45 protein-coding genes (1 of these 45 running past the window's edge) are annotated in these 57,671 nt (G+C 70.8%); 24 read left to right on the top strand and 21 right to left on the bottom strand.

The annotated features are described in order from the left end of the window. Both ACFUN8_RS12980 and ACFUN8_RS12975 read left to right on the top strand, forming a co-directional pair. On the top strand, nt 1-959 hold the 3' portion of the coding sequence (locus tag ACFUN8_RS12980; RefSeq protein ID WP_383635235.1) for a condensation domain-containing protein. The gene continues 541 nt to the left of window position 1, outside the view; the window shows 959 of its 1,500 coding nt (coding positions 542-1,500); the start codon falls outside the window, past its left edge; its stop codon occupies nt 957-959. Between the two features lie 93 nt (nt 960-1,052). After that, entirely contained in the window at nt 1,053-2,048 is a 996-nt protein-coding gene (locus ACFUN8_RS12975; RefSeq protein WP_383635232.1) for a TauD/TfdA family dioxygenase, read from the top strand. Between the two features lie 61 nt (nt 2,049-2,109). On the opposite strand, the gene ACFUN8_RS12970 is transcribed toward ACFUN8_RS12975, so the two are convergent. Both ACFUN8_RS12970 and ACFUN8_RS12965 read right to left on the bottom strand, forming a co-directional pair. Continuing rightward, nucleotides 2,110-3,360, bottom strand: a complete 1,251-nt coding sequence (locus tag ACFUN8_RS12970) for a helix-turn-helix domain-containing protein (RefSeq protein WP_383635229.1) — start codon at nt 3,358-3,360, stop codon at nt 2,110-2,112. A gap of 610 nt (nt 3,361-3,970) precedes the next feature. Next, entirely contained in the window at nt 3,971-4,930 is a 960-nt protein-coding gene (locus ACFUN8_RS12965; protein WP_383635226.1) for an aminoacyl--tRNA ligase-related protein, read from the bottom strand. A 416-nt stretch (nt 4,931-5,346) separates the two neighbouring features. Here ACFUN8_RS12965 and ACFUN8_RS12960 point away from each other — a divergent pair, with 416 nt between their 5' ends. From ACFUN8_RS12960 to ACFUN8_RS12930, 7 genes are all read left to right on the top strand, one after another. Further along, a complete protein-coding gene (locus tag ACFUN8_RS12960; RefSeq protein WP_383635223.1) occupies nt 5,347-6,609 on the top strand; it encodes an MFS transporter in 1,263 nt (420 codons plus the stop codon). Between the two features lie 138 nt (nt 6,610-6,747). After that, the gene (gene gntD / locus ACFUN8_RS12955; RefSeq protein ID WP_383635220.1) at nt 6,748-7,773 is read left to right on the top strand and encodes a guanitoxin biosynthesis L-enduracididine beta-hydroxylase GntD; all 1,026 of its coding nucleotides are present in this window, start codon (nt 6,748-6,750) and stop codon (nt 7,771-7,773) included. After that, nucleotides 7,748-8,680 carry a dimethylarginine dimethylaminohydrolase family protein gene (locus ACFUN8_RS12950; protein WP_383635217.1) on the top strand — a complete coding sequence of 311 codons (933 nt, stop codon included), beginning with the start codon at nt 7,748-7,750 and terminating at the stop codon, nt 8,678-8,680. The genes gntD and ACFUN8_RS12950 overlap by 26 nt, the downstream gene beginning before the upstream one ends. Next, on the top strand, nt 8,677-10,110 hold the full coding sequence (locus tag ACFUN8_RS12945) for a condensation domain-containing protein (protein WP_383635214.1): 1,434 nt from the start codon (nt 8,677-8,679) through the stop codon (nt 10,108-10,110). The genes ACFUN8_RS12950 and ACFUN8_RS12945 overlap by 4 nt, the downstream gene beginning before the upstream one ends. Further along, nucleotides 10,110-11,366, top strand: a complete 1,257-nt coding sequence (locus ACFUN8_RS12940; protein WP_383635212.1) for an acyltransferase domain-containing protein — start codon at nt 10,110-10,112, stop codon at nt 11,364-11,366. Before ACFUN8_RS12945 ends, ACFUN8_RS12940 begins: the two co-directional genes overlap by 1 nt. Nucleotides 11,367-11,387: 21 nt before the next feature. Then, nucleotides 11,388-16,727, top strand: coding sequence for an SDR family NAD(P)-dependent oxidoreductase (locus ACFUN8_RS12935; protein WP_383635210.1), 5,340 nt, complete (start codon nt 11,388-11,390; stop codon nt 16,725-16,727). After that, nucleotides 16,724-17,563: a thioesterase II family protein gene (locus tag ACFUN8_RS12930; RefSeq protein WP_383635208.1), complete on the top strand. Its 840-nt coding sequence runs from the start codon at nt 16,724-16,726 to the stop codon at nt 17,561-17,563. The genes ACFUN8_RS12935 and ACFUN8_RS12930 overlap by 4 nt, the downstream gene beginning before the upstream one ends. A gap of 49 nt (nt 17,564-17,612) precedes the next feature. Here ACFUN8_RS12930 and ACFUN8_RS12925 read toward each other — a convergent pair whose 3' ends face one another. Beyond that, on the bottom strand, nt 17,613-18,305 hold the full coding sequence (locus ACFUN8_RS12925) for an HAD family hydrolase (RefSeq protein WP_383635205.1): 693 nt from the start codon (nt 18,303-18,305) through the stop codon (nt 17,613-17,615). A gap of 225 nt (nt 18,306-18,530) precedes the next feature. Further along, a complete protein-coding gene (locus ACFUN8_RS12920; RefSeq protein ID WP_383635202.1) occupies nt 18,531-19,448 on the bottom strand; it encodes a ScbA/BarX family gamma-butyrolactone biosynthesis protein in 918 nt (305 codons plus the stop codon). Between the two features lie 111 nt (nt 19,449-19,559). Here ACFUN8_RS12920 and ACFUN8_RS12915 point away from each other — a divergent pair, with 111 nt between their 5' ends. The 6 genes from ACFUN8_RS12915 (at nt 19,560) to ACFUN8_RS12890 (ending at nt 27,660) form a co-directional block, all read left to right on the top strand. After that, nucleotides 19,560-20,270 carry a ScbR family autoregulator-binding transcription factor gene (locus tag ACFUN8_RS12915; protein WP_383635199.1) on the top strand — a complete coding sequence of 237 codons (711 nt, stop codon included), beginning with the start codon at nt 19,560-19,562 and terminating at the stop codon, nt 20,268-20,270. A 73-nt stretch (nt 20,271-20,343) separates the two neighbouring features. Beyond that, the gene (locus ACFUN8_RS12910; RefSeq protein WP_383635196.1) at nt 20,344-20,745 is read left to right on the top strand and encodes a CU044_2847 family protein; all 402 of its coding nucleotides are present in this window, start codon (nt 20,344-20,346) and stop codon (nt 20,743-20,745) included. Nucleotides 20,746-20,747: 2 nt separating this feature from the next. Continuing rightward, nucleotides 20,748-22,889, top strand: a complete 2,142-nt coding sequence (locus tag ACFUN8_RS12905; protein WP_383635193.1) for a trypsin-like peptidase domain-containing protein — start codon at nt 20,748-20,750, stop codon at nt 22,887-22,889. Next, on the top strand, nt 22,886-23,836 hold the full coding sequence (locus ACFUN8_RS12900) for an AAA family ATPase (RefSeq protein WP_382565652.1): 951 nt from the start codon (nt 22,886-22,888) through the stop codon (nt 23,834-23,836). Before ACFUN8_RS12905 ends, ACFUN8_RS12900 begins: the two co-directional genes overlap by 4 nt. A 24-nt stretch (nt 23,837-23,860) precedes the next feature. Further along, complete coding sequence (locus ACFUN8_RS12895) at nt 23,861-27,259, top strand: SAV_2336 N-terminal domain-related protein (protein ID WP_383635190.1); 3,399 nt, start codon at nt 23,861-23,863, stop codon at nt 27,257-27,259. 182 nt (nt 27,260-27,441) lie between these two features. Then, a complete protein-coding gene (locus ACFUN8_RS12890) occupies nt 27,442-27,660 on the top strand; it encodes a DUF6243 family protein (protein WP_383635187.1) in 219 nt (72 codons plus the stop codon). Between the two features lie 81 nt (nt 27,661-27,741). On the opposite strand, the gene ACFUN8_RS12885 is transcribed toward ACFUN8_RS12890, so the two are convergent. From ACFUN8_RS12885 to ACFUN8_RS12875, 3 genes are read right to left on the bottom strand one after another with little or no spacing between them, the layout of a single operon-like run. Next, nucleotides 27,742-28,371: a GerMN domain-containing protein gene (locus tag ACFUN8_RS12885; RefSeq protein ID WP_383635184.1), complete on the bottom strand. Its 630-nt coding sequence runs from the start codon at nt 28,369-28,371 to the stop codon at nt 27,742-27,744. Next, complete coding sequence (locus tag ACFUN8_RS12880) at nt 28,368-30,053, bottom strand: sensor histidine kinase (protein ID WP_383635181.1); 1,686 nt, start codon at nt 30,051-30,053, stop codon at nt 28,368-28,370. Before ACFUN8_RS12880 ends, ACFUN8_RS12885 begins: the two co-directional genes overlap by 4 nt. Then, nucleotides 30,050-30,748 carry a response regulator gene (locus ACFUN8_RS12875; RefSeq protein ID WP_383635178.1) on the bottom strand — a complete coding sequence of 233 codons (699 nt, stop codon included), beginning with the start codon at nt 30,746-30,748 and terminating at the stop codon, nt 30,050-30,052. The genes ACFUN8_RS12880 and ACFUN8_RS12875 overlap by 4 nt, the downstream gene beginning before the upstream one ends. Before the next feature lie 244 nt (nt 30,749-30,992). Between ACFUN8_RS12875 and ACFUN8_RS12870 the strand changes: the two genes are divergently transcribed. Further along, nucleotides 30,993-31,907 carry a DUF3152 domain-containing protein gene (locus ACFUN8_RS12870; protein ID WP_383635175.1) on the top strand — a complete coding sequence of 305 codons (915 nt, stop codon included), beginning with the start codon at nt 30,993-30,995 and terminating at the stop codon, nt 31,905-31,907. Between the two features lie 149 nt (nt 31,908-32,056). Here the strand turns inward: ACFUN8_RS12870 and ACFUN8_RS12865 are convergent, their stop codons facing one another. The 3 genes from ACFUN8_RS12865 to ACFUN8_RS12855 form a co-directional block, all read right to left on the bottom strand. Continuing rightward, entirely contained in the window at nt 32,057-32,521 is a 465-nt protein-coding gene (locus ACFUN8_RS12865) for a hypothetical protein (protein ID WP_383635172.1), read from the bottom strand. A 60-nt stretch (nt 32,522-32,581) separates the two neighbouring features. After that, nucleotides 32,582-33,934, bottom strand: a complete 1,353-nt coding sequence (locus tag ACFUN8_RS12860) for an MFS transporter (protein ID WP_383635169.1) — start codon at nt 33,932-33,934, stop codon at nt 32,582-32,584. A 117-nt stretch (nt 33,935-34,051) separates the two neighbouring features. After that, complete coding sequence (locus tag ACFUN8_RS12855) at nt 34,052-34,267, bottom strand: hypothetical protein (RefSeq protein WP_383635166.1); 216 nt, start codon at nt 34,265-34,267, stop codon at nt 34,052-34,054. 283 nt (nt 34,268-34,550) lie between these two features. Between ACFUN8_RS12855 and ACFUN8_RS12850 the strand changes: the two genes are divergently transcribed. Further along, nucleotides 34,551-35,513 (top strand): YbhN family protein, encoded by a 963-nt coding sequence (locus ACFUN8_RS12850; RefSeq protein WP_383635163.1) that lies wholly within the window; start codon nt 34,551-34,553, stop codon nt 35,511-35,513. Here the strand turns inward: ACFUN8_RS12850 and ACFUN8_RS12845 are convergent. Together ACFUN8_RS12845 and mptB are read right to left on the bottom strand one after the other, a co-directional pair. Next, nucleotides 35,443-36,624, bottom strand: a complete 1,182-nt coding sequence (locus ACFUN8_RS12845) for a glycosyltransferase family 87 protein (protein WP_383635160.1) — start codon at nt 36,622-36,624, stop codon at nt 35,443-35,445. The genes ACFUN8_RS12850 and ACFUN8_RS12845 overlap by 71 nt on opposite strands. A gap of 77 nt (nt 36,625-36,701) precedes the next feature. Next, nucleotides 36,702-38,135, bottom strand: coding sequence for a polyprenol phosphomannose-dependent alpha 1,6 mannosyltransferase MptB (gene mptB / locus ACFUN8_RS12840; RefSeq protein WP_383635157.1), 1,434 nt, complete (start codon nt 38,133-38,135; stop codon nt 36,702-36,704). A gap of 276 nt (nt 38,136-38,411) precedes the next feature. Between mptB and ACFUN8_RS12835 the strand changes: the two genes are divergently transcribed. Then, on the top strand, nt 38,412-38,612 hold the full coding sequence (locus ACFUN8_RS12835) for a ferredoxin (protein ID WP_383635154.1): 201 nt from the start codon (nt 38,412-38,414) through the stop codon (nt 38,610-38,612). Nucleotides 38,613-38,615: 3 nt separating this feature from the next. Here the strand turns inward: ACFUN8_RS12835 and ACFUN8_RS12830 are convergent, their stop codons facing one another. Next, complete coding sequence (locus ACFUN8_RS12830) at nt 38,616-39,344, bottom strand: TetR/AcrR family transcriptional regulator (RefSeq protein ID WP_383635151.1); 729 nt, start codon at nt 39,342-39,344, stop codon at nt 38,616-38,618. A 122-nt stretch (nt 39,345-39,466) separates the two neighbouring features. Between ACFUN8_RS12830 and ACFUN8_RS12825 the strand changes: the two genes are divergently transcribed. Continuing rightward, nucleotides 39,467-40,699, top strand: coding sequence for a saccharopine dehydrogenase family protein (locus tag ACFUN8_RS12825; RefSeq protein ID WP_383635148.1), 1,233 nt, complete (start codon nt 39,467-39,469; stop codon nt 40,697-40,699). 180 nt (nt 40,700-40,879) lie between these two features. Next, nucleotides 40,880-41,584 (top strand): hypothetical protein, encoded by a 705-nt coding sequence (locus tag ACFUN8_RS12820; RefSeq protein WP_383635145.1) that lies wholly within the window; start codon nt 40,880-40,882, stop codon nt 41,582-41,584. Nucleotides 41,585-41,618: 34 nt separating this feature from the next. On the opposite strand, the gene ACFUN8_RS12815 is transcribed toward ACFUN8_RS12820, so the two are convergent. Continuing rightward, nucleotides 41,619-43,625, bottom strand: coding sequence for an ABC transporter ATP-binding protein (locus ACFUN8_RS12815; protein ID WP_383635142.1), 2,007 nt, complete (start codon nt 43,623-43,625; stop codon nt 41,619-41,621). 255 nt (nt 43,626-43,880) lie between these two features. Beyond that, nucleotides 43,881-44,348 (bottom strand): substrate-binding domain-containing protein, encoded by a 468-nt coding sequence (locus ACFUN8_RS12810; RefSeq protein ID WP_383635139.1) that lies wholly within the window; start codon nt 44,346-44,348, stop codon nt 43,881-43,883. 228 nt (nt 44,349-44,576) lie between these two features. Here ACFUN8_RS12810 and ACFUN8_RS12805 point away from each other — a divergent pair, with 228 nt between their 5' ends. Continuing rightward, on the top strand, nt 44,577-45,662 hold the full coding sequence (locus ACFUN8_RS12805) for a phosphotransferase family protein (protein ID WP_383635136.1): 1,086 nt from the start codon (nt 44,577-44,579) through the stop codon (nt 45,660-45,662). Nucleotides 45,663-45,743: 81 nt separating this feature from the next. Here ACFUN8_RS12805 and ACFUN8_RS12800 read toward each other — a convergent pair whose 3' ends face one another. From ACFUN8_RS12800 to ACFUN8_RS12780, 5 genes are all read right to left on the bottom strand, one after another. After that, nucleotides 45,744-49,118 (bottom strand): S8 family serine peptidase, encoded by a 3,375-nt coding sequence (locus ACFUN8_RS12800; RefSeq protein WP_383635133.1) that lies wholly within the window; start codon nt 49,116-49,118, stop codon nt 45,744-45,746. 163 nt (nt 49,119-49,281) lie between these two features. Further along, nucleotides 49,282-50,706: a hypothetical protein gene (locus ACFUN8_RS12795; protein ID WP_383635131.1), complete on the bottom strand. Its 1,425-nt coding sequence runs from the start codon at nt 50,704-50,706 to the stop codon at nt 49,282-49,284. Between the two features lie 193 nt (nt 50,707-50,899). Further along, nucleotides 50,900-51,745, bottom strand: a complete 846-nt coding sequence (locus ACFUN8_RS12790) for an alpha/beta fold hydrolase (protein ID WP_383635259.1) — start codon at nt 51,743-51,745, stop codon at nt 50,900-50,902. A gap of 20 nt (nt 51,746-51,765) precedes the next feature. Beyond that, nucleotides 51,766-52,308, bottom strand: coding sequence for an anthrone oxygenase family protein (locus tag ACFUN8_RS12785; RefSeq protein WP_383635128.1), 543 nt, complete (start codon nt 52,306-52,308; stop codon nt 51,766-51,768). Continuing rightward, entirely contained in the window at nt 52,305-53,159 is an 855-nt protein-coding gene (locus ACFUN8_RS12780) for an NAD(P)H-binding protein (RefSeq protein WP_383635125.1), read from the bottom strand. Before ACFUN8_RS12780 ends, ACFUN8_RS12785 begins: the two co-directional genes overlap by 4 nt. A 64-nt stretch (nt 53,160-53,223) precedes the next feature. On the opposite strand from ACFUN8_RS12780, the gene ACFUN8_RS12775 reads away from it, so the two are divergent. Continuing rightward, on the top strand, nt 53,224-53,706 hold the full coding sequence (locus ACFUN8_RS12775; protein WP_383635123.1) for a MarR family transcriptional regulator: 483 nt from the start codon (nt 53,224-53,226) through the stop codon (nt 53,704-53,706). Between the two features lie 70 nt (nt 53,707-53,776). Here ACFUN8_RS12775 and ACFUN8_RS12770 read toward each other — a convergent pair whose 3' ends face one another. Further along, nucleotides 53,777-54,418: a hypothetical protein gene (locus tag ACFUN8_RS12770; protein WP_383635120.1), complete on the bottom strand. Its 642-nt coding sequence runs from the start codon at nt 54,416-54,418 to the stop codon at nt 53,777-53,779. Between the two features lie 253 nt (nt 54,419-54,671). On the opposite strand from ACFUN8_RS12770, the gene ACFUN8_RS12765 reads away from it, so the two are divergent. Beyond that, the gene (locus ACFUN8_RS12765; protein WP_383635117.1) at nt 54,672-55,184 is read left to right on the top strand and encodes an SRPBCC family protein; all 513 of its coding nucleotides are present in this window, start codon (nt 54,672-54,674) and stop codon (nt 55,182-55,184) included. Between the two features lie 17 nt (nt 55,185-55,201). After that, on the top strand, nt 55,202-57,517 hold the full coding sequence (locus ACFUN8_RS12760) for an FdhF/YdeP family oxidoreductase (protein WP_383635114.1): 2,316 nt from the start codon (nt 55,202-55,204) through the stop codon (nt 57,515-57,517). Nucleotides 57,518-57,671: the final 154 nt, after the last annotated feature.

The following is a 57,671-nucleotide window of genomic DNA, read 5'->3' as shown; positions in this document are numbered from 1 at the left end:
TGACGAGCGGCAGCGCCGACACGCTGCCCCCGCGCGCCCGTCAGCCCCTGGAGCGCGCGGCCTTCGAGGGATCAGCGTCCGGGATCCGACGTGAGCGCTCGACTCTCGACTACTGGGCACGCTCGCTGCGCCGCACACCCCGGGCTCTGCTCGCCGCGACGTCGACACCGGACGAGGCACAACGCGACTGGGCGGCCATCGAGTCACCTGCCATGGCCCGAGCGGTCCGGGCCCTGGCCGCTCGGGCGGCGACCACCACCGGCATGGTGCTGATCGGTGCCGTCACACTGCTCCTGGCGCTCCGTGCCGGCACAACGGCAGGCTCCATGCGCCTCATCGTCTCCACTCGGTCCGATCCACGGGACCGCGGATTCGTGGGCCCGATCAATCAGAACGCTCTGCTGCGACTGGACTTGGAGAAGGAGAGTTTCGACGAGTGGCTGCGCCGGTCGTCGGCCGCGACTCTCCTGGCGTACCGGCGCTGCGAAGCCGATCCGCGGAAGGTCGAGGCACTGGCAGCCGAGGTGGCCCGCGAGGCCGGCTTCCAGGCGGACGGCTACTGCTTCCTCAACGACGTCCGCACCAACGAGTCGCAGCGGCCCAATGCCCTCGAACCAGCGGGGGCCGGTTCTCATGACGATCCGTCCGGCCCGACCCGACTGGTCCGGCTGGACCTGCCCGGACGGCAGGTCGGGGCGAAGTTCTTCCTGTATCTGGAGCGACTGGACGAGACGTGCCTGCTGAAGCTGTGCAAGGACCCCGAATTCCTCGGCGAGTCCACGGCGCTCGACTTCCTCGCCGACCTGGAGCGGCTGCTGATCCGGGCGGCCGTAACGCCCTCGCCGCGTATTGAGGAATTGGCATCGTGGCTGCTGGAGCCTGGAACCGCGACGGCAAAAGGGCGTCGTGGACTTGCCGGTGACGTGCCTGGATCCGACGTGGCGCACACACGAGAATAATCAGGCACACCTGACACCGCGATTCTCCGCCGTTGCCCCACTTCGGGCAGGAAGAGAAGCCTTACGCACTCACATCAAAACGGGAGCGTCGTCATGACTGTCGATTCGATAACCAACGTCAAGGAATCCCTCCTCGACGGCTCCAGCATACGACTTGACGCGGATGAGCAATACATTGTGGCGTCGCTTGCGGAATCTCTGGCACATATACCTCCAGCTCTTGTGGACGACGCGGAGTGGCTGGCGCGGGCTCGCGCGTCGAGCTGCCGACTTCCGACTCGCGTCGCCCAGACAATCAGGCGCTACCGCCATGACTCGGGTATCGACGGCATGTTGGAGATAACCAACCTCCCCCTCGATGTCTCGTCGCTCCCCCCGACCCCCAGTTGCCGGGATTCGGTGGAACGTGACGCCTCCGAGCCCGCCGCCGTCGCGATTATGATCGCTCAGCAACTCGGCGAGATCGTCGCCTATCGCGATGAGAAGATGGGGGCTCTGGTGCAGAATGTCGTACCGGTCGCCTCTCTGGCGCGATCACAGAGCAACGGCGGCTCCGTACCACTGAAGCTGCACACCGAGAACGCCTTCCATCCGTACCGGCCCGACTACGTGGGTCTCCTGTGTCTGCGCCCCGCGGAAGAATCGACAGTCGGGACTCAGATCGCTTCCGTCCGCAACGCGTTGCCGCTGCTCGACGAACGGCACACGTCGGTCCTGCACCAGGCCCGCTTTGTCACCACCGCTCCACCCTCCTTTCGACGTGCTGGCGATGTCGAGCCGCACTCCGTTCTCGGAGGGGCACCCGATGACCCGGATATACGGGTGGACTTCAATGCGACGTCCGGCATGGATCAAGACGCGAGGGCAGCTCTGCACAGGCTCCATCAAGCGTTGACAGAGGCATCCTCCGAACTCGTGCTGCGCCCGGGCGACATGGTCTTCCTCGACAATCGGCTGGTTGTGCACGGACGTTCCGCCTTCACACCCCGATACGACGGCAACGACCGATGGCTCCACCGGGTGTTCGTACACCTGGACACCCGGCGAAGCCGGCCGGCTCGGCCCGCGAACGGCCCGGTGCTCGTATAGCCGGTCGACGACTTCTTCAGGTCGGGGACCGCGAACTCCCGGGCCTTGTGACCGGTCACGACTAAATGGCTTCCAACGCGTCCTTCACATAGGGCAGCAGACGGAAACGGTAGGGCTCGGCGGCATCCGCGAGGATGAGGGAGGACTCCAGAAGGTCGGAGACCAGAGTCATGGCACCGGCCCGCCCGGTGGTGGCCAGCATGTCGCCCTGGGCGACTCCGCCTCGCAGGTCGACGTGCCGGCCGTCCAGGGCGGCCATGTCCGCCAGCATCTCGCGGTGCCTGCGGGAGAGCAGATCGAGGCTCCAGCGCACACTGCTGACCAGGGATCGCTGGTGCTCAAGAAGCGCGTGGTCGTTGGTGCGCAGCGTCTGAAGCACCTGTTCGGTGGCGAGCAGGGAGCGAATGGGAACGGTTCGCAGGCGCTCGGCTGCGAACTCCAGATATCTGGGGATCCCACTGAGCCGCTCGCAGAGTTCGTCCAGCGCGGGCAGATCCCGCAGCACATGGGCAGCCACGGGTGAGTCCTCGCCGAGACGCTGCAGAACGAGTTCCCCCGACTGCGTCAGCCGGGACCTCACCGCGCCGTCCACATGGAGACCGAGGGGCTGTATCTCCCTGTTCACACCCAACCGGTCCGTCAGCTGACGGCGCGTGGTGATCAGAATGTGCAGAAAGGGAAGTGCGCCCAGCAACTCCCTCGCCGCGGCGGTGACACCACCGGCGACATGTTCGGCGTTGTCGAGAATGACGAGTCGATTCATGCCGTACACATTGTTCTCCGCGGCGGCGACGGCGAGGGAGTCCGGCGTGGGCGTCAGGCCAATGCGCCGGCGCACCCGGTCAAGCACTTCCGCCGCCTGCTCCGAGGTGGACCCTCTCTCGGGTTCCATGTCCCCCAGTTCCACGACAACGACGCCGTCACGGAAGGAGTAGTAGCTCTCGTACGCCGCGTTCAGGGCATGCCGGGTCTTTCCCACGCCACCGGTTCCGACGAAGGTGGTCAGCCGGTTCGCGCATATGGTGCGGGCGAGCTCGATGTGGAGCGCGCGGCTTCCGATCATCGGCGTGACCGGTGGTTGCAGACCCTGCCACTGACTGAGATCAGGTCGTCCGGAAGAGTCCGGTGCGCGATCCTCTTCCACTCCGAGCGCTCGGATCAACAGGTCGACGGATGTCCGGCGTGGATTCTGCACTTGGCTGCGTTCAAGATTCCTGATCGTTCTCACACTCAAGCCGGACACCTCGGACAGTTTCTCCTGTGTCCAGCCTCGTATATTTCTCAGTTCCGCAAGGTCTTTGCCCAGATTCATGGAACCCCCCGTTCCTGTGCGGATTGCGTCCTCAAGTCTTTCCCTGACACCGTCAGGGTTTGGTCGAAAGATTCAGCAACGAAACCCGCAAGGCTGTTCTCGCCCCATTGCGCTGCCGCCTACGGCGGCCCGCCCCCGTCAAACCGTATTGCGCGCACTTCGCCGGACCGAGCACCGGAGAGGCCGACCTGGGTCGATAGGTCGGCCCCAGCAACATAAGAGCCGGCCGATGCCCATACTCCGTTCCCCCGTTGCTCGTAGGCGATCACGACAAGAACTCGGAGCCTGACCTCGGGGAGTCCCGAGAGTACTGTCGGCGCGCCAGACCGTAGCATCACGACGCATCAGTTGGAAGGAATCGTGCAAACATAGTCGGATACGCGATAGCGTCACCTCACTTCCACAACGGAAGGCTTACACAAGGTGACTTGTAGGGCATTCACCCCGATCGAAAACTACGCTCGGTAGGCTCAGCAGTACATGAGGGGCCTAATGTTCCGCTTTGCGTGATCGGGTCGGACGTCAGTCCTACGTGATTTTCGACGGAGCAGTTGCAATATCTGAGCGAGGTCACGTCCTGGACCGCTCCGCGACTGGTGGGGCGGTGGGTTCAGGAGTGGACGGTGTCGAGTCCCGTCCGAATCGCCGCGGTACCCGGCCAGTCGGCCGGCGTATCGCCGTGCTGGTGTACGAGCGCGAGGACGATGCGCTCCAGGCCGAAAGCGGCACAACTGCTGTGCGCCGGGCCGCCGCCCGGAGCCCCGATGGCGAAGCGCAGCCCGAGGTGGTCCTTGTGCAGGTTCACCGAGGCGATCGCGGTGCCGGCGTCACTGTCCGACACCTGGGCGACGAACTCGTACTTCAGACTCTGCTGAAGCTGACTGGAGCGCATGAAACGAGCACCCGGTCCGAAGAAGGGGTCGCTGGCGGCCTCAACCCGTACCGCCAGTCCGAGGTCCGCGAAAAACGCCCGACAGCGTTCCATCCAGTCCTCACGCCAGGCGAGTGCCGTGTCCTCGGTGCCCACGGCCACGAACTCCCGCATCCGGAACGAGCGGAACCGGCCGACCTCGCTGGTCTCCTCGTGCCGGTAGCAGGAACCGGCCACATCGAAGTGCCGGGGGGCGTCCAGGGTGCGGTCGGCCAGGGCTGGATAGAGGCTGTAGCAGGCGGCGGGGGCCAGTACCGCATCGGTAGGCACACGGACGTCCGCGCCGAGTACGCGGGACCCGCCGGACCCGCCGGTCCCCGGCGGGAGTGCGTGCACCGAGGCCAGGAGGTGCGGGAAGGCTTCGGCGTACTCGGCCCGCTCGATGTGGCTGAGGGGAACCACCGGGGCGAGAAAGGAAGGGCCCGGAGTGCCCGTCGGATGGGCACGCGTGAGTGCTTCCTGCAGCGCGGAGACGGCGGACTCGAACTTCGCCGTGAAGCCGAGCAGGCCGGCGGCGCCGGTGGGCAGCAACCAGTCGGCATCGACGAGACGGGCAAGGGGCGCATCCGCACGCGCATCCTCGACCGGCTCGACCGGCGAGGAGCCACCTGCTGACCCCGCCGTGGCATGGGACGTCATCGTCTCCGAACTCCTTCGATCGGTCCGTACAGGGCATCGGGTCCGTGGACCTTCTCTTCCGGCCCAGTAGGACACGGGGATACCGGGGCGGGCCAGGCAGTGCGGCGGCAATTCGGCTGCCTGGCCCGTGATCCGCGGCTCCGCCGTGGTCACGGGCGGTGCGACGGAGCAGGCACGGCACCGGCAAGTGACGGAGGGCAACTTGCCTCCCCGGTGCCTGGATTACTCCGCGCCCGGCCAGCACGCTTGGTGACTACCTCCGGCAGCAAACGGGAGAAGGTGACCGAACTGATCGGCGCGGCAGGCGACATACCTGGCTCAGTGTCCTCCCTCTCTCCCTGGCACCAGGAACCGGGCAGCCGGCACATCTCTTCGGTGTGGTGCGGGTTCGGCACCCCGGTCCGCGGGGACGCGTCATGACAGTCCCGGCCACCAAGGGGACCGGCAAACGGCCGTCCCTGTGGCGCAACCGCGAGTTCGTCGCCCTGTGGAGCGGTCAGGTCATCTCGACCCTGGGCACTCAGATCAGCGGCACGGCGATGCCGCTCCTGGTGCTCGCGACCACCGGATCGCCCTCCGACGCCGGACTGGTAGGAGCCGCCGGCACGCTTCCCTTCCTCCTGGGTCACCTGCCGGCCGGCCCACTGGTGGACCGGTGGAATCGCCGCAAGATCCTTCTCGTCAGTCAGCTCGTCGCGGGGCTGGCGCTGTCCACCGTTCCGATCGCCATGTGGTTGGGCGTCTTCACGATCGCGCATCTCGCCGTGGCCGCCTTCGTACAGGGAATGTGCTTCGTCTTCTTCGGGCTGGCCGAGCGCGCCGCCCTCCCCCTGATCGTCCCGGCCTCGCTCCTGCCCACCGCGATCGCCCACAACGAGGCCAGGAGCCGCGGCGCGGCTCTGATCGGTCCTCCCCTCGGCGGCATGCTCTTCGGCCTCGGCCGAGCCGTGCCGTTCGTGGCCGACGCGGTCTCCTTCCTCATCGCCTCGGTCGGGATGCTGTTCATCCGGAGCGACCTGCAGAGTCGTACGACGAAACCGGTGGAATCACTGTGGCAAGCCACCACCGCGGGCCTGCGCTGGATCTGGCGCCATCCGTTCATCCGCGCCGCGGTCGTGCTGATCGCTGTCAGCAACCTGGTCTTTCACGCCCTCATATTGATCATCGTCGTCCTCGCCCAGCATCACGGCGCCACACCCACCGACATCGGCACGATGCTCGGCATCTACAGCGGTGGAGGTCTGGTCGGAGCGCTGGCGGCGAGCAAGTTGCACCATCACTTCACGCCCAAGGCCGTCATCATCGGGGTCAACTGGATCTGGGCCGCGCTCCTGCCCCTCTTCGTACTCACGTCGAGTCCGCTGGTCATCGGCGTCATCGGTGCCGCAAGCGCCTTCGTCGGACCGCTGTGGAACGTCGTGATCATCAGCTACACCACACTCCTGGTCCCCAACGAGTTGCTGGGACGCGTCATGAGCGCGGCCATGACCCTGTCCTGGGGGGTTATGCCCCTGGCCTCCGTGGGTGCCGGTCTTCTGCTCACGACCATCGGGCCGACAAGCTCCGTACTCGTGCTGTCCGCGCTGATGCTCATCACCGCCGTCGCGGCCACCGCCAGTCCGGCCCTCCGGCATGCCCCACCACTCCCCGCACACGACGAGGTGCTGGGCGGGCGATGAGAACCCCGGAACCTCAACCAGGCATCCGGCAGGCAAGATTCCCGCCCTCTTCTTGCCGGGCAAGCTTCCTGGTTCCTAAGGGGGATGTCACTGGAGAGTGCCAGACATCGGCGATCACACCCCACTCGGAGGACCTCTGTGACCACCACGTCTCAAGTTGTCGACCTCATCTACTTCGATCTGGACCCGGTTGATCTGCGGACGATCGACGAGCTTCTGGCCAGAACAAGCGCTCAGTATCCGCACCCGGAAGCACCGGAGTTGCTGCGGGACGCGCCACGGATAGCCGCCGGCCTCCCTGACGATCTGACGCGTTTCCTGAGAACGTTCCAGCTGACCGAGCCGGCCGCCGCCGTCGTCGTACGCGGTTTCCAGGTGGATGACGCCCGGATCGGATCGACGCCGCCGCACTGGTCGAAACAGGCGGATCCGGCGTCGACCCGGCGTGAGGAATTCTTCTTCATGCTGGTGGCCTCTCTGTTGGGTGAGCCGTTCGGCTGGTCGACGCTGCAGCACGGCAATCTGGTCCACAACGTCGTGCCCATCAGCGGAGAGGAACACCAGCAGAGTGGCCATGGCAGTGCCGACCATCTTGAGTGGCACACCGAGGACGGTTTCCACCCGTACCGCTGCGACTATCTGAGCCTGATGGGCATGCGCAATCACGGTGCGGTGCCCACCACGTACGCGAGTGTCGTCTCGCTGGACCTGCCCGAGGAGGTGACGCGGGTTCTGTCCGAGCCGCGATTCCTGATCCGGCCCGACGACGAGCACGTGCGCAACGCCCGCGCGGACACCATGCGTCCGCGCTCCACCATCCAGCAGGCCGCTGACGCGCCGGTCCCGGCGGCGATCCTCTTCGGCGGGGCCGACCTTCCCTATCTGCGTATCGATCCGTACTTCATGTCGGCGCTGCCGGGCGACAGCCGGGCCGCGGACGCCCTGGAACTGGTGACCAAGCAGCTCGAAGCGAACCTCCAGCACATCGTCGTGCGCGCCGGAGAGATCCTCTTCATCGACAACTTCCGGGCGGTGCACGGCCGTCGCTCCTTCCATGCCACCTACGACGGCACCGACCGATGGCTGAAGAAGATCGTCGTCAGCAGCGACCTGCGCAAGTCGCGCGCCATCCGGGTCAGTGCCGACTCCCGAATCCTCCTGTAAACGCATCGACGTGCGCAGCGACAAGAAGGAGCAGAGCATGGCTGATGCCGGTTCTCCGTCCGGTTCACCGCGATCGCCGCGATCGCCGAAGAGATTCCTCCTCTGCAGCCCCGACCATTTCGACGTCACCTTCGAGATCAATCCGTGGATGTCGGCCGAGCGCCGTCCCGACCGGAGGAAGAGCTGGCAGGAGTGGAACGATCTGGTGGCCAACCTGCGGGCCGCCGGTGCCGAGGTCCAGCATTTTCCCTCGCTGCCCGGGCTCTCGGACATGGTCTTTCCGACGGATGTGGGGGTTGTGGCCGGAGACCGTTTCGTCCGCGGCCGTTTCCGGCATGCCGAGCGCCGGGACGAAGCCGCGTACGGGGCGAAGTGGCTTCTGGAACACGGATTCGCCGAGATTCCCTGGCCCGACGACCCCGACCTGTTCCTGGAAGGCGGTGACGTCGTCCGATTCGGCGATGTGCTGCTGTGCGGAAACGGCCCACGGACCTCACCGGCCACGGCGACGTATCTGTCCCGCGTGCTCGACAGGCCAGTGGTGACCGTCCCGATCGTCGACCCGCGCTTCTACCACCTCGACATGTCCTTCTTCCCGCTCGACGACCGCCGGGCGATCTACGCGCCCGACGTCTGGGACCTCGAAGGACAGCGGGCCGTCGAGAGACTCGTACCGGAACCACTGGTCATCGGTATCGACGAGGCGCTGTCCTTCTGCGCCAACTCCGTCGTGGTCGGAGACACCGTGGTGATGCCCTTCTGCCCGCCACGCGTGCGGTCGGCGCTCGTGGACTGGGGATTCACCGTCTGTGTCTCCCCCGTCGACGAATTCCTCAAGGCCGGCGGTGGAATTCGTTGCATGTCGCTCGATCTCGACCTGCTCGCCACACGGGTACCGCAGCCATGAGTCCCGATCCCTGCCGGGCGGGCCTGGCCGCAGCGGGTTCCGACGGGCCCCTGCCGCTGTCCGCCGCGCAACAAGAGGTGTGGTTCGCCCACCAGTTGGACGCCGGCGGCGCCTTTCACAACTGCGGTGGACACATCGAGTTCCATGGGCGACTTGAGGAGGCGCACCTGGCTGAGGCGGTCCGGCGCGCCGTCGGCGAGACGGACGCCCTGCGAGTGCGTTTCGCCGCGGACGCGAAGGGCACCCCCCGGCAGTGGCCTGCCGATGTCGACGCCCCGCTGCGTGTGCGCGATTTCGGCGACGAGAACGAGCCGCGTCGTGCCGCGGAGGAGTGGGTACGGGCGGATCTGGGCACGCCGGTCGATCTTGAGAAGGGCGAGCTGTTCACCCACACCTTGCTCCGTCTGGCCCCGGACCACTTCCTTTTCCACCTGCGCTACCACCACATCGTCCTGGACGGTTACGGCCAGGTCCTCCACTGGCGCAGGCTGGCCCAGATCTATGCGGCGTTGACGGAGGGGGTGACGGTCTCCCCGACGAGTGCGGGTACGCTGCGTGATCTCCTCGCGGAGGAAGCCGAGTACCGGGCGTCGGCGGCCCTGGAGAGCGACCGCGCTCATTGGCTGAGCAGCGTGGGCGACTGGCCCGATCGCATCAGCCTGAGTCACCGAGGGGTCGGAACGTCCCGGCCGGCCGAGCGGTTCCCGGCCTCGGTCCCGGTTGGGCGAATCAACGAGACGGCGGCGAAGTACTGGGTGCCGTGGTCGGTCGTCGTGCTGGCGTCGACGGCGGCGTACTTGCACCGGATCACCCGGCGGGAAGACATCGTCATCGGGCTGCCGGTGCGGGCCCGGACCACACGCACCGCACTGACCACGCCGGGCATGCTGGCCAATGTGCTGCCGTTGCGGTTGTCCGTACGCTCCGACATGCCGTTCCGTGATCTGGTGCGGCAGGTCTCCGCGCAGGTGAGCGAGGTGCTGGCGCACCAGCGATTCCGTGGTGAGGACCTTCAGCGGGAACTCAGGCGGACCGGGGCGGCCCAGGAGCCCCCCGGCGTGGTCGTCAACGTGTTGCCGTTCGACGGGCGGATTGCCTTCGGCGCGCTGAAGGGCACACTTCACCAGTTGTCCTCGGGACCCGTTCGCGACCTCTCGATCCAGTTTCTCGGTGACGCCGAGGGCGCGGGTCTCCGGTTGTCGTTCGACCCCAATCCCGACCTGCACGACGCCGCCGCGGTGGCCGCCCACCGTGATCAGCTCGCGTCCTTCCTGAGCAGCCTCGTCCGGGCGGACGAGCAGGCGCCCGTGGGGAAGATCGAGATCCTCGCCTCCTCCGAGCAGTCCCTCACGGCATCCGCGAACCGCCCGCCACCTGGTGACCGGCGGGTGCTCCCCAGTAATGCCACCTACTTCGCGAAGGACGCATGATGGCGGTTGAAACTGTCTTCCTCCTGCCCGGCCAAGGGGGTTACACCCCGGGGAACTTCGCGGGTGACGACTCGCCCGACGTCGGAGAGGTTCTCGACGCGGCGGACCGGGTCGCGGCCGAGTTCGGACGCGAGGGCGTCTCGCATCTCATGACCCACGCCGACGCGCCCTCCGCGGCCGACCTGACGCGCTCGGACTCCTTCGCGCTGCAACTCGCCGTGTTCACCTCGGCCGTGGCCGGTTTCCGCATCGCGGAGAGACAGGGCTCGCCGGACGTCGTGGTGGGGCACAGCATGGGTGAGATCGCCGCCCTGACGGTGGCCGGAGCGTTCACCCTGACCGACGGCGCACGCCTGGTGTGCCACCGCTCGGAAGCCCTTCTCGCACACTGCCCCTCCGGCGGCGGCATGGTCGCCCTGGAACTGCCGGCCGACCGTGCGGCGCACCTGGTGGGTGCCGTCGCCGACCGCGGCCTGGCCGTCGCCGTCTCCAACGCGCCCCGCCAGACTGTGGTGTCGGGACCCGACGAGGCGATCGGCACGATCGCGCGGCTGGCCGGCGCGATGGGCGTGCGGGCCACGCGGCTGAACGCTCCCTTCCCGTTCCACAGCCCGCTGTTGGCCCTCGCCGCTCACGCGTTCGGCGAAGCGGTTTCCGGCATCCGGCAGCACCCGCTGCGCCGGGCCGTGTACTCGCCGGTGGCCGGCGGTTACGTCCACGACGACTCCGACCTCAGGGCACTGCTCGCCCGGCAACTCACCGCCCCGGTGCGGTTCATGGCCGCCATTCGTCAGCTCCACGCCGACGGCGCGCAGCACTTCGTGGAGTGCGGTCGGGCAGGACTGTCCGGACTCGTCGGGCGCAGCGTGCCGGACGTCAGCACCGCGCACACCGTTCGGGCGCGAGGCACCGACGGCGCGCCGGCCCCCGCGCGCGACGAGACCGTTCCGGCCGAGCCCGCGCGGGCGGCCGGGGTGACCGAGGCGGCGACGCCCGCTCCTGTCGGCGTGGGTGTGCTGGCTGAGTTGCGGGAGTTGTACGCGTCGACGCTGGGCTATCCGGTGGAGGTGATCACCGGGGATGCCGATCTGGAGGCGGACCTGGGGATCGATTCGCTGAAGCGTGCCGAGATGTTGGGGAAGGTGTCGGCTCAATTCGGCCTGGGGGAAGCGGCATTGGGCGGCCGGTTCCTCGCCCAGCCCACGCTCGCCGACCTCGCCGACCTCATCGCCACCACTCAGACCTCCACGCGCTGATCTACGAAAACGGGAGCCAGCATGTCCCTCGATCTCTCCGGCCGCGTCATCCTGGTCACCGGTGCGGGCAAGCCCCTGAGCAGGTCCTTGTCGCAGCACCTCATGCGGCTCGGCGCGCATGTCGTGACGTGCGAAGCGTATGACGCGCCCCGGATACGAGCCGTGCTCGGCCGGGCCGGCGACCGGTACGGCCGGGTCGACGCGCTCGTGAACGTCGTGGTCGGGGAGGAAGGACTGGGCGACGCCCGTACGGCGACGGCCACGGCCATGGAGTTCATGGCACCGCACGAGCACGGTGCGATCGTGCACGTGGCCGCCGCCCCGCTGGAGCGGGAACCGGTGGCGGAGCTGGTGCGCGGGCTCGGTGCCGGTGGGCCGGACGGTGTGCGGGTCAACGCCGTGGTCGTCCAGGAGGACGCGGAGCGTTCGTTGGCGGAGGGCGCCGCGCGGCTCGTCGCGTTTCTGGCCTCCGACGACGCCGTGTCCATCGATCGCCGGACCCTGCTGGTCAGCGGGGCCCCGGCCGGAGTGCCGCCCGCCGATGACGCGGTCGTCGTCGTGGGCATGGGACTCGCCGTCCCGGGGGCGAGTTCACCCGAGCAGTTCTGGGAGCTGCTGAGGAGCGGCGAGCCGGGGTTCCGCGAACCCGGGGACCGACTGGACCTGGACACCATGTGGTCCGCGGACGCCGCCGCCGAGGACAAGACCTACACACGTGTGTCCAACTTCATGACCGGCTTCGAACCCCATCCGCGCCTCAAGGACGAGCTGGCGTCGGGTGCCTTCGACTGCGAGGAGTACACGGCGCTCTGGCTCCGGCACTCCCTGCTGAGCGCCACCGAGAAGGTCACGATCCGTCCCGGGGACCGGCAGTTGTTCGCGGTCGGCCTCACCCCCGACGGCAGCCCCCACCTGGAGCACAGCCTGGTCTCCGCCGGGGTGCGGGCCATCCTCACCGAAGCCGGTGTCGAGACGCCGGGCGGGCTCGACACGCTCTACCCGCTGGCCTCCGAGTCACCGGAGGACATGCTTCCGTACCGCATCGCCCGGATGGCCGCCCCCGATCTTCCCGATTCCGCGGAGATCGTCGTCGTCGACACCGCCTGTTCCTCCTCCCTGTACACCATCGATCTGGGCGTCCGGGCGCTCCGCGCGGGCGAGACCGATGTGGCGCTGTGCGGCGGGGCGTTCGCGATCGGCGCTCAGACGCTGGTGCTGTTCTCCAAGCTCCGCGGTCTGTCCCGGTCGGGCCGGGTGCGTTCCCTGGACCGGGACGCCGACGGCGTGGTGTTCAGCGACGGAGCCGCGGTGCTGGCCCTGAAGACGTACGCCAGAGCGACGGCCGACGGCGATCCGGTCCTCGGGTTCGTCGCCGGTTTCGGCGGATCGTCCGACGGGCGCGGTAAGGCGATCTACACTCCGAACGCCTCGGGCCAGCTGGTCGCCCTCGACCGGGCGTGGCGCGCCGCCGGGGTCGGGCCCGAGGACGTGGACTGGGTCCTCGCGCACGCCACGGGCACGCGGACCGGTGACCGTACGGAGCTGAGCGCGCTCGGCCGGAGCGCGGAACCGGGTAAGACGTGGACGGTGACCGCCAACAAGTCGCTGGTCGGGCACACGGCCTGGGCGGCCGGGGCGGTGTCGGTGATCCACGCGCTGCTGGCCATGGAGCACGAGGTCATCCCGGGACAACGGCAGTTCAGCGCGTTGCCCGAGGGCGTGACGACCGCCGTGCACGTGCCTGTCGACGACGTGCCGTGGATCAGAACGCCTGGGCGTCGTCGCACCGTCGGTGTGTCGGCCATGGGCTTCGGCGGCACCAACGGCCATCTGGTCCTCACGGATCAGCCACCGGCCCGCGATGTGGCCACCGCCCCGCAGCCGCACGCGGAGGACGACCCGATCGTCGTCGTGGCCCGGGGCGCGCACTTCCCCGGCGATCCGGACGAGGAACGCGTCGCCCGCTGGCTCTCGGGAGGCGCCGCCGACTGGCCGTCGTCGTTCGGCGACGCCCACCCGCTTCCGTCGCCCGTGGAGGCCCGGCTGGCGCCCTCGACCATCGCGGTCATGGACCGCGGTCAGCTGATGGCGCTGCGATGCGCCGACCTTCTCGCCGGGGAGTGGACGAAGGACGAAACGCTGTCGAGGCGTACCGGCGTGATCGTCGGCCACACCGGGCCGACCAGGTCCGCGCTCGGCTACGACCTGCGCTGTTATCGCGAGGACCTCGTGGCCAAGCTGGTCGGCCCCGCCGGTATACCGACCGAGATGTTCGATACCGCGGTGCGCGCCATGACGCGCCCCATCAACGAGGACGCCTATCCGGGGTTGATGCCGAGCATCATCGCGGCCCGGGTGTTGCAGCGGCTGGACCTGCACGGCCCGAACATGACACTCGACGCGGGCCGGGACTCCACCAACTCCGCGCTGGCCGCCGCCATCCGGTATCTGCGGGACGGCGATATGGAGATGGCCGTGGTCATCGGTGTCAACGCCACCACGGACCATGTGCCCCGCCACGGGAGCAGGGAGATCGCGGAGGCCGCGGTCGGCTTCGTACTGACCCGGCTGAGTGTCGCCGAGGAACACGGCATGGCCGTCCTGGGCCAGGTCGGGCCGGCGGCGAGCGACACCCCCGCGGAGGGTTCGGGGAACGCGTTCTCGCGTGCGCGCAACTTCCGCGGCGCTCAGGGGGCCGTAGCGCTTCTGCGCGCGTTGCACTCCTCGGCCGGGCGGACGGTCATCCCGCCCGTGGAGGACGGCCACACGCCCGCGATCGTCGTGACACCGCGGTCGGCCGGCGCACCCGAACCGGCGCGGGGGGAAGCCTCGTTGAGCGACCGGCTCCGGCGGCACTCGCTCACCCTGCGTCCCGTCCCCGCCCGGAGGGTCCGTCCCCGCGTGGAGGCGCTGCCCGCGGGGAGCCTGGTCCTGACGGACGATCCGCGAGTGCTGGCCCATGTGCGCGTACCGGCGGACTGTCTGCTCGTCGCTCCCGGGAGCGCACCGCGTGACACCGCCCTGCCGTTCCCGGTGGCCCGTCTCGACGAGCCGGAGGAACTGGAGCGGCTGCTGGCGAGGGACGGCCGGTCGTTCGGCCAGGTCCGTGTCGTCGTCGCGGGATCGCGTTCCACCCCGGCCGCCTGGGAGGTGCCCACGCGTGTCCTGGACCTCCATGACCTGGCGTTCATGGCGGCCAAGCACTGCGCCGCGCCGCTCGACGACGACGGCTGCCTTGCGGTGCTCGCGCTGGACTCGGTCGAGGCAGCGGCTCCCGTCCCGGTCGCGGGCCTCTTCGGCGGGCTGGTGCGGAGTCTGTCGCAGGAACTCCCCGGCTGTCTGATGTTCGGGGTGGTCACCGATGGCAAGGACGCGTCGGCCGGCCTGGCGCTGCTGGCCGAGGAGTCGGCGGCACGCCGCTACATCCCGGTCGCCTACCGGATGGGTGGCGTGCGTCACGAGTTGATGCTGCTGCCTGTCGCGACGCCGCCGGAGGACGCGGGGCTCGGCCTGCCGGACGACCCGGTGATCGTCGCCACCGGTGGTGCACGCGGAATCACCGCCCATCTGGTGCGCGAACTCGCCGCGGACCGCGCGCCCCGGAGCGTCTGGCTGCTCGGTACGGGCCCCGCGCCCGACCCGTCCGCGCTCGCCATGGCACGCCTGCCGCGCCCCGACGCGCTGCGCGAACTCATGGTGCGGCACCCGTCCGAGACTCCCGCGGCACTCAGCCGTCGCTACGACCGTGCGGTTCAGCAGGCCGAACGCGGCGAAACGCTGAGGGAGTTGGAGCTTCTCCGCGGCGCGGCGCCGGTTCACTACCGGCAGTGCGACGTCCTGGACGAGGATGCCGTACGCGGGGTGGTCGACGAGATCCTGGCCGTGGAGGGCCGCGTGGACCTGCTGGTGCACGGTGCCGGTCTGACGCGCTCCGCCGGGCTCACCCGTAAGAGGCTCGCCGACTTCCGGGCCGTACGGGACGTGAAGGTCCGCGGATACGCGCACCTGCGCGCCGCCCTGGGCGACCGGCGACCTGCCCTGTGGTGCAGCGTCAGCTCCACCGCGTCGTTCCTCGGGGTCCCCGGCGACTCCGACTACGGCGCGGCCAACGAGTTCCTGCTCCTCGCCGCCGCCCACGCACGGGCGGCCGAAGGCGCGGACGAGGTCGCGCTGGTCTCCGGGCTGTGGGTCGAGTCGGGCATGGCATCACTCAACACCGCGAGCGGTGCCTTCGTGATCCAGCGGGGGGAGACCGGCCAGCTGACCGACGCCCAGGGCCGGGAGTTCTTCCGCACCGAACTCCGCGGGCGCGGCGGTGGCGGGCTGGCGGCGACCTGGATCGGCGACGCGGACTGGACGACTCTGGAGCGTGGGGCACCCGGATTCCGCGCGGCCTGCGCGGAGGCCGCCGGGACCGTCGCCGAACCGCCGCGCACCCCGGTGCCGGCCGCGCGGCGGGCGTTCCTGACCGGGCCCGCGCGGTACGACGGGGAGACTGCGGCCTGGACCTTCGAGGTCGGCCTCGACGAGCATCCGTATCTGCTGGAACACCTGGTCGACGGCAGGCCGACCGTACCCGGGACCTTCATCCTGGAGATGGCGGCCGAGGCCGCGGCCGAGCTGGCCCCGGGCCTGCTCCCGGCGCGTATCACCGACATCGTCCTGTCGCAGTTCATCCGGGCCGCGCGGCATCGCTGGCCGCGCACACTGCGCGTCTTCGCCGTACGGGAAGGCGACCGGGTACGCGTACGGATCACGTCACCGGCGGTCGGCCCCGTGCCGGAGCGCGAACACACCCGCATGGTGGTCCATCTGGCCAGGGCGCTCCCGGCCGGCCCTTGGTGCGCACCCGCGCCGGCCGGCGGGCACGATGCCCCGAACACATACGAAACGCCCGGCACGCCAGTGGAGTTGAGCGGTGTGTTCAGGGCGATGCGCCGCCCCCGGCTGGTGGCGGACGGCGGCTCCGCGGAACTGCGTCTCAGCCTTCCGCGGGACGGCGGCGTCTTCTCCCGCTTCATCCTCCCGAGCGTCGCTCTCGACTGCCTGCTGCGCACCTCCGTTCTCGACGGCAGGCAGCCGGGAGCTGTGCCGGTGATGGTTCCCACCCGGCTGGCCTCCGTGGATCTCCACACCTCGGCCAACGACGTGGAGCTGGCCGCCGGTTGGCCGGACGGACTGCTGCTGCGCCACTGGTTCGACTCCGGGTCGGGAGAGGAGCGCTGTGCCGTGGTCGGACCGGACAGCCGCGCCCTCATCCAGGTGACCGGTATCTCGGGGGCGGAGAAGGGTGCCTACGACCCCGCGACGGACACCTGGCGTTCCGGGCCGCGCCAGAGCCGTGAGGGGGTGCCCGTGTGAGCGCGACGACTCCGAACGTGACCGGGAAGAGCGGCTCCCCGGATGCCGGGCGTCCGCTCGTACACGGAGCCGTCACCTGCCCGCGGCCGGTCCCGGGAGCCGCGCTGCGGCTGTTCCTGTTCCATCACGCCGGTGGCTCCCGCCTTCTCTACAAGGACTGGGAGGCCGAGTTCCCCGCCGACTGGGAGGTGTGTCTGCTGGACGCCCCCGGTCGGGGGAATCTGCGTGACACTCCTCCGATCGACAACAGCGTTGAACTGGTGGACTTCTTCTCCAGAGAGATCCTTCGGTGGACGAGCCGCCCCTTCGCCTTCTTCGGGCACAGCATGGGGGCCCTCGTCGCGTACGAACTGACCCGGCATCTGGCGGCCGAGAAGCGCCGTCTCCCCGTCTGGCTGGGCCTGTCCGCCTGCGGCGCACCACAACCGGCTCATGACGCGGAGGAGACGGATGCGCGCCCCGCGCTCACGGACGACGAACTACGGCGCCTGCTCAGGTCGTTGGGCGGGACGCCCGACGTGGTCCTGAACGAAGGTGCTCTGTGGCGCCTGTTCAGCCCGATGTTCCGGAACGACTTCACGCTCGTCGACACCTGGCGTCCCCGGGCGGACGCGGAGCCGCTGCGAGTGCCCACATCCGTGTTCGGCGGCGACAACGACCCGATGGTCCGGCGAGAGTCCCTGGCCGCCTGGGCGGACCGTACGGAGCACTTCCTCGGCCTGAACATGTTCGACGGCGGTCACTTCTACCTCGACAGCCGGCGTCGCTCGACCGTCCTGCGTATCACCGCGGCGGTGGCCGCGGCACGGCGGGCGGCTCAGGAACACATCGACTGACGAGGACCGACGGCCGCGCGGCCGCGCGCGAGCGGGGTCGGTCAGGGCTTCAGCGCGTGGCCTGTTGGGGGATACGCGCATGGGCCCACCGTGAGAGGTCCGGTTCGGCGAGCGAGGTGACCCACAGGTCGACCATGGCCGTGGTGCGTTCCCCGGGCCAGGGGCCGACGCCGAGGACCCGCATACCCGCTCGGGACGCGGCTTCGACACCGCACAGGGAGTCCTCCACGGCGAGCGTGTCGGCCGGGTCGGCGCCGCAGTGGCGCGCGGCGGCCAGATAGACGTCCGGCTGCGGTTTGGGCTGAATTCTGGCGTCGGGGACCACGATGTGGTCGAAGTAGTCGCGCAGGTCCGCCGTGGCCAGGCAGGACTCGACGACCTCGCGCGGGCAGTTGCTGGCCACGGCCAGCGGGGCGAACGTGGCCACGGAGAGCACGAGTTCACGGGCTCCGGGCATGGTCATGGGGTTCTCGGCGACCAGGTCGCGAAAGATCCGCAGCAGGTTCCCGGTCATGTCGTCGGCGAGGTCGGGCCGGCCGCTCTCCACGGCCATGAGCCGGCCGCATTCGGTGTAGTGCAGGCCCTTGGCCCGGTCCGCGAAGCCCGGCGCGGCGGTGAGGCCGTACTCACCGAGCGTGTGCTCCCTGGCGTCCTGCCAGTGCTTCTCGGTGTCCATGAGGGTGCCGTCGCAGTCGAACACGATGGCCGAGGGGGTCCAGGAGAGGACGCGTTCAGAGGTCATGCGATGGGTTTTCCGTTCCGGAATGCCGAGGAGCGGGGACTCGGGCACCGTGCCGCCAGGCACGGTCGCCGCGTCGGTCGCCCGCTCCGGGGCGAGATCGGTTCCCGGTGGGCGGACGCGAGGAGGAAGCGTCTTCCTCGAACTCATCCAGGAACATAACGATCGCTACGTTATGAACCATCACGAAAAGTAGTCAAGTAGGTGCACATGGTGACGAAGGTGTGTCTATCGGTACTCAAGGGCGCCGTAGGCGACGTAGCGGCTGCCCTGCAGAACACGAAAACCGCAGGTCCGGTGGTGCGGCACGCACAGAACCCGGGGAGCGGGCGAGAACTCGGCGAAGCTCACCGCTTTCAGCCGACCGGCGGTAGGGCGTACACGCCGGCCGTCGCTCGCCAGCGCGCCGGCCTGCCGCGCCGCCTCCAGCAGGACCATGCCCGGCACATGGTCCGAGGAGTGGTCGAAGAAGAACGGATGCCGTAGGTCGGCCGGTCGCAGCCGTACGGCGCCGCCGCCGACCGCGATCATCACATCGCGTGCGTGGTCCGCTCCGATTCGTCCGGCGTCGGGCCGAACACAGTGTCCGGCGGCCATCTTCGGACGCCCGGTCGCCCTGGCGCCGCGTATCGCGGCGTACCGCTCCGGGCTCACGAAGCGCGCACCGCCGCCGGCCCGTGCGAACACCTGCGAACCGACGCGGACGGTGACCTCCATCCGCAGTCCGGTGACAACGCCGTCCGCCCCGTCGCGTATGTCGGTCACCGCCGCGCGGCAGCTGACATCGGTGCAATTCTCCGTGGCGCGAGGTTCCTTGTCCGGGTCGATCCGGAAGAACAGGTCGGTGATCAGCAGCCGGAATTGGGGCGGCACACCGTAGTGACGCAACGGCAGGTAGATACCGAGCTGGCGCATTGTCTCGACGACGATCAGCGGACTGTGCAGGTCCGCTCCGCCCCGCGGGAACGTGGGATGCGAGCGCGGCCAGGACGCCGCCGCGTGGAATACGTTCCGCTGTCTGCCGGGACGCACGTCGGTGAGCAGCACCTCGGCCGCCGACGTGCGGTGCACCAGCTCGCGAGGGACGGTCCGCGACCAGCTCAGTCGGGATTCACCGGTGAGTACTCCCGCCGCCGAATTCTCCATGCAATCAGAAGAACTCATGTACCGCGGGTCCGCACTCCCGCTTTTCGATCATGACCGCGATATGCACTAGATTTCCGTGCTGTAACGCGACGGCGCGGCATCGGGGTAAATATGCAGGGACGGGCAAAAGCAACGCGGCGTTCTCTTCTGGAGGCGGCTTCGCGACTGTTCGAGGAGCGGGGTTACGCCGGCACGAGCATCAGTGACATCAGCGCGCTCTCCGGGCGGACCAGCGGCGCGATCTATTTCCATTACGCGGGGAAGGAGAAGCTCGCTCTCGCGGTGATGGAGGAGTTGTTCGCGACCTGGCCCGCGCTGATCGCCCGTCACCGCGGGACGGACCTTCCCGCGCTGGAGCGGCTCGTCGCGCTGAGTTTCTCGGTCGCCCGCGCGTTCCGGGACGACGTCGTGGTGCGGGGCGGCTCACGGCTCTGGGCGGAACGCAAGTCCGTCGACGCCTCGCTGCCTTCCCCGTTCGGGGGCTGGATCGAGACGGTCGTCGGCCTCCTGGAGGAGGCCCGCGACGAAGGCGCGCTCGCCCCGGCCGTGATCCCCCGAAAAGCCGGGAACGCCGTCGTGTACGCCTTCTTCGGACTGCACACCGTCTCCGACGCGTTGGACGGGCGGAAGCACATCGAGGAGAGCCTGCACGACCTGTGGCATCTCCTGCTGCCCGCTCTCCAGGCGGATCCCCGGCCCACCCCGCTGCTCGACCGGGTACAGGCCCGTCTCGACGGTGCCGACGCACCGCCGGTGTCCGTCGCCCCGGCCGCCGGGACATCGAACGCGCCGCCGTCGGGACCGGAGTTCTCACCGGTGTGACTCAATGCATCGATCCGGTAACCGAGTTGGGCACCCGTACACACGGCACGTCGTCCGTGGCGACAATGTGATCGTGTCCACTTCGACCGACCTCGAATTCGATGACGGTACGCCGGTCCGATTCGTACTGACTCCCGTCGAGGGCGCGGTGGCCCCCGCGCCGGACAGGGACCTTCCCGAGGGGATGGGGCAGGCCGTGCCCGTGGCCGCCGGGGGGCGGACGGTGGCCAGCTTCGCCACGGGGGCTCTGCGCGGGGCGCTCAAGCCGCTCGGGCCACTGCTGCAAGAGGTGCATGATGTCGTCGCGGGCGTGCCCGATCCGCCCAGCGAGGTGAGTGTGACCTTCGGGGTGCAGGTCGGTCAGGACCTCAAGATCGGGATTGTGGGCGCCAACGGCCTGGCCCATCTCACCGTCACCGCCTGCTGGAAACCGGACCAGGCGGCCGACGGCGGCCCGCCGGCCGCGGCGGAGTGACGGTGGGGTGGTTCAGAGCCGCTCGGGGCGTGGACGACGAGCCGTACCGGTACGTCGCGTCCGTACGCGGAGCCGAGGACGGCGCCGTGGCGGGGGCGGGCTTCGTCCTGGGGGCCGACACGGTCCTGACCTGCGCCCACGTCGTCAACGACGCCTTGGGCCGCACCATGTTCGAGTCGCGGTCGCCGGGGCTCGACGAGCTCTCGGTGGAAGTGCGCGACACGTCCGGGACGCGGCACTACCCCGCACGCGTGGCGCACTGGATCCCGCCACGTGCCGGGGACGGTGGCACGGTGCGCGCGGGGGACGACGAGTGGTTCGGCGACCTCGCCGTGCTGCGCGTCGACGGGCCCGCGGGGGGCCTGCCCGTCGGCCCCAGCCGGACCGCCATGACGGTGGACCAGGAGGTGAGCGCCTGGCACGGCGGCGGCCGGGGGGCCACTCTCGCCCGCCTCACCGTCGCCTCGCTCCACCGTTCGCTGGGCTATCTGGACGGCGAGGCCACCGGCATGGCGGTGGGTGCCGGTTACAGCGGCGGTCCGTTGTGGTGCCGCCACGAGCGGGCCGTGGTCGGACTCGTCGTCGCCCACTTCATGCCTCCCCGGGACGCCGCCGGGGCTCTGCTCCCGCCCAGCCCCCAGCATCTGATCAGGCGCAGCTGGGCCGTTCCCTGGCAGAGCGTCGAGGCCGAACTGCGGCCCCTGGGCGTCCTCGACGCCATGACCACCGGTCCCCTCGATTCCGAGGATCCCGCCTTCCTGCTGTTCGTGGAGGTGGTCGAGGAGGTCCTGCCGGTGATGAGCGAGCGCATCGACCGCGCCCAGCGGCTGGCCCGCTTGTGCGGCGTCCAGGCCGGCAGCAGTGTCACCCCGCCCACGTCCGAGGAGCTGGCGGCGTTCCTCCTCACGCATCCGCGCGCCCTCGCGGTCCTCTCGGGTCTCCTGCGGCGCGACAGCCCGGAGGCCGCCGACCGGGTGCTGGCGACCGGCGGCCTCTCCCCCGTACCGAGACTTCTGTCCCCGCAGGAGTACGCCGAACTGCGCAGGCATCTGGGGGCCATGGACCGGGCCGTGCTCGGGCGATTCCCGGAGGCGGTGCGGGCCGCGTTGCCGCACCTGGCGGCCCTGCCCGGTGGGGACTCCCTGGACGCGCTGGTCGACCAGTTGGAGACACTGCCGGGGGACAGCCGCTCCGCCGGAGGGGAGCGGCGGGTCCCGGCGCTGATCCGGGTGGTCGAGTACGTGGGCGCGTTGTGTCCCGGGGCCAGGCGGGCGGAGTTACGCCTGTGGGCGGACGGCGTCGCCCGGCGTCTGGGCATTCCGCGGGCGGCGCTGGGCGAGCGCCGGTCGGATGCCCAGGTGTGGGCACGCTCGGCGCGGGACCGTTCCGCGCGGGTGCGTGTCCTGGTGCAGGTGAAGGGGGCGGAGCGGGGCCGTCATCGGCTGCGGAGCTGGTGCGACGAGGGCGCGGGGCCCCGGCAGGTGTCGACGGACAGTGTCGTGTCGTACTCGGCGTCGGAGGCGGCGCGCGAGGTGCTGCGCGTCCTGGACACCCTCAGGTCCCCGGACGGGGACGAGAGACCGCCGCTCGTAGAGGTACTCGTGGACCGCACCAGTCTCAATCTGCCCATCGACGAGTGGGAGGCACGGGACCCGGACGAGATCGTGCCGGGGGTGCTCGGAGTGGAGTTCCCGCTGGTCGTGCACTGCCCTGAACTCCTCCGCCGGCACGGCCGTTTCATGGCCCACTGGCGCAGCAGATGGAGCCGGCTGGACTCGGGGAAGACGTTCGTCGTCTCGGAGTCCATGGACCGCGAGGCGATCTACTCCCGGCTCGTCAACCAACTCGACACCGTTCGCGTCTCCGTGGATGTACCTGCCGCCGTGCGGGACGGCGTCGTGCAGACCTGCCTCGCGCTGGGCATACCCGTGGTGGTGTGGGACCGCAGCCGGGACGGGGCGTCGCACGTCGCGAAGCACATGGCGGAGGTCGCCACCCGGGAACTGCCCGACGGAGTACGGAGTTACCGCGCGAACGCCAAGGCCAGCCCGCCCGAGTTCCCCGGCCGTCCGGTCCTCGCCTGGGCCGACGCCGACCGCACCGTGCCCCGACTGCACCTGACCGAACCACAGGAGAGCGCATGACATCCGCGCCCGAGGCCGACTGGCGCCTCTTCCGCGGTGACGGTGTACCGCGGGCCGTCACCCTGCCGTCCGCCCCGCCCTGGCGGCGTTTCACGCCTGTGCGGTCGGCGCGGCCCGAACTGCCGTACCTGATCGAGGAGAAGCACGCCGACGTCGTCAACGCGGCTCTGCACCTGCGCCGTCCGCTGCTGGTGACCGGGCCGGCCGGCACCGGCAAGTCGTCGCTCGCCCGAGCCGTCGCGCGCGAGTTGTGTCTCGGCGAGCTGCTGCGATGGCCCGTCAACAGTCGTTCCACCGTGAAGGACGCCCTCTACCAGTACGACGCGATCGGCCGGCTGCGTGAGACGACGCTCAGCCGGGACCGCGGCGAACGCGAGCCGTCCATCGGCACGTTCATCCGGCTCGGCCCGCTGGGCACCGCTCTCGTACCGTCCGCCACCCCACGCGCCCTGCTCATCGACGAGATGGACAAGGGCGACGTCGACCTGCCCAACGACCTGCTGACCGTGTTCGAGGACGGCGTCTTCGACATCCCGGAGCTGACCCGCCTCCCGGAAGACATGGCCGACGTCGAGGTGCAGAATCTGGACCACCACGGCACGGTCCGCGTGCACCAAGGGCTGGTCCAGTGCGCCGAGTTCCCCGTCGTCGTCATCACCAGCAACGGCGAACGCGACTTTCCCCCCGCCTTCCTGCGCCGCTGCGTCCGCCTGGACCTCCCGGTACCGGACGAGGAGCGGCTGCGCGCCATCGTCACCGCGCACCTGGGCCCCACGGCGCTGCGGGAGGCGGACGACCTGATCGAGGCATTCCTGCGCCGCCGGGCCCCGGGGGAACTCGCCACCGATCAGCTGCTCAACGCCGTGTTCCTGCGCACCGGTGGCGTCGATCTGGACGCGGAGGGCCTGCTGGACGCCGTACTGCACCAGCTCACCGGGTCGATGTGAGCAGGTCGATATGAGCGGGTCGATATGAGCGGGGAGGGCGGCGCGAGCGACGGGGACGGCGCGGGCGGTGCCGGTCGGCTCGCCGAGGCCCTGCGGGTCCTTACGGCCTGCGGCCACCAACTGGACACGGACCAGATTCTCGACGTGCTGTGGCTGGCCCACCGCCTGCCCGCGGGCTCGCACGCGCCGCTGCACCGGGACTCCCCCGCCACCCAGCGGCTCCCCGAGCCGGCGCCCGCGCCCGGACCCCATCGGGCCCCGCAGCAACCCGTGCCCGAATCCGACGACCCGGAGCTGCCCGACCTCACCACCCCGGCCCTCTACGCCGCCGCCCGCCGTACCCCGGCCCCCGGGACCTTGTCGGTACGGGCGGGCCGGCAGCCCCGCAAGGCCATGCCTCTGCGGATCCCCGAGGACAAGGCCCTCGCCGACGAGCTCGAACTCGGCCGGGCGCTGCGCCCGTTACGCCGCCGACGCGACAGCCGGCACCGCACGGAGATCGACGAGGAGCGCACGGCGGCCGAACTCGCCGAGACCAGTCTGGCCGACGTCGTGGAACGGCCGGTGCGGGAACGCTGGCTGAATCTCGTCCTGCTCGTCGACGACGGCCTGTCCATGCTGCTGTGGCACCGGCTCGGCACCGAGCTGCGCACCCTGATGGAACGCCTCGGAGCCTTCGCCGGCAACCGCGTCCTCGGTCTCGACACCCGTGACGCGCGCCAACCACGCCTGCACGCACGCCCGTTCCGGCCCGACAGCACCGAGCTGCCGCTGAGCACCGTCAACGACCCCTCGGGCCGTACCCTTCTGCTGGTCGTCAGCGACGGCATGGGTGCCGCGTGGCGGGCCGGCACGATGCACGAGTTCCTGGGCGAACGCGCGGCGCTCGGCCCGGTCGCGGTCCTGCACACCCTGCCGCCCGACATGTGGGAGGCATCCGGCATCGCCGCCGAGCGCTGGCAGGCCACCACCCGGCGGATCGGCGGCGCCAACACCTCCTGGGAGATCTCCGACCCGGTCCTGCCGTGGGGCCTGGCCGAATTCGAGGGGGTTCCGGTGCCGGTCCTGGAGCCGACGTCCGCCTCGCTGCGGGAGTGGGCTCGCCTCCTCGCCTCGCCCGGGACCACCGTGGCGCTGCCGCTGCTGACCCGGCCCAGCCGGTTCGGGGCCGTGGCCCCCTCGCGGGATTTGAGCAGCACCCAGCACTTCCGGGACGCGGCCACACCGGAGGCGTACCGGCTCGCGGCGCATCTCGCCGCGGTCTCCCCGCTGTCGGTGCCGGTGATGCGGCTGGTGCAGAGCGCCGTACCGTGGCCGGCCAGCACTTCCCATCTCGCGGAGGTGTTCCTCGGCGGCCTCGTCCGGCCGCACCCGGCACCCGTGCCGGGGCCGCTGCCCGCCAAACACCGGGTCTTCGACTTCTCGGACGCGTCCAAGACGGTGCTTCTGGACGCGGTGCCGCAGGCAGAACTCCTCCGCACGAGCCGGCAGATCGGACGACGTCTCGAGGAACTGGCGGGCAACTCGCCCGACTTCCCCGCGTGGCTGGCCCACCCCGACGGTTCCGCCGAACTGCCGGATTCGCAGCAGCCGTTCACCACCGTCGAACGGCGGCTGCTGACCCGGTTCGGTGTGTCGTTCGGCGAGACACCGTCCATGCCGGGCCCCGACCGGGTCCGGACCGACGCCGACCTGGACGGCTGGGAGCCGCTCTCGGCGGACGATCCCCGGCGGATCGGCGGGTACGAGTTGCGGGGCCGCCGCCACGGGCGCCGCACGGTGGTGTACCGAGGCGTCGACGAGAACGGGTCGGAGGCCGTGGTGCGGATCCCACGACCGGATCTCCCCGCCGTCAACGTCCGGTTGATCGGGGTGGAAGCCGAGGCGCTCGCCCGGCTCCAGGGGCAGTACGCGCCCATGCCGCTCGCCGCCGGGCTCGGTGACGATCCGCCCTGGCTCGCGATGACGCCGATCGCGGACGCGGACGCGCCGGACGCGCAGCCTCCCCGGCTGGGCGAGATCTTCGGTCACGCGCTGTCGGACGGCACGGCCCCCTTCGACATCCTCCGCGGGCTCCTCGTCGCCTGCTACCTCGCGAACGCCCTCGCCGTGTGCCATCTCAACGGCCTCGTACCCGCCGACTTCAACGCCGACAGCGTCTTTGTCCTACGGCGCACCGTGGTCCTCGGTGACCTGTCGGACTGCGTCATCGACGGGGAGTACCTCGGCGCGGGCACGATCCCGACTCGCGAGGACAATCTGCGCTCGCTCGGGGAGCTGCTGCAGCTCATCAGCAGCAAGGCCGGCTGGGACATGCCGAACCTGCCGGAGGGCATGCACCTGTGGCAGGGCGACACCTGGGAGCAGCTGCGGCACCTCGTGCTGCGCTGCCTCGACCCCGATCCGGCACAGCGCCCCCCGGCGAGCGAGGTCGCCGAGCTTCTGGCCCGCTACATCGCCCGGGCCCGCCTCCAGCGCGGAACCGGTGAGCCGCAGTACCAGCTCTCCTCCTCCGACCACCCGCCGGCGCCGGTCCCGCTCACCCCGCCGCGGGACGCCCGAGCGCCCGGCTCGGCCGACCGCCGTCTGCGCCTGCCCCGTTTCGGAACCGCCCGCCGGGAAACACAGGCCCGCCTGGAGCGGCTGCGGGAACCGCTGCCGCACAGCAGGCGGCTGACCCTGGTCGGCGCCTACCACTACAGCGGACGCGCCACGACCACGACGGCGCTCGGTTCCCTGCTCGCCGCCGTGCGGGGCGAGCCCGTCCTGGCCATCGACGGAGCCGCCTCGGACGGGGCGCTCGATGCCTTCCTCGGCCGTCGGCGCAACCCGGCTGTCGTACGCGATCTGGCGGCGCTGCCCCCCGGAGCGTCCTACAGCGAGATCCGCGCATTCACCACGCGCCTGGCCTCGGGCCTCGAAGTGGTGGCACATCGCGCGGGCCACTTCAGTCTGAACCCCGCGCACGCGCAGGAATACACCCGCGTGCTGGCGCGGACCGCGCCCTACTACGCCTTCGTACTGACCGACTGGTCCCCGCTGAGGCTCGACCGGTCGGCCGATGTCGTCCTGGCCCACACGGACCGGCTGATCCTGTGCTGCGGCACCGCCGACTGGTTCCTCGACGCGGCGGCGCGGGTCCTCGAATCGCTGCGCGAGGCCGGACACGACCAGCTGGCCCGCGAGGCGGTCGTGGTGGCCACCGAGGTCGGGGGCCCCTCCGGCCGATACCCACCCGGGGCCCTCGCCCGTCGCCTGCGCATCGCGCCGGACCAGGTGGTGCACGTCCCCTTCGACGTCGCGCTGCAGTCGCGCGGCTGGGAGCTGCGCCAGCTTCGGGCGACCACGACGAACGCCTTCCTGGAACTCGCCGAGCTGGCCCTGGAGCCGGGCAGTGCGCCCGGGGCCGCGATCGAGACATAGGGCGCGGATGTGTCGGGCCAGCGCCCGTCGTCGCCCCGGCCACCCCGCTGCCCCGGGCGGGCGGCGAGAGGGTTGGTGTGCGGGGCCGAGGGAACCGGGTAACGTCTTTGTCATGTTCTTCCAGTCGGTGGGAGACGGGCGATGAATCCGTAGGTCGCTTCACACCATTACCGGGAGAGCCAATGACGGTGAGCAAGAACATCAACAACCCCGTGGGCATGGGCGGCGGCCAGCGCAAGAGGCTGTCCCGCGCCGAACGGCAGAACAACGGCCCGCACCGCAACCTCGACCGCAAGGGTGCCGCCGACCAGAAGGCGGAGCTGGTGCGCAAGATGCGCGAGAAGGCAGGCGCGGCCGAGAGCGCCGGGCAGACGGGCGACGACGACACCGCGCAGAGCTGACGCACCGCCGCCGACGGGAGGCGCCGGGCCAGGCGTTCCGGGCCAGGCGTTCCGGGCCAGGCGGGACTTTGAAGACAGGTTCTAGGGCGAGAGGCATGCCTCGATCGCCGGTACGGGTTGCCCAGCCGCTCCCTCGACGATGATCCGGACCGCAGGACGCGGAGGCAGGGCGGGGACGGCGCCCGTCGAGGGGACCGACGTCGCCGCCGTCGGACCCTCCCCGCCCCCCGCGCCCCCGGTCCTCTGTGCGGTTCCGGCGCGGACGGCCAGCCCGACGGTGCAGGAGATTTGACGCAGCGCGGCGGCGCCGAGCCGAGGGGTACCCGCGGGAAACCGGATCACGACAGCGCCGGCGTCCCGGTCTCCCCCGAGCGTTACGTCCGGGCTGCCAATGTTCGGGGGCAGCGCGGTCGCGAGGCCATCCGATTCCGCGCGGGTCGGACCGGCGAGCAGTTGCCGTACGGCCGAGGTCACCGGATCCAGACCGGGGATCCGGTCACGGGCCACCGCGCGCAGGACCACTCCGTCGGCCGGCCGCGCGTCCGTCGTCGCGGGCCCCGCGCGGTCGAGGAAGTAGACCGCGTTCGAAAGTGTCATGCCGGTGGCCGGTTCACCGACCTCGACGACCCCCGAGGGCGGCACTCCGCAGCCTGATGCCAGACACAGCGCGGCCGCCGTCATCGCGAGGGCCGCCGCCGTCCGTCGTGTCACTCGCCCTCTCCCTTCCTGGGCGCGCCGGGCAGCTTCCCGTGCTGCCGCGGCTCGTGGGTTCCGTGCGGTCGCAGGGGCAGTTCCACCGTGAAGAGCGCTCCGCCGCCGGGGCGGTTCGCGGCTCGGATGCGGCCGCCGTGCAGGTGGACGTTCTCCTGGGTGATCGCGAGGCCCAGACCGCTGCTCTCGCTGCGGCCGCGCGCCGAACTCACCTTGAAGAAGCGGTCGAAGAGCTGCGGCAGCGCCGCCTCCGGGACACCGGGCCCCCGGTCGGACACCTCGATCACCACTCCGGGGCGCCGCGTCTCCGCTCCTCCCCGCACCGGCCGAGGCCCTGTCGGGCCGTGCGGTGTGCGGCGCAGGGTCAGGGACACCGGCTGTCCTCCGTGGCGCAGCGCGTTGCCCACGAGGTTGGCGACCACGACATCGAGGCGGCGCGGATCGACGCGTGCCCGTATGCCGTCGGGCAGGTCGGTGTCCACGTCGTGGAGCCAGCCCCGGATGGAGAGCGTCCGTCGCAGCGACTCGGCCAGGTCGAGGTCGTCCAGGCCGAGTTCGGCCGCGTGGGCGTCGAAGCGGGAGATCTCCATGAGGTCGTCCACGAGTCGTGCGAGTCGCATCGTCTCCTCGGTGATGAGGCGTACCGCGTCGGCGGCGTCACCGTCGAGGCCGGGCATCTCATCGGCGAGCACGTCGGTGACCGCCGTCATCGCGCTCAGAGGCGTTCGCAGTTCGTGCGAGACGTCGGCCGCGAAGCGGCGTGCTCCGGCCTCCATCCGGCGCAGTTCGGTGACGGACTCCTCCAGCGCGGCGGCGGTGTCGTTGAACGCTTCGGCGAGGTCGGCCAGTTCGTCGGAGCCTTGGACACTGAGCCGGGTGTCGAGGTGGCCGTCGGCCATGCGCCTGGTCGCCCGGCGCAGGGCCCGTACCGGCCGAAGGACACCGCGTGCCAGAAGCAGCGCCAGCAGGGCGGCAAGGCCGAGGGCGGGCAGAGTTGCCCGTTCGACAGCCCTGACCAGCGCGTCCACGTACGCCTGTTCGCTCTTCTGGGGCACGACGAGATAGAGCGTGAGCCCCGACAACGTGCGTGAGGTGTACGGGCCGTCGGTGTAGGTGACGGGCAGGCCGACGACGAGAGACGAGTGGTTTCCCGTCTGTACGCGCTGGAAGACCGCGACCGCGCGCTGTTCCACGGAGGCGCGCAGTGCGGGCGTCAGTACGTCCGGTGCTGTCGGGCCGGCCGATGCGGCGCGCAGATCGCCGTAGGTCGCCAGGACCGTCCCCTGCTGGGCCTGGTGTTCGCGTGCGAGCCGTCCCACCAGGCTGTCGAGTTGCTCCTGGCCGAGGCTGAGAGTCAGTCCCGGGATGGCGGCGTCGACGCTCTGCCGGAACTGGTTGACGACCGTGTCCTGGCTCTGCTGCAGCACACCGGTGCGCGCCTGCTGGAAGGTGAGCGCGCCGGTGCCCAGAGCGCTGAGGGCGGCGACGAGAACGAAGGAGAACACGAGCCGCACGCGGAGGGAGCGCGGGCGGAACCGGCGTCGTTTCCCGGCGTCCGACGCCGGCTCTGCGCGGGACGGCTCCTGCGCCGGCGGAGGTGCCTGCGCCTGTCCGTGCTCGGTTTGCCGTTCGCGCCACGGAGCGTTCATGCGTTCCGTACGACGCAGCCATGGAGCGTTCATGCGTCCCGTACCACGCGGAAGCTGTAGCCGAAGCCGCGTACGGTCTCGATGCAGCCGGACGCCCGGCCGGCCTCGCCGAGTTTCGCGCGCAGGCGTTTCACGCACGCGTCGACGAGCCGGATGTCGCCGTGGTAGCTGTGCTCCCACACCGTTTCGAGGAGTTGCTGGCGGCTGAGCACCTGGCCCGGGGACGCCGACAGGGTCAGCAGCAGCCGCAGTTCGGAGGCGGCGAGGAGGACCCGCTCGCCGTGGCGGGTCACCACGAGGCCGGCCCGGTCGATGGTCAGCGGGCCGTGGGACTCGGTCCGGGGCCGGGCGTGACCGGGGGCGGGTGCGTCGAGGCGGCGCAGGACGGCGCGGATCCGGGCGTCGAGTACGCGTGCCTGGACGGGTTTCACGACGTAGTCGTCGGCGCCGGCCTCCAGTCCGACGACCACGTCCACGTCGTCGCCCTTGGCGGTCACGATGATGATCGGCACCTGGTCGCGGTCGCGGACTCGGCGGCATACGTCGAGGCCGCCCATACCGGGCAGCATGAGGTCGAGCACGACGACGTCGGGCCGGGACGAGGCCAGTTGGTCGAGACCGTCCTCTCCGGTCGCCACCGCGTGGACGTCGTGCCCCTGGCGTCTGAGCCCCAGGCCGACGGCCCGGCGGACGGCATCGTCATCCTCGATGAGAAGTACGCGGGACATGCGCCCCAGTATGCGTGCGTTCAGGGGAATGCCTGTGCGATCACAGCCTCGCCGAGAGGGCTGTTACGCGATGGTCTTACGCACCGCGCGGGCACGGCGTACGAGACCAGAGGTGCCGTTATCTTCTCGTGATCTTCTGCGCCAGGATCGGTCATGCGGGTTCCGCAGCCTGGGTCCGCTCCACAACCGGGGCAGGAACCGGCCCGGTCGCACGGGGCCGTCGACGAGGGGAATCCGCTGCCTCATGCGCCATGCCGACAACCGACGCGCCAGAAAAGCCCTGCACCCGGCCGACAGCCGTCGCCGAGGAATCCGCGGGCGGACCTCACGGCGCGTGGTCCGCGAGCGGGCCGCCCGGCGCCGCCGTCTGCTGGGGCTGGCCGCGGTGGCCGTAGTGGCCCTGACGGCCTTCGGCGCTGTCCGCTGGCAGAGCGAGGGCCCGTCCCCGGCCGGCCGGGCCGCCGCCTCGCCCCGTCCGCCTTCGACAGCACTCCCGTCGTCGCCATCGGCAGCGCGCGACGGGTCCCCGTCGCCCTCCCCCTCGGCGTCCGCGTCCTCGCCGCGAGCCGAGGAGTCGTCCACCGACGATGGGGTGGCCAAGAGCGGAACCGGGGTGTTCAGCACAGCGGTCGCGAGCGGCGGCCCCGTCGGCGAGGGCACCATCCGCCGCTACACCGTGCAGGTCGAAGGAGGGACCGGGGTGTCGGCCTCCGGCGCGGCGAAGGAGATAGCGGCCGTCCTCGGGGACCGGCGCGGGTGGATCGCGAACGGCCGCGACGGTTTCCAACTGGTCTCCTCCGGGCCGGGCGACTTCGAGGTGAAGATCGCGACACCGGACACGGTGGACCGGATCTGTGGCGCCGCGGGTCTGCGTACACGGGGAGAGGTCAACTGCAACGTGGGCAACCAAGTGATCGTCAACCTCAAGCGCTGGCTGACAGGATCCCCTCAGTTCTCCGGCTCACTGAGCGAGTACCGCGCCCTGATCATCAACCATGAGGTGGGCCACCGGATCGGCCACGGCCACGAGAGCTGCCCCGGCCCCGGCCGCCCGGCACCGGTGATGATGCAGCAGATCGACGGTCTGCGCGGATGCCGGGCCAACGCGTGGCCGTACGACACCAGTGGCGTCTATCTGGAAGGGCCGAGCGTGCCGTGACGGACAACTACGTTGAGGACAAGGCGGACGGCGGTCGCCGGTCCGGCGACGCCGTCCTGGCCGCCCCCGCCACGACCGCGTCGTCCGGAGGCGGCGCGACGATCAGTTCGTCGGGGCTGTTCGGACCGGGACCGTTCGGACCGAGGCCGTCACCGCCGCAGGTCCATGTCCCAACTGGCCGGCGGGTACGTCGCCTGCGGAGCCGCGAGGGCCACGTCGATCGCGATCCCGACCTCACCGGGAAAGTAGTCGAGGTCCCGGATCAACTCCATCGCCCGTACGGTGTCCTCGCCGAGCGGACGCGCCATACGCTCGGCGCCGAAGGGGAAGCCCACGGGTTTCATGCGTGCCATACCCGTCGCGTGGTCGGCCCGCCGGTCCAGGCCGATGGCGGAGTATCCGGCGGCCAGGGCAACCCACTTGAGCGCGCTGTTCACCCCCTCGGACAGTTCCCCGACCCCCAGCAATGTCTGCGCGGCGCTGCCCGCGGTCCCGTCGTTGGACGATCCCGGTCTGTGCTGCTGCCCCAGACGCTTCCGTTCGCTCTCCAACAGGGAACGCGCCTCGTCCAGCACACGACCAACCCGCCGCAGTTCGGCTGCGTCATCGGACATCTCGTTTCCTTCCCGTCAACTGACCCGACTTTACGGGCAATTGCGGTGATCGCCAGGCACTCACGCATATTCGCCCCGCCCGACGGCGCCTTCGGCGTCCGCCGACACGGTGACGGTCTCCTCGCCGTTCCGTGTCGCCGCCGGCGCGGTGGTGGAGCGGCGCGTCAGTCTGCGTACGTCCGGCACGGCCAGAACCGCGGCCGTCAGCAGGACGACCAGCGCCGAGCAGCCCCACAGCGCGTACGTGCGCCCGAAGGCGCTCTCCGCGGGTCCGGCGAGCGCGGTGGCCACCGGAATCATCCCGATCGAGCCGAGCATGTCGTACGCGGAGACCCGGGAGAGTTTCTCCTCGGCGATCTCCTGATGCAGCGCGGTCATCCACGACACCCCGAAGACCTCGACCGACAGCCCCGTCAGGAACATCACCACCGCCAGCCCCGCGCCCGGCAGCGGCACCGCGAGCCCGGCGGCGGGCAGGGCGAGCGGGAAGACGCAGAGCGTGCCCGCGAGCAGCAGTCGTCGCGGCTTCCAGCGCATCATCACCAGGGCGCCGCCCACGGTGCCCGCGCCGAACGCGGCGAGTGCCAGACCCCAGGGGCCCGCCCCACCCAACTCGTCGCGGGCGACCAGCGGCCCGTACACCGACTGGGCCGCCACGACGACCGCGTTGACCACCGCGAACTGGACGACGATCGCCCAGAGCCACGGTCTGCCGATGAACTCGTGCCAGCCGTCGCGCAGATCGGCGACCATCCCGCCGCCGGGCTTCCGTGCCGGGATATGACTGACGTCGAGGAAGACGCGCAGTGCCCCGGCCACCAGGAAGGCGGCGGCGTCGACGGCCAGCACCCAGCCGGGGCCGATCACCGCGACGAGCGCCCCGCCGAGGGCGGCGCCGCCGATCCCGGCGCCGTGCATCGACATCCGGTAGAGGGCGAAGGCACGCCCCGCCTGTTCACCGTCGACGCTGGACATCAGCATGCCCTCGGAGGCCGGGCTGAAGAAGGCGTGGCCCGTGCCGCCCAGTGCGGCCAGCGCCAGCATCTGCCACAACCGCGCGTCGCCCATGAGGACCAGGGCGGCGAAGGTGGCCTGCGAGACGCAGTTGACCGCGTTGGCGGCGACCATCACCCGGTGCCGGGGCAGCCGGTCCGCCAACGCGCCGCCGACCAGCAGAAAGAGAACGAGTGGAATCGTACGGGCCGCCGCCACGAGCCCCACGTCGCCCGCGTCGCCGCCGGACTCCAGCACCGCGAACGCCGAGGCGATCAGCGCGCCCTGGCTGCCCAGATTCGTGGCGATCGCCGCGGCGGTCAGCAGTGTGTAGTTGCGGCCGGCCCACGCGGGGCGGTGCGGACGAGGGGCACGTCGCGGGCGTCGCGGACCGGCGTCGGCATCGGCGGCAGGGGTCACTCCCGGACTATCCCCGCGCTCGGCGCCTCCTGCCAACCGGTTTTGTCGCCATCCGGTCAGGACGCCCCGGCCGGCAGGCGGTGCCCGAGCGTGAGCGCGGGGAGTGGGTCCTGCCCGTTACGCGTAGACGTACAGCGCCCACCTGGCGCCGCTGCGGACGCACGCGTGCTCGCCGACCTGTGTCTGGCCCACCTCGAAGCACTCCTCGATGGTGTCGTAGTAACCCACGAGGACGGGTGCCGACGCGGCGGCCGACGCGGGTGCCGCGACGGCGCCCCCTGCCAGCATGACGGCTCCCAGTGCGACGCCCGCGGCCCAGATCCTGGTACGCATACGATTCTCCCCCTTTGGTCCGGTCTCCTGCCGACGGCAAACCTCGCACGGGCGAACAAGGCAGGCAATACGTCCGGCCGTCGATGGCCGGATACGGTGCCCGCCTCCTCGCGTGTCCCGCGCATCTGGCCGAAGTCGGGCGGTGGCGACACCCGCACAGCACAGAAGCCGGGCCGTTCGGCCGGTCGACGGGCGCAGGACACCGCGAAGTCGCGCGGAGTGGGCATTACTTGGAGGAAACCCCCGCCCGCGCCTTGGCGCGTCATGGAAGGACGGCCGCGCCATGTCGATGTCGATGACCCTGCCCTCCGCACTGCGGCGACTGCCGTTGCGGCGGTTGGTCTGTCTCGTTGTTCTCCTCCTCGTGGCCGCCTGGGTGGCCGGAAACTGGCCGGTGATCCTCGCGGGGCTCGACAAGTTGCGCGGCGCGGACCGGAGTTGGCTGCTGGCCGCGGTGGTCGTGACCGGGGCGTGCTGGATACCGGTCTGCCTGCTGCGCCAGGGCACCGTCATGGAACGGCTGCCCGCCGGGCGGCTGCTGGCCTCGCAGATCGCGGCCGGATCGGCGAACCATCTGCTGCCCGCCGGGCTCGGCGCGCACATGGTGACACTGCGGTTCTTCCAGGGCTGCGGGATATCCACCGCGCGGGCCTGCGCCGCGCTCGCCCTCTACTCGCTGGCCCAGCCGATCGGCCGGTACACCCTGCTGCTCACGCTCATCGCCGTCTGTCCGGGGGCCATTCCGCTGGGCGCGCTGCTGCCGGCGGAGTACGGGACCCTGGCGCTGCTCCTCCTGGTCGGCGGACTCGCTCTGGTGGCGCTGGCGCTGTGGTCGGTACGCCGGCTGCGCGGCCTCGTCCGGGACTTTCTGCGGACCGCGCTGACCGACGCGCGCGCCCTGCACGCCAGGCCCGCCCGGGTGCTCGCCCTGTGGACCGGGGCACTCGCCTTCCCCGCGCTCCAAGGCTGCGTGATGGTCACGGTGGCCCGCTCGCTGCAGATGCCGGTGCCCACCGTCGACATCATGATCGCCTACCTGGCCGCCGGAATCGTCGCCGGAATCGTGCCGACCCCGGGCGGGATCGGCTCCGTCGAGGCGGCGCTGCTCATCGCGCTCGTCGGCGCGGGCTCCCCGGTCTCCGTGGCGACCGCCGCGGTCCTCGGATTCCGCATCGTCACGGTGTGGCTGCCGCTGCTCCCCGGGGCTCTGGTGCTGGCCGTACTGGTCCGCCGGAAAGTGCTCTGATCGCCGGGTCCGGCGGCCGGACGGGAAGCGTCAGGAGCAGTGCGAGTTCCGTCCAGACGAACATGTTGCCGCCGACGAAGCCGTCGACGCCGCTCGCGTCGTACCGCCACAGCCATACGACGTAGCTGCACAGGACGACGTACACCGTGACCGCCACGGTCAACGGGCGCCCCCGGCGCGGCGGTTCGAGGGCCCGGTCGGCGAGGACCGCGAGGGCGGGGAGCAGCCAGACCAGGTGGTGCACCCAGGTGACCGGGCTGACGAGGCACGCGGCGGCGCCGGTCAGCGCGATGCCGCCGCGCACGTCGCCCACCGCCCTGGTCCTGTCGACCCGGTACGCCCAGAGACCGACGACGGCGACGACACCGCAGGCCCACCACAGCCGGTCGGGCTCGGCCGGCGCGGAGAGCCGGGCGAGGACGCCCTGCCAGGACTGGTTGGAGACGTAACTCAGGTCGCCGATACGGCTCGTGTCCCAGAGGGCCGAAGTCCAGTACGCGTGCGAGGCACCCGGTGCGAGCCACACGGCGAGCAGGGTCGCGCCCACGGCGACGGCGACGGCCGTGCCGGCGGCACGCCACCGGCGGGTGACGAGGAGGTGGCCGATGAAGATCGCGGGGGTGAGCTTGATCGCCGCGGCGAGTCCGATGCCGATGCCCGCCCACCGGCTGCCGGTGGACAGCAGACGGGCGTCGGTGAGGACGAGAGCCAGCAGGAGGAGGTTGACCTGGCCGAAACTGATGCTGTCGTAGACCGGTTCCAGCAGGGCGAGCAGGCACAGGATCAGGACGTACGAGGGCCACCGGTCCAGACCGTGACGGCGGATCACCGGCTCGGCGAGCCGCCGCAGGATCAGGGCCAGGGCGCCGAGGTTCGCCACGATGCCCACGACGAGCGCGGCGGGCCAACTGAGCAGCGACAGCGGCAGCACGCACAGCGCGGCGAAGGGCGGGTAGGTGAAGCCGTACGCCTGCCCGGGCACCCGGTAGTCGTAGAGCCCGGCGCCCCGCAGTCCGCCCCCGGCATCGGTCCAGTGGCGCACCGCGTCGTAGTACACCCACAGGTCGAACCAGTCGCGGTGGTACGGGACGGTCGCGACGAAAGTCGTCACGCCCGCGCACAGCAGGCCAAGGAGCAGACGCCCGCGCCGGCGCGCCGCGGACCACGCCCCCGTCCTGCCCCGCCCCCTCATGCCGCACTCCCCGATTCCCGCACGGTCAGGGGTACTTCGTCGCCCGACATCTCACGCACCCACCAGAGCGCGACCAGCGCGAACACTCCGCCGCAGGCCGCGAGCGCCAGCTGAAGGCCGTCCGCGGCGAGTCCGCTGGGCAGTTGGGCCAGCGCGAGCACCCCGCTGGCGACGGCCATCACCCGGCGCGCCGCTCCCGGTGGAGCGGCCGCCGCCAGCGGGAACAGGCCCCACAGCACGTACCAGGGGCGGATCGCCGGGCCCAGGACGGCGACGGCGATCAGGCTGAGGCCCAGCGCGTACACGGGGCTGTGCCGGGGGCGGCGCAGCCATACCAGCGGTACGGCGACGGCCGTCGCCGCCAGGCCGACCGCGCGCCAGGCGTCCAGGGCGAACGGTGCCAGGTCGCCGCCCGCGCCGCGCAGCGCCGACGCGGTCATTCGGCCGAGGAGCGAGGTGAGGGCCCAATTGTGGTGGGAAACCGGGGTGTTGAGGGCGCCGATCCAGCCGTAGCCGGTGCCTGCGATCGCGGTCACCGCGGCGGTCGTCGCGAGGGCGGCGCCGGTGACGGCGCTCGCCGCCCTGAGCCATCGGTACCGGCCGGTGAGCCCGCCGGCCCAGAACACGGCGACGGCCGGCAGGCCCAGCGCGGCAGGCGCCTTGACCAGCGCGGCGAGGGTCATCAGGACCGCGCCCAGCAAGGGGAAGCGGCCCTTCGCGGCGACCAGCGCGATGCCGAGCAGACCCAGCATCACGGCGTCGTTGTGCGCGCCGGCCACCAGATGCAGCAGGAGCAGCGGGTTGAGCGCCCCCAGCCACAGCGCGGCGGCCGGCGCGGTCCCGTCACGGCGGGCGAGCAGCACCAGTGACAGCACCATCAGGCCCACGCCGAGCAGCGCGACCAGCCGCATGCCGAGCACCCCGGCCGGGAGTTCCGCCTGTGAGGCGCGCGCGATCAGCGAGGCGAGCGACAGGAACAGCGGGCCGTACGGGGTCGGTGTGTCCTGCCAGATGGGTGCGACCTGCGCGGCGAGCGGACCGCCGAGCCGGTCGGGGCCGTGGGTGTACACGTCGATCCGGGCGTCCACCATCGCGCCCTGCGCCAGATAGCTGTACACGTCGCGGCTGAACAGCGGCGGGGCGATCACCAGCGGAGCCGCCCACACCATGAGTGTGACCACCATGCCGCGTGTGTCGGGCGGCCGCGGTCCGCGTACGGCGCGGCCCAGCCAGGCCCAGGCCGCGACGAGCAGGACGAGTCCGAAGTAGGCGCCGAAGAGGCCCACCGCGGCCGCTTCGGACGACGGTGCGAGGGCGTCGCCGACCGGCAGGGCACCGGCGCTCCCGCCGCCGACGGCCACGGCCGCGGAACCGGTGAGCCCCAGTAGCCGGCATTTGCGTATATGCGATTCGTCGCCCGGGGTCAGCACCAGGAGAGCGTGTCCGCGCCCGATGGCCGGAAAGGAACGTGCGGCGCGCGGGAGGAAGTCCGGGACGTGTCGGCCCGCCCGTGGCCCCGGTCCGACGCGCGGCCCGACGCGCGGCCCGACGCGCGGTCCGACGCCGGTGGTCGATGACCACGCTCGAATGCCGACGCGCACCGAGGGGTTTCTCGGACACCGGGGACCGGGGCCAAATAGGCTGCCGCTCAGGCGGGTTGATCACACCACGGACCCGGAATCGGAAACCGAGCGAGGAAGCGAGAAATGGTGATGAAGGTAGCGGTGGACAGGGACATTTGCTGCGGTGCGGGCCAGTGCGGGGCGATCGCGCCCGGAGTGTTCGACGAGGACGACAACGACGGTCTCGTCATCCTGCTCACCGACTCCCCCGCGCCCGAGCACCACGCCCATGTCCGCGAGGCCGTGGACGCGTGCCCGGCCGCCGCGATCTCGATCACCGAGTAACGGTCACGACAGGGCCGGTCGTGGAGGCCGTGGGGCGGGCGTGAGCCGCGCGGCCGCGTCGTTCAGCAGGGTGTCCAGGACGACCGGGTAGGCGCTGTGCGTCATACGGCCGGCCAGCAGTCGTGCGGTGGCCGCGATATGGGGGTGGGTGTCGGCGGGGAGCCGCGCGTACGTGGAGCTCCACATCTCCTCGTCCGTCGCGCGGGCCTCGTCGGTGAGGGCCAGCGATCCGGCGTCCAGGGCGGCGAAGGCCAGACTTGAGTCGATGAAGGCGTGGTAGACGCGGACCGCCGTGGCGTCGGGGAAGCCCGCTCCGCGCAGGATGCCGAGGATCGCCTCGTCCACCGCGATCTCCCGGGGCCGGCCGGTGACCCGGCTGGCGGTCAGTACGGCGGCCTGCGGATGCGCGAGGTACGAGGAGTGGATGGCGAGGCCGAGGGCGCGCAGGTCGGCCTGCCAGTGTCCGGTGGCCGTCCAGTTGTCCAGCGCCCGTCCCATGAGTTCCTCGCCGATGGCCCGGGTGAGATCGTCCATACCCGCGAAGTACCGGTAGAGGGTGCTCGGGTCGGCGCCGAGGGCGGCGCCCAGCCGACGGGCGGTCAGCCCGGTGCCGCCGTGTTCTCTCAGCACCCGCAGCGCGGTGTGCACGATCAGTGTCTCGGACAGTACGGAGCCCTGCCGGGTCGGACGGCGCCTGCGTCGCGCCCTCTCCGGCACCACCTGTTTCGGCATCGCGTCCTCCCCTGCCTTCCGCCTCGCACCCTTATGCCAACATGGTTGACCTTAGCCGATGCCATCCCGTTGCATCGAGTCACCCGGCAGGCGCCCGTCTGCGGGAACGAAAGGTGTGCGACATGCGTGTACTGCTCGTGGGCGCGGGTGGCGTCGGAACCGCCGTCACCCGGATCGCGGCCCGCCGGGACTTCCTGACCCATATGACCGTGGCCGACTACGACCTCTCCCGCGCCGAGGCGGCCGTCGCCGCGCTGGGCGACGGCGGTGACCGCTTCAGCGCACGGCGCCTGGACGCCTCCGACGAGGAGGCGGTGCGCCGGGCACTCGTCGAGGACCGGTGTGACGTCCTGCTCAACGCCACCGACCCGCGGTTCGTCATGCCGCTGTTCCAGGCCGCCCTGGCGGCGGGCACGCACTACCTGGACATGGCGATGTCCCTGTCCGCGCCGCACAGCACCCACCCGTACGAGCGCTGCGGTGTGAAGCTCGGCGACGGGCAGTTCGAGCTGACCGGCGAGTGGGAACGGTCGGGCCGCCTGGCTCTGGTCGGAATGGGTGTGGAGCCGGGTCTGTCCGATGTCTTCGCGCGGTACGCGGCCGACGAACTCTTCGACGAGATCGAGGAGATCGGCATCCGGGACGGCGCCGACCTCACCGTGGACGGCTACGACTTCGCCCCGTCCTTCAGTATCTGGACCACCATCGAGGAATGCCTCAATCCGCCGGTGGTCTACGAGAAGGAGCGCGGCTGGTTCACCACCGCGCCGTTCAGCGAGCCGGAGGTCTTCGACTTTCCCGAGGGAATCGGCCCGGTGGAGTGCGTCAACGTGGAACACGAGGAGGTGCTGCTGATCCCCCGCTGGGTCGACGCGCGCCGGGTGACGTTCAAGTACGGACTGGGCGACGACTTCATCGCCAAGCTCAAGGTCCTCCACGAGCTGGGCCTGGACTCCACCACCGAGGTCACGGTCCCCGGGCGGAGCGGGCCGGTCCAGGTCTCGCCCCGCGATGTGGTCGCCGCCTGCCTGCCCGACCCGGCCACGCTCGGCGACCGGATGACCGGCAAGACCTGCGCGGGCACCTGGGTCAGGGGCGTCAAGGACGGTGCCGTGCGTGAGGTGTATCTGTACCACGTGGTCGACAACCAGTGGTCGATGCGCGAGTACGGCTCCCAGGCCGTGGTCTGGCAGACCGCCGTCAACCCGGTCGTCGCCCTGGAACTGCTCGCCGGCGGCGTATGGGCCGGCACCGGAGTCCTCGGCCCCGAGGCCCTGCCGCCCCGCCCGTTCCTCGACCTCCTCACCGCGTACGGCACGCCCTGGGGTCTGCGCGAGGAGAACCCAAGCGAGTAGTCCGGGCGGGGCCGCCGGTCGCCTCCGTACGCGGCGTGGTCGGCGAGGGCCGCACGCCCCCGGGACGCCTACTGACGGGCACGGGCCTCTCGCGGGCATACTCGTCGTCACGCGCGATCAGCAGCGGGCGAGCCCCGGTCAACTCGGTCCGGGTACCGGCCTCTTGACGGAAGAGAGAGTGTGAGTCCGACGCGGTCCGACCCACCGATACCCCTGTCCGACACCCAACGGCGCGTCCGCCGCAGCCGGTTGCTGTTCATGGCGCCGCTCGTGCTGCTCGGGATCCTCGTCGTGATCCTGCTGTGGGAAGTCGTACGCTCCAACATGTCGGCAGGGGCCCGGGCAGATTGGCCCTGGCGGCTGCGCATACTCGAACCGGACCCGCTGGGCAGTCTGCTGGCGGTCGCCGCGGGCGCGGTCTTCGCCCGGGCCCAGTACGCCCGTACCGTCAGGCCGTATCTGGGGTGGCGGGCGTCCTGGGAGAAGGGGGATCTCCGGTCGGAGGGCGCGGCGTGGCGCGTGGGCATCCTCAACGGCGGCCAGCACACCGCCGTGATCGAGAGCTATGACTTCCGGGTGATCCCGGCGGGAGGGACCGAGGACGGCGAGACGTCATGGGTGGACGCCCAGGGCGCCGGGGCCGTACTCACCGCGGCGGGACTCACCGCCGGGGAGGACTATCTGCTCGTCACCTTCGGCCCGGGATTCCCGCTGGTGGGCACCGGGAACTACGAGACCGTTCTGGTGGGCGCCTTCTCGAAGCGCGTGGTCGACCGGATCGACGCGCTGTATCTGCGGGTACGGGTCACGGACGCCGTGGGCGACAGCCATGAGCGGATCGTGAACTGTCTGAAGGCGGCGCGGGTGTCACCCCGGCCGGTGTGAGCGCCCGGAGCCACTCGGCCGGGGCGCGTGTTGGTCATGTGATCGACTCGGTCCGCGCGGTACGGGGCCGGTAGCCGCCGGCCTGCAGGGTGAACATCGCGGTGTAGGCACCGCCGCGCGCCATCAGTTCGTCGTGGGAGCCGGCCTCGGCGATGCGGCCGTTGTCGAAGACGTAGATCCGGTGGCAGTCGACGACACTGGCGAGCCGGTGGGAGATCAGCACGGTGATCTGGTCCTCGCGCAGTCGGCCGCGCAGCACGGCCTCGTAGACGGCGTGTTCGGACGGCGGGTCCATGCTCGCCGTCGGCTCGTCCAGGAGCAGCAGGGGTGCGTTCTTGTACAGACCGCGGCCCACCGCGACCTTGGCCCACTGTCCGCCGGACAGTTGCTGACCGCCCTTGAACCGCTTGGACAGCAGTGTCCGCCACTGCTGGGGCAGGGCGGCGATGACCGTGTCGGCCCCGGACGCGCGCGCGGCGTCCATCGCACGCCGCGGGTCGGCCTCCACGAGGCTGCCGGTGGAGATGGTGATGTTCGACAGGGCGCTGAAGGGGAAGTGAGCGGGATCCTGCAGCACACAGGCGACTTGGCGGTGCAGCGAATGCGCGTCCATGTCGCGGACGTCGACGCCGTCCCAGGTGACGCTCCCCTCGTGTGCCTCGTACAGGCCCGCGAGGAGTTTGGCGCAGGTGCTCTTGCCTGATCCGTTGAGGCCGACGAACGCCACCGTCTCCCCTGCCGACAGGCTCAGAGTGACACCGTCCAGGGCCGGGGTGTCCTTGCCGGGGTAGGTGAAACGGACGTCGTCCAGTGCGATCGTCCTCACCCGCTCCGGTGCCTTCAGTTCGCCCTCGCGCGGCAGGAGTTGGCGACAGCGTTCCTGTACGGCGAGGAGGTCGTCGACCCACAGGGCGTGCTCGAAGACGAGATGCGCGACGTCGACGAGCCGGACGAGGGAGCTCTGGCCCGCCTGGATGGCGAGGACGGCGCCGGCGCCCGCCGCCAGGGGCAGCCAGCCGGAGACGAGCATGGCGCCCAGCGCGGTGTAGGTGATTCCGGTGCCGAGGCCGCCGACGGCGCGGCCGGTCAGGTTCAGCACCGCGGAATTGACGCCCAGGCGTGTGTCCTCCTCGGCGATCTTGGTGGTGAGCCGGCGGTGCTCCGCCAGCAGCGCGTCCTGGGCGGTGTCCGAACGCAGTTCGGCCGCGGCGTCCACGTCGAGGAGCAGCCACGAGAAGACACGGACGCGGCGCTGGAGGGTGTTCCAGCGTTTGAAGGAGTGGAACCGGGCGCGGGCGCTGCGCACCGCGGCGGCTCCGACGGGGAGGACGGACAGCAGGAGCAGCGGCAGCAGGAGTGGGTGCAGGACGCTGAGCACGCCGGCGGTGCCGATGAGCCCGAGGGCGGCCGACGCGAGGGAGATGACCTGCCCGACGATCTGCCGGGCGTAGAACAGCCCGCGGTCGTTGGCGCGGTGCACTTCGTCGTGCCACTCGGCGTCCTCGACGGCTTCCAGACGTACGTGCGCGGTGAGCCGGAGGAACTCGCACTCCAGGCTGGTGCGGATCTTGGGCGTGACCCGTGCCTGGGCCGCGGCCACCGCCGCCTCCAGCAGCGCCCGTGCGGCAAGGAAGGCGACCACCAACAGGATCTGCGGGACGGCGGCGCGCACGCGCTCCGCGGTGGGCCCTTGGGCGAACAGATGCTGGAGCACACCGACCGAGGCGATCAGGCTGAAGGCCGACATGGCGGCCGAGGCCAGCTGACAGACGATGACCGTGAGGGTGGCGGCGCGGTCCGCCTGCCAGGCGAGCCGTCCGATCAGCAGCGTGATCCTGGGCAGCCGGACCAGGACCTGCCGCACGGTGGCCTGCGCCGCGGCGCCGTCATGGACGGACCAGTACGCCTCCTTCAACTCGTCGGTCACGTCGCCGTCCTCCGGACCGGCCGGCATCCGGGCGGGCGGGAGCGGGAGGGGAGCGTGCCGGGGCGAGGGGACGCCGTTCTCTGCGGACTCGTCCGGCGTGTCGTCTGGGATCAACTGCGCTTCTCCTGCTCGATGGCCTCGGTCGGTGCGGAGCTGTCCGGGTCAACGACGGTGGCGCGGCTGTCGAACACACGTGTTTGAGACGGAGCGGATCGCGTACACGGGCGGCGGAGTCTCCTCGTGTGCCGTACATCCACCCTTGAGGCGTACGGCTCGTACGGTCGCGGGGTGTTGGCCGAAACGCCGGTGCCGATACGTGTGTGGCGTACGGGTTTGTGTGGGGACGGCCGACGTCTTCCGTGAGCCGCGTCAGCGCGCGGCGGGGCCGGTGGAGTCCCGTACGACCGGGTGCGGCACGAATGCCTCCTGACGGCGCGGGGACGTCGGGTCGGCGATGCGGCTTCTGATCATGTCGGCGGCGCGGCGCCCGATGTCGGCCTTCGCCGGGGACACCGTGGTCAGTGGCACCTCGCACAGGTCGGCCACTTCGTCGTCGTATCCGATGACGGAGAGGTCCGCGGGTACGCCGAGCCCTCGCCGGCGGGCGGCGCCGACCAGGAGCGCTGCCTCGCGGTCGGCGAAGCAGAGCGCGGCCGCCGCGCCGTGCCGCACCAGCTCGTCGAGGAAGTGGTCGGCGTCCTCGGCGGTCCAGCGTGCCGGGGCCGGGCGGGACCGGGAGACGGAGTCGACCGGGAAGGCGCGCTGTCCCGGCGGTGACGGGCCGGCGCGGGCCGGCATCCGGGAGAGTGCCACGTCGGAGGCCATACGGAGACGCACGGGCCGCTTCTCGCGCGGAGCCGTCGCCGACACTCGGCCGCCCACGCGCGAAGCGTGCGAAGTCGCCGTCACCGGCGGTGTGATGGACGGACGCTCCGGCGCTCCCCATCGCGGTGGAGGGCCGAGCCGGCTACGCGCCGAAAACGGCATGCCGTTCCCGGCGCGCGTATGGTCCGATGTGCTTCGTCTCAGACCCCAACTGACGGACCGGCGCCCTGAAGGAAGCAGATGACCGACCGCTGCCTACCCGATGCCGAGACGATCGAGGCTGTCCTCGCGTCCCATGAGGGCGCCTGGGGAGCCGGACTCCGCGTGCTCTCGGTGCGGGACCTGTCGCCCGGACTGGGACAGGCGGCGGTCCTGGAGGTGAGCGCCACCGGGACGGACGGCCGGCCGTCCCGGTGGATCGTCAAGATCCCCGGTTGGGGTCATCAGTCCCTGCTCGACTCCCGCGACGCCCAACTGGACCGCCGCGAAGCCCGCTTCTTCGGCAGTGACATTCCCGGTCTGCTGCCCCGCGGGCTGGCCACTCCGCCGGACGCGACCCTGGTCAGCCACAACGGCCTCGCCTGGATCGTCATGCGCGACATCGGCACCGCGTTGCACCGGCCCTGGACACCCGCCGCCGCCACGACAACCGCCCTACGCACCGCGCTGCTGTATATCCCGGGAGCCTTGCGCCCCGACCTGCTCGACACCCCCTGGCTGGAGCGCGCGGGCTACGCCGCCTACGCCCATCACATTCCGGCCGGCCACGACAACCTCGACGCCCTGGCCGACGATCCGCGCCTCAGGACACTGTTCACCCGCGAGCAGGTGCACGCCCTGCACGCATGTCTGGACGCGGCCGCGGAGCTGAACTCACGCGCGGCCGCGCTGCCCACCACTCTCGTCCACGGCGATCTCACTCCGCGCAACGCCGGCCTGGACGGTGACGATGCCCTCGTCCTGATCGACTGGGAACACGTCGGCATCGGCCCCGTGGGCTTCGACCTGGGCACCTTCGTCTCCCTCTACCGCGCCTTCGGCGGCCACGGCGAGCTGGACGAGCCGGCCCTCCTGCAGTCCTACGGCCAAGCGGTCAGCGACCTGGCCGACACCGACCTACTCCCGTCCGCCACCCTGGGCTTCGCCACCGTCCATCTGACCTGGGGGCTGCACCTCCGTCTGGGCCCCGGCCTCACGGCGCTGCGCCAGGGCCTCCACGGCAAGACTCCGGAGGACCTCGCCCCGCACCTCGACGACATCCGCTCGGGCTGCCTGCGCGCACTGTCCTGGGCGTCCGCTGCCGGAGTCGACACCGCCGGTCACTGACGTACCCCCGGCTCCTGCCCGGAGGGGCGGCTCAGAGCGGCGTTCGCGCCGGTGGGCGAGCGGGACGGGGTACGTGCGGGATCACTTCGTGCGGTAGGCGTCGATGATCGTCTGGGAGAAGGTGTTCCCGTTCCGGTCCCTGATGTCGGCCCGGAAGGAGACCGAGCCGCCGGCCGGCGGGTTGTCCACCTTCACCGTGCCCTTGTGCGTGACGAGTCGGTGCCACTTCCTGCCGCCGTCGTAGGAGACGGACACCTTCAGCGACGCGGGGTCCCGGCCGGCGGCCGAGCCCTGGACGGTGACCGGTACGGACTGCCTGACGCCGGCGGCGGCCGTGGAGTCGAGGGCGAGGTCCGGGGTGTAGCGGATCACGCTCGTCGGGACGGCGACGGCCTTCGCCGTGCGGGACGAGGTGAACTCGGCCTGCCAGGTGACGGTCGAGCTGACCGACGAGACACCGGACGCGACCCGGCCCACGGTGGTCACCAGGCGGTAGCGCGCCTTGCCGGCGGGCAGTTGGAAGGTGGCGGTGTCCAGGACGTCGTCGACGGTCGCGTACTCCCGGCCGTCGCGGTAGAGCGTGGTGGACGCCGATTCCGCGTCGTACACGCTCCCGCCGCTGTGGGCCGCGCCGTCGGCGAAGGGCCTGATCGTGCCGGTCAGTGTGTCGCCGTCCCGGATCAGCCCCTGGCCCTTGGCGAGCGCCGGCCCGAACACCCCGGTGTTGACGGTCTCGGTGCGGCGGTCGCCTCCTCGGTACGTTCGGCCGGGGATCTCGTACTCGGCCCGGACCGCGCCCGAGTCGGCCGTGAGCTGCTGGGAGGAAGCGCCCCAGCGGTAGCCCCCCTGGAGGTACACCGTCCTCGTGTTCGGCAGGTCGGAGTAGAAACCGACCGCGCCCGCCGGGATGTCCGGTGTGGTGGTCCAGTTCAGTCCCAGTGCCCCGGCGACCGACGAGCCCTGCCGTACGGTCAGCCTGGCCAGGTCCGCCGGGGTCACATGCTGCGTGTGGCCGGTGTAGAAGGCGTCCTTGAGGGTGTCCGCGAGGTGGTACTCGCTGGCGCCGTTGGACCAGTGCGACACGAAGTACGAGGTCGCCTCGCCCGGTGGCAGCGGGTCTCCGATCTGGGCGGAGCGGGTGTTGGCCAGGTTCGTCCCCAGCCCGAACGCGCTGGTCGTCTCCGTTCCGTGCGCCTTCACCGAGCTGATCAGGAAGGAGGAGTACCCCTTGGCGTCCGGGTCCGGCAACGACACGTCGATCGGCTCGGCCCGCCGGGCGTCGATCTCGACGGTCATGTCGTGGTCGACCGTCAGCTTCGGCGCGACAAGGTAGTCCAGGCCGAGTCCACCGGTGTCGTCCCGTGTGAAGGTCTTGCCCATGACGGAGTAGTCGCCCGCGGGCACCCGCACCGTGCTTGTGCCGTCGTCCCCCCGGATCAGCCGGTAGTTGTCGTTGCCGATGCCGGTCAGCGTGGCGGCCCAGTCGAGGTAGTCGGGCGTCGTGCCGTCCCGGGCGGTGGCTTTGAAGGTGAGGTCGTACGACTCCGCCGCACGATCGAGCCCCCCGACACTGCGGACGGTCTGGTCGCCGCCGACCGCCGTCACCGTCAGGCTGAACGCGCCCGCGACGTCACCGCCGACGCGGGTGTCCGCGGTGACGACGACGGCGGACGTTCCGCCGGCCGGGACGGTGATCTGCCGGGCGCCGAGGACGAACAGCCCCTCGGGTGCGGCGGCTCCCGCCGGGCCGGTGCCCTCGGCGGACAGGTCGAGCGTCACCGCCTGGTCGCCGTCGTTGCGATAGGTGATCGTCCTGGTCATCGGCTCGTCGTCGGTGTGCGGCCAGAGCACACGGCCGAAGTTCAGCGATACGGGCTCCGCGACGACGGTCTGCCGCGTCGCCCGGGTCACGTCGACCCGGCCGCTGCCCTGCTCGTACGCGCTGTACGTGCCGGGCTCGGCGGAACCGACCAGCGCGGACTTGATCCGCGCCCCGGTCCAGTCCGGATGCTGCTGGGCGAGCAGGGCCGCCGCGCCCGCGACATGCGGGGTGGCCATGGACGTACCGCTCATCGTCACGTACCCCGGGGCCGGGTGCGGAAGGTCCGGCCGGGTGCCCTCGGCGGACGCCGCCGTGATGTCCACGCCGGGCGCGGTCACATCGGGCTTGACTCCCCCGTCTTCCAGGCGCGGGCCCCGGGAGGAGAAGGAGGCGAGCGCGTCCTTCTTGTCGACGGCTCCCACGGTCAGCGCGGAGTCGGCGACGCCGGGCGTGCCGATGGTGGTGTCACCGGGGCCGGAGTTGCCCGCGGCGACGACGAACAGGGCCTTGTCGGACAGGGCTTCGACGGCTTCCTCAAGCGGGTCGACGCCCAGCGTGTCCGTGGCGCCGAGGGACATGCTCACGATGTCGGCGCCCTGCTCGACCGCCCACTCCATACCCGCGATGATCTCCGAATTGAGCCCGGAACCGGCCGAGTTGAGCACCTTGCCGATGATCAGGCCGGCCCCCGGGGCCACCCCCTTGTAGGCACCGCCGGACGCCGCGCCGGCCCCCGCCACGGTGGAGGCGACGTGCGTGCCGTGCCCGTTGTGGTCCTGGGTGTCCGCCTCAGGCGTGAAGTTGCGCCGGGCGACGACCTGGTCGCTCACGTCGGGGTGGCCGGTGTCGATGCCGGTGTCGAGGACCGCGATCTTCACTCCCGTCCCGTCGTAGCCCGCCTGCCACGCGTCCGGGGCGCCGATCCGCGGCACGCTCACGTCCAGCGAGGCCGTGGCCACGCCGTCGAGGCGGACGGAGGCCACGCCCGGGGCCAGTTCGCTCACTCCGGCCGAGGTGTCGGTGAGCGTGGACCACGCCCCGGCGGCCTCGTCGGGTCTCAGGACGAGCGCCTCGCCGTCGACCGCGTCGAGGTCGCGGACGGAGGTGCTGGTCTCCGCGTGCAGTCGCGTCCGGGCGGCCGGGTTCGAACCGGCGTACTCGACGATCACCGGTGTCCCGCCGGCCGCCAGGTCGTCGTACTCGGGACGGTCCAACTCCACCGCGTCGAACAGCGACAGGTCGAGCCGGCCCTCGGCGATGAGCGGTTCGACGTCGGAGGGGATCACATAGGTGTGCCCGCCGGTCCGATTGATCTGGACGGGCACCGAGGCCCGGCCCTCGGCGGGTGCCACCCCGACAACGTTGCCTTCCTTGTCCAGCGCCACCCGGTCACCGGTGATCAGGGCGACCGTCCGGACCGCGGCGGTCGCCGTGCCCGGTGCCGTCCTCGCTGTGCCCGGCGCCGTCGTCCTCGCCGTGCCCGGTGCCGTCCTCGCGGTTTCCCGTGCCGTCGTCCTCGCGGTGTCAGCGGCGGCCGGCGGGGCGTCGGTGAGCCCCACCGTCATCCCCGCGACGAGTGTGGCGGCGGCGGCGACGGCGACCGCGCCAGGTCGGATGCGTCTTGTGCCCAGCACTGTCGCCCCTGTCTGCAGGCTTGCAATCAGCTGATGATCGATCAGAGTGCGAGCGACAGCCTGTCCGTCATGATGAGGCCATGTCAATGGCGCCCAGGGGGTGGGCGAGCGGCCACCGTGTCGTCCCGTACGGGGGCGAACGCCACCGGGCCCGGCTGATCTCTCACGTCCAGCGCAGCAGGTTGCCGGTCGAGTTGCGGGCCAGGAACAGCGTGAGATACGTCTGCCCCGCCATGGCGCCGACGCGGTGCTCCCGCCCGTAGTACGTGTTCTCCCCGGCGGCGCCGTAGGTCCGGCCGTCGGTGAAGCGGGACATGAGGGAGAGCTGGTCGTCGTTGTGCAGTCGCTCCCACTCTGCGGCGGGTGGGGTGATGCCCTGGTCCTGCCCGGTGAGGGACACCAGAAGGTCGAAGTTGCCGAAGTAGAAAGGGAAGTGCGTACCCCAGTCGTTGCCCTCGGGATAGAAGATCTCCGCGGAGCCCGGACGGTAGATGTGGGTGACTCCCCCGCCCGGCAGCGGAAACGACTTGTCCACCAGGGCGCCGTACGTCCGCGTGATGTTGTGCAGCGCGGCCTTCGGCGCCGCACGGCCGGCCAGGCCGAAGACGAAGCCCTGGTACAGGCTCTGGTCGAACGCCACCATGTACAGCGGGTGCAGCCGTGCGTGGTTCTCCAGCGTCCCGTCGTCGGCGATGTTCGTCCCCCGCAGCCAGGAGGACAACTGGATGCCGTTGATCGTCTCCCCGCTGGTGAGGTCCGCCGGCCTGGCCGCCGCGGCGAGCAGAAGCTCGACGTTACGACGCGTCCAACGGGCCGTGTTGGGGTGGCCCGGCATCATGGCGGCGGCCAGGGAGAGCGCGGCGGCGCTCCAGTTGTCCTCCTCGGCCTTGCTGTCCCCGGGGGTGACGACGGTGCCGTCCCGGCGGGTCATGTAGAGCTGTTCGCCGCTGGTGCCGATGAGGTGGACGCCGTTGCCGGTGGTGAGCCGGTCCGCTTCCCACACCAGCATCGCGACGAGGTGACGGCGCGTGGTGGCGTCCAGCCGGTCCCAGAAGAGCCAGCCCGCCAGGGCCGTGTAGTACGCCCACAGGGCGGTCTGCCAGCCGCCGCCCCAACGGTTCGCGGTATCGGGGTTGTTGGCCCGGTGCCGGGCGGCGAGGGTGCGGATCAGGTTGTGGGTCCGGACGGTGGCGTTCGCGGCCGACAGCGTCCGGGGGTCGTACGTGCCCGTGACCAGTGCCGTGGTCGCGGCGACGGCGGCCATGGCGGGCAGCCGGACGGCCCGCTCGTCGGTGCCCTTGAGGTCGATGTAGCCGTCGGGAAGATAGTGCGTGTAGGTGGCGGCGTACCAAGGCCCGATCAGGTAGCGGGCGCTCCCCGCGAGGATCGCTGTCACCCGGGATCCGGCGGCGTCCGCCCCTGAATAGGAGCCCAGGCCAGGCCAGTTGACGGCGACGACGCCGTCGCTCTCCGCCGCCTGAGCGGTGCTCGTCGTCCCGGCGCCGAGCGCCCCGAAGGCACCGGCGAGCCCGATCGCGCTCGCTGCTCCGAGGAAACGGCGCCGAGAAGTCGGAGGCAGGTCGGGCATGGTCGGACTCCTACTCGTTCTCATTCGAACTCATTCGAAAAACGCGAGGCCGGGTCCGACGGTAGCGACGATCACGCGTTCGCGAGTGGGTCTCCCTCCCGGCTGTCCTGAATCCGTCATCGGGTCAAGGGGATGGCCGGCCCGTCGGGGTCGACTCGGGGTCAACGCCCCTATCGTCCGGCGCCGTTCGACCTCACTCGCCGGTTGCGTGGGTGAACTCCCTGATGAGCCGGGCAAGTCTGGCCGGCTGGTCCAGGGGGATGAGGGTGTAGGTGTCGTCGATCTCCACCAGCCGTCCGTGGGGCAGGAGTTCGGCGAGGCGTCGGCCGTGCTCGGGTGGCATCACGCGGTCGCCGCCGGCCCAGATCACGAGAGTCGGTGGCGTGAAGCCGGGCAGGTGTTCGGCCGCGGCCATCAGGAGGTCGGTGTCCGCCGCCGCCGCGCGCAGCATGCGTACGGCGTCCCGGCGGATCGCGGGCCGGCGCATGACCGGTTTCGTCCACCGGGCGGTGGCGGCGTCCCCCCGTTTGGTCAGCCACCCGAACGCGACTGGCAGCCGACGGGCCGGCCGTAGCCTCATCTGTTGCATGAACAGCCCGAACAGCCGGGACGGGAGCCGTCCGGCGAGCAGCAGCGTCCTGCCCGTCAGCCCGGGTGGGAAGTTGTCGAACGCGTCGCAGGACACGAGTACGGCCCGCCCCACGCGCTCGGCGCCGTCGGCCATGAGCAGTTGGACGAGCGCGCCACCGGTGTCGTTGCCGACGAGGGTGACGTCCCGCAGATCGAGGCGGTCGAGGAACTCGGTGACCAGCCGAGCCGTCGCGGGCAGCGACAGGTCTGCGTCGGGGCGCATCGGGTGACGGTGCGCCCCAAGAGGCAGTGTGGGTGCCAGGCACCGGTGGTCGGCGGACAGTTCGGCGATCGGGCCGTCCCACAGGGAGGCGTCCATCATCATTCCGTGCAGCAGCACCAGTACGGGGCCGTCGCCGCCGGTGTCCTGGTACTCGATCGTCCCGGCGGACAGGTCGATCTCCCGCATGTGCTCCCCGACCTGCCGGCTCATGTGGCGCCTCTCAGGACCGCCGGTCCCGCGGGGTCCGACGCCGTCGCCCCGTCCGGGACCCGAGTACGGGCCGTGCCCGCCGCCGCGACGGTCAGGAGCCCGAACGCGAGAACGGCGGAGGCCGTACGTACGGCGTGGGCGATCTGCCAGCGGTCGCGCACACGCGTCCAGTCGGCGGGGGGTGCCTGCGCGGTCCAGTCGAGCTGGTCCGCGTTGATGGGGAGGTTGAAGGCGAGCGTCGTGACAAGAACGGTGAGGAGCAGGGCGAACGCCGTCGACGTCAGCCAGAAGGTACGGCCTCTCGCCCTGAAGGTGGTGGCGGCGAGAAGCGCCGTGGTCAGCAGCGCCGGCAGGAGGGTGGCGGAGGCGAGGTCGTCCAGTCGCCGCAGTTCGACCTGTCGTACCTGGGTGTAGACGGAGCCGTCGAAGCCCCGCAGCGAGAGTTCGAGGACGAGGACCGTGATCAGGAACCCGGCGAACAGGCCGGCGAAAGCCAGACCCGTGTGGCGCAGGACCGTGGCTGTCCGTTCGCTTCTCATGAGGGCCGCCGGTTCCGGAAGGCGGCCGCGTGTTCGACGGCCCAGGTGGCGAAGGTGAGAGCGGGGCGGTCCAGGAGCTTTTCGACGGTGTCCGTCGTCGGTCCCGGCTCCTTCAGGCAGGCGGCGGCGTAGCCGATCACCCGGTCGGGAACGTCCTCGGGCAGGCCCTGGGCGAGCATCGCCCGGCGCGACCGCTCGGGGGAGATCTCCTCGAAGGTCAGCTCCCTGCCGACGGCCCGGCCGATGAGCCGGGCCTTGTCGTGCTGGGTGAGCGACTCGGGGCCGGTGAGGGCGTAGGCCCGGCCGGCGTGGGCGGGGTCCAGCAGTGCGCGTACGGCGACTTCGGCGATGTCCCGCTGGTGGATGGGCGAGGTGGCCGCGTCGCCGTACGCGCCCCGTACGACACCCGTGGCGCGGATCTGCGGCGCCCAGGCGAGGGCGTTGGCCGCGAAGTCGGCGCAGCGAAGGAACGTCCACCGCAGCCCGGAGGCCCTGGCCGCGCTTTCGACCGCTGTGAACTCCTCGGCGAAGCGCCGGTACCCGCCGCCGTACTCGACGGTGACCGCCGACAGCACCACCACCCGCCGCACGCCGTGCTCGGCGGCCAGGGCCAGCAGCTCGGCGCTCGCCGTCCCGACGGCGCGCGGGCTGAGCAGGAGAACGTCCACACCGCCCAGCGCGGGCGCGAGCGTCAGCGGCCTGGACGGGTCGCCGACGACCGTCCGCACGTGGTCGGCGACCGCCGTGGCGGCCGGGTCGCGGCTGACCGCCACTGTCCTGGTTCCCCCGGCCGCCAGCAGTCCCACCACCGCGCGGCCTACGGTTCCGGTCGCTCCGGTAACCATGATCATGGTGCACACTCCCGTCCGGGATACCCTGTCTTCCGAACACCGGATATTACGAGGAGCGTAACATATGAGTTCCGTACGGTCTGGCGACGCGGGCCGGCACAGGCGGCTGAGCGGCGAGATCCGGGAGGCACTGCGCGCGCTGGGCATCCAGCTGTCCCTGCTCAATCAGCAGGTCGGCGCGCGACTTGAGCTCAAGACCATCGACGTCGACTGCCTCGACCTGATCAACCGGCACGGCCCGATCGGTCCCAGCGCCCTCGCCCGCCTCGCCGGGCTGCATCCCGCCACCCTGACCGGGATCCTCGACCGGCTCGAACGCGGGGGCTGGATCGCCCGTGAACGCGACCCGAACGACCGCCGCGCCACCCTGCTGCGCCCGCTGCGCGACCGGAACGCGGAGATCCTCGGGCTCTACTCGGGGATGTCCTCCGCCGTGGACGAGATCTGTGCCGACTACGACGAAGCCCAACTCCAGCTCCTGGCCGACTTCCTGCACCGCACCTCGACGGCCGGCCGCGGCGCGACCGACGATCTCGCCGAGCGCTGACGGCTCGCCACCGGGCCCCGGGCTCGGGCGCGCGGCAGCCGGGTCAGCCGGGTCAGCCGTGCCGGGTCGGTCAGCCGCCCGGGAGGCTGTACCCCGAGGTGATGTTCAGCGTGGTCGCGAAGGTCAGATACATCAGCCACAGACCGGTGACCGTGTGGAAGAACCCCTGCCCCCACTCACCCGCGGTCGCCAGTACTCCCGGGGACCCGTCCTGCCGGGGCTTGTCGAACGGCAGGCTGATGAAGAACTTGGAGACGTACACACAGGCGAGGCCGGTGAAGAGCAGGCCGACCGGCCAGGCCCCGGCGCTGAAGAAGACGACCATGCCCAGCACCGACAGGATGACGAAGGCGAAGCACATCCCGGCGTCGGTCCGCACCCCGGTCCGCTGGAAGCGGTTCCAGCCCAGTGCGAACCAGTGAATGCCGTACGCGCTGAACGCCAGCGCGGCCATGTACAGCGCCTTGTCGTGGAACACCTGGAACCAGGTGAGCCCGACGAAGAGATAGATCCCGGCCAGGAGCTGGCACAGGCCGGGCATGAAGATTCCCCATACGCCCATGGCCCGGTCGACATCGGCATTCCGCCGTGGAGCACGGAGCAGCTCCTGCGGACCGTAGATCAGATAGCCGGTGCCGAGGCCGAAGAACCCCAGCACCACAGGCACGAAAGCCGAATCGGGGAAGATCACGGCGAATTTGCCGGGGTCCATGACGCGCTCCTCCAGCTGAGGGAAGTCGGAACCGGGGAAACCACCGGCGGCCGGGCTTGTGAAAGTGAGACCGAATCAATCCCAGAATGTGGAGCGATGCCACTCGGCTGTGCCATCCGTGTCAGATGTGCCGTCGGCGCGCTTCGAGGGGCGGACCCGATCCGCTTTCCCTAGGCTGCGTAGGTGTCGGGCTTTCCGGTCCGGCCTCTGTCGGTCATGTGCCACCATCCGGCGCGGAGGGATCGGGACATTCATGAGCACCATCGAGGCTTCCGCCGACGTGGACGTTCCGGTCCGCATGGCGTACAACCAGTGGACGCAATTCGAGAGCTTTCCCCGCTTCATGGACGGCGTGCGACGTATCGACCGGCCGCAGTCCACGATGACCCACTGGGTGACCCGGCTCGGCCCGATGACCCACGAGTTCGACGCGGAGATCGTGGAGCAGCGCCCCGACGAAAAGGTCAGCTGGCGAAGCCTGGGGCGGCCCCGTCATTCGGGCACCGTGACGTTCGTGGAACTGGCCGAGGACCGTGTGCGGGTGACACTGCGGATCGACTTCGCGCCGCGCGGATTCATGGAGCGCGGCGGGAACGCGCTGGGCGTCGTTCACCGTCGGGTGCGCAACGACCTGAAATCCTTCAAGGAATACATCGAGGGCCAGGGGCGAGAGACCGGAGAGTGGCGTGGCACGATCAGCGACAGCCGTGTCCGGCCGAACTCGGGACAGAAACATCCGGACGTTCCCAACTGGCCCACAGGCTGAGGCGAAAGGCTATTCGGGTGAAGAGGCGACCGACCGAGGACCCGAACGAGAACGAACCCGAGATCACTCCGCCCAAGAAATGGGCGGCGGGCGTTCCCGCCGTCGCTCACGCGCTTGGCTATTCCCTCACGGAGACCTCGGCCCGGCATACGGCTGTGACACTGGCGAACATCAATCAGACCGGGGGTTTCGACTGTCCCGGCTGCGCGTGGCCGGACCCCAAGCCGGGGAGTCGGCACCGTAACGAATACTGCGAGAACGGCGCCAAGCACGTCAATGACGAGGCGACCACACGGCGCGTCACCGCCGAATTCTTCCGTCGTCATTCGGTGGACGAACTGGGCCGCAGATCGGACATGTGGCTCAACCAGCAGGGGCGGCTCACCGAACCCATGGTGAAGCGGCCGGGCTCCGAGCACTACGAGCCGATCAGCTGGCACGAGGCGCTGGGGCTGATCGCCGACGAGCTACGGAGCCTGGACTCGCCCGACGAAGCGGTCTTCTACACCTCGGGACGGGCCAGCAACGAGGCGGCTTTCACCCTCCAGCTCTTCGCCCGCGCCTTCGGCACCAACAACCTCCCCGACTGTTCCAACATGTGCCACGAGTCGAGTGGCGCCGCCCTGCACGAGACGCTGGGTATCGGCAAGGGCAGTGTGAGCCTGTCGGACATCCACCACGCCGAGCTGATTCTCATCCTGGGCCAGAACCCCGGCAGCAATCACCCCAGGATGCTCTCGGCGCTGGAGGAGGCCAAGCGCAGGGGCGGCCGTATCGTCGCGATCAATCCGCTGCCGGAAGCGGGCCTGATGCGGTTCAAGAATCCGCAGACACCGCGCGGTGTGGTGGGCCCCGGGACCGTGATCGCCGACGAGTTCCTGCAGATCCGGCTCGGTGGCGACCTCGCCCTCCTCCAGGCGCTGAATCTGCTGCTGCTGGAGGCGGAGGACGCCGCGCCCGGCACCGTGCTCGACCGGTCCTTCATCAACTCGCACACCAAGGACTTCTCGGAGTTCGCCGAACACATCCGTTCGACGGTCTCCTGGCCCGACGTCCTCACCGCCACCGGGCTGACCCGTGCCGGTATCGAGCGGTTGCGTAACGCCGTCCTCGGGAGCGAACGCGTCGTCGTCTGCTGGGCGATGGGGCTGACCCAGCAGAAGCACGCCGTGGCCACCATCCGGGAGATCGTGAACTTCCTGCTGCTGCGGGGGAACATCGGCAAGCCCGGGGCCGGGCCGTGTCCGGTGCGCGGCCACAGCAATGTGCAGGGCGACCGGACCATGGGGGTCTGGGAGAAGATGCCCGAGGCGTTCATGGCGGCCCTCGGCCGTGAGTTCTCGTTCACACCCCCGGCCGCGCACGGTCTGGACACGGTCGATTCCATCCGGGCGATGCTCGACGGACGGGTGAAGCTCTTCCTCGGCCTCGCGGGCAACTTCGTACGGGCCACTCCCGACAGCCCGGTCACCGAGGGGGCGTTGCGCCGTTGCCGTCTCACCGCGCAGATCTCGACCAAGCTGAACCGTTCGCACACGGTCTGCGGTGACACGGCGCTGATCCTTCCCACGCTCGGCCGGAGCGAGAAGGACGTCCAGGCGGGCGGGGAGCAGTTCATCACCGTCGAGGACTCGATGAGCCAGGTCCACAGCTCCCACGGCCGCCTCGAACCCGCCTCCAAGCAGTTGCTCAGCGAGGTGGCCATCCTCAGCCGGCTGGCCCGTTTGACGCTCGGGGACCGGGTGGCCGTGCCCTGGGGGGAGTTCGAGGCGGACTACGGCACGATCCGGGACCGTATCGCCCGGGTGGTGCCGGGGTTCGACAACTACAACGCGCGGGCGAGTCGGCCGGGTGGCTTCCTGCTGCCGAACCCGGTCAACGAGGGGGTCTTCCCCACCGCCGTCGGGAAGGCCGTCTTCACCCGCAACGGGTTCGAGATGCTGAGTGCCCCCGAAGGGCATCTCGTGCTGCAGACGCTGCGCTCGCACGATCAGTGGAACACCGTCCCGTACACCACGAACGACCGCTATCGCGGCATCCACGGCTCACGGCGGATCGTGATGGTCAATCAGAACGACCTGGACACGCTCGGTCTGCGCGACGGTGACCAGGTCGACCTGGTCGGCGTCTGGCACGACGACATCGAGCGCCGCGCCGAGGGCTTCCGCCTGGTCGCCTACCCGACCCCGGCCGGCTGCGCGGCCGCGTACTACCCGGAGACCAATGTGCTGGTCCCGCTGGACAGCGTGGCCGACGTCAGCAACACGCCGACGTCGAAGGGGGTCGTGATCCGGCTGGAGCCGGTACGTGAGGGAGCGACGGTCCAGCCATGACGCCCGGTCCTCCTCGCCGACGCCGACGATGACCGCTTCGGCCGTGACGGCGTCGACCATGACGGCTGCGACTCCGACGACGTCGACCGTGACGGCTTCGACCGTGACAGCGTCGGCCGGCGGCCGGGGTCGTGCCGTTCGCCGTACGGTGGCC

Origin of the sequence: Streptomyces sp. NPDC057307 (assembly GCF_042667665.1) — a bacterium.
Lineage (GTDB): Bacteria > Actinomycetota > Actinomycetes > Streptomycetales > Streptomycetaceae > Streptomyces.
The sequence above is the reverse complement of the archived record's forward strand: the minus strand, read 5'-3'. Positions and strand labels throughout refer to the sequence as shown.

Coding starts and splice junctions, on each gene's coding strand:
- ACFUN8_RS12940 (WP_383635212.1), top strand. CDS start 10,110: ATGGCGGTTGAAACTGTCTTCCTCCTGCCCGGCCAAGGGGGTTACACC.
- ACFUN8_RS12975 (WP_383635232.1), top strand. CDS start 1,053: ATGACTGTCGATTCGATAACCAACGTCAAGGAATCCCTCCTCGACGGC.
- ACFUN8_RS12825 (WP_383635148.1), top strand. CDS start 39,467: ATGCGTGTACTGCTCGTGGGCGCGGGTGGCGTCGGAACCGCCGTCACC.
- ACFUN8_RS12830 (WP_383635151.1), bottom strand. CDS start 39,344: ATGCCGAAACAGGTGGTGCCGGAGAGGGCGCGACGCAGGCGCCGTCCG.
- ACFUN8_RS12835 (WP_383635154.1), top strand. CDS start 38,412: ATGGTGATGAAGGTAGCGGTGGACAGGGACATTTGCTGCGGTGCGGGC.
- ACFUN8_RS12770 (WP_383635120.1), bottom strand. CDS start 54,418: ATGGACCCCGGCAAATTCGCCGTGATCTTCCCCGATTCGGCTTTCGTG.
- ACFUN8_RS12865 (WP_383635172.1), bottom strand. CDS start 32,521: ATGTCCGATGACGCAGCCGAACTGCGGCGGGTTGGTCGTGTGCTGGAC.
- ACFUN8_RS12870 (WP_383635175.1), top strand. CDS start 30,993: ATGCGCCATGCCGACAACCGACGCGCCAGAAAAGCCCTGCACCCGGCC.
- ACFUN8_RS12900 (WP_382565652.1), top strand. CDS start 22,886: ATGACATCCGCGCCCGAGGCCGACTGGCGCCTCTTCCGCGGTGACGGT.
- ACFUN8_RS12970 (WP_383635229.1), bottom strand. CDS start 3,360: ATGAATCTGGGCAAAGACCTTGCGGAACTGAGAAATATACGAGGCTGG.
- ACFUN8_RS12935 (WP_383635210.1), top strand. CDS start 11,388: ATGTCCCTCGATCTCTCCGGCCGCGTCATCCTGGTCACCGGTGCGGGC.
- ACFUN8_RS12925 (WP_383635205.1), bottom strand. CDS start 18,305: ATGACCTCTGAACGCGTCCTCTCCTGGACCCCCTCGGCCATCGTGTTC.
- ACFUN8_RS12790 (WP_383635259.1), bottom strand. CDS start 51,745: ATGCGGGAGATCGACCTGTCCGCCGGGACGATCGAGTACCAGGACACC.
- ACFUN8_RS12780 (WP_383635125.1), bottom strand. CDS start 53,159: ATGATCATGGTTACCGGAGCGACCGGAACCGTAGGCCGCGCGGTGGTG.
- ACFUN8_RS12765 (WP_383635117.1), top strand. CDS start 54,672: ATGAGCACCATCGAGGCTTCCGCCGACGTGGACGTTCCGGTCCGCATG.
- ACFUN8_RS12850 (WP_383635163.1), top strand. CDS start 34,551: ATGTCGATGTCGATGACCCTGCCCTCCGCACTGCGGCGACTGCCGTTG.
- ACFUN8_RS12805 (WP_383635136.1), top strand. CDS start 44,577: ATGACCGACCGCTGCCTACCCGATGCCGAGACGATCGAGGCTGTCCTC.
- ACFUN8_RS12775 (WP_383635123.1), top strand. CDS start 53,224: ATGAGTTCCGTACGGTCTGGCGACGCGGGCCGGCACAGGCGGCTGAGC.
- ACFUN8_RS12895 (WP_383635190.1), top strand. CDS start 23,861: ATGAGCGGGGAGGGCGGCGCGAGCGACGGGGACGGCGCGGGCGGTGCC.
- ACFUN8_RS12920 (WP_383635202.1), bottom strand. CDS start 19,448: ATGGAGAATTCGGCGGCGGGAGTACTCACCGGTGAATCCCGACTGAGC.
- ACFUN8_RS12965 (WP_383635226.1), bottom strand. CDS start 4,930: ATGACGTCCCATGCCACGGCGGGGTCAGCAGGTGGCTCCTCGCCGGTC.
- ACFUN8_RS12785 (WP_383635128.1), bottom strand. CDS start 52,308: ATGAGAAGCGAACGGACAGCCACGGTCCTGCGCCACACGGGTCTGGCT.
- ACFUN8_RS12875 (WP_383635178.1), bottom strand. CDS start 30,748: ATGTCCCGCGTACTTCTCATCGAGGATGACGATGCCGTCCGCCGGGCC.
- ACFUN8_RS12795 (WP_383635131.1), bottom strand. CDS start 50,706: ATGCCCGACCTGCCTCCGACTTCTCGGCGCCGTTTCCTCGGAGCAGCG.
- ACFUN8_RS12945 (WP_383635214.1), top strand. CDS start 8,677: ATGAGTCCCGATCCCTGCCGGGCGGGCCTGGCCGCAGCGGGTTCCGAC.
- ACFUN8_RS12855 (WP_383635166.1), bottom strand. CDS start 34,267: ATGCGTACCAGGATCTGGGCCGCGGGCGTCGCACTGGGAGCCGTCATG.
- ACFUN8_RS12915 (WP_383635199.1), top strand. CDS start 19,560: ATGCAGGGACGGGCAAAAGCAACGCGGCGTTCTCTTCTGGAGGCGGCT.
- ACFUN8_RS12880 (WP_383635181.1), bottom strand. CDS start 30,053: ATGAACGCTCCATGGCTGCGTCGTACGGAACGCATGAACGCTCCGTGG.
- ACFUN8_RS12960 (WP_383635223.1), top strand. CDS start 5,347: ATGACAGTCCCGGCCACCAAGGGGACCGGCAAACGGCCGTCCCTGTGG.
- ACFUN8_RS12890 (WP_383635187.1), top strand. CDS start 27,442: ATGACGGTGAGCAAGAACATCAACAACCCCGTGGGCATGGGCGGCGGC.